59 protein-coding genes (2 of these 59 cut by a window edge) are annotated in these 54,869 nt (G+C 58.6%); 48 read left to right on the top strand and 11 right to left on the bottom strand.

Annotated elements, in window-relative coordinates; all coding sequences use genetic code 11:
- From ACIGEK_RS14520 to ACIGEK_RS14510, 3 genes are all read right to left on the bottom strand, one after another.
- Positions 1-410, bottom strand: the 5' portion of a protein-coding gene (locus tag ACIGEK_RS14520; protein WP_397493963.1) for a substrate-binding periplasmic protein. Its footprint begins 352 nt before the window's first position; 410 of the gene's 762 nt are visible here — the first part of the coding sequence; it begins with the start codon at positions 408-410; its stop codon lies beyond the left edge, outside the window.
- 68 nt (positions 411-478) lie between these two features.
- Positions 479-1,315, bottom strand: coding sequence for an HDOD domain-containing protein (locus ACIGEK_RS14515; protein WP_397493962.1), 837 nt, complete (start codon positions 1,313-1,315; stop codon positions 479-481).
- A gap of 50 nt (positions 1,316-1,365) precedes the next feature.
- Positions 1,366-2,307, bottom strand: coding sequence for a YgfZ/GcvT domain-containing protein (locus ACIGEK_RS14510; protein WP_397493961.1), 942 nt, complete (start codon positions 2,305-2,307; stop codon positions 1,366-1,368).
- A 174-nt stretch (positions 2,308-2,481) separates the two neighbouring features.
- On the opposite strand from ACIGEK_RS14510, the gene ACIGEK_RS14505 reads away from it, so the two are divergent.
- Both ACIGEK_RS14505 and ACIGEK_RS14500 read left to right on the top strand, forming a co-directional pair.
- Positions 2,482-2,736, top strand: a complete 255-nt coding sequence (locus ACIGEK_RS14505) for a succinate dehydrogenase assembly factor 2 (protein ID WP_397493960.1) — start codon at positions 2,482-2,484, stop codon at positions 2,734-2,736.
- Complete coding sequence (locus ACIGEK_RS14500) at positions 2,720-3,172, top strand: protein YgfX (protein WP_397493959.1); 453 nt, start codon at positions 2,720-2,722, stop codon at positions 3,170-3,172. The genes ACIGEK_RS14505 and ACIGEK_RS14500 overlap by 17 nt, the downstream gene beginning before the upstream one ends.
- Here the strand turns inward: ACIGEK_RS14500 and nadB are convergent.
- On the bottom strand, positions 3,141-4,757 hold the full coding sequence (gene nadB, locus ACIGEK_RS14495) for an L-aspartate oxidase (protein WP_397493958.1): 1,617 nt from the start codon (positions 4,755-4,757) through the stop codon (positions 3,141-3,143). The two genes, ACIGEK_RS14500 and nadB, sit on opposite strands and share 32 nt — an antisense overlap.
- Before the next feature lie 369 nt (positions 4,758-5,126).
- Here nadB and rpoE point away from each other — a divergent pair, with 369 nt between their 5' ends.
- The 12 genes from rpoE to pdxJ all read left to right on the top strand — a co-directional run bounded on the left by rpoE (position 5,127) and on the right by pdxJ (position 15,591).
- Positions 5,127-5,708, top strand: a complete 582-nt coding sequence (rpoE, locus tag ACIGEK_RS14490; protein WP_090252003.1) for an RNA polymerase sigma factor RpoE — start codon at positions 5,127-5,129, stop codon at positions 5,706-5,708.
- A 31-nt stretch (positions 5,709-5,739) separates the two neighbouring features.
- Positions 5,740-6,333: a sigma-E factor negative regulatory protein gene (locus ACIGEK_RS14485; protein ID WP_397493957.1), complete on the top strand. Its 594-nt coding sequence runs from the start codon at positions 5,740-5,742 to the stop codon at positions 6,331-6,333.
- Between the two features lie 22 nt (positions 6,334-6,355).
- Positions 6,356-7,303, top strand: a complete 948-nt coding sequence (locus ACIGEK_RS14480) for a MucB/RseB C-terminal domain-containing protein (protein WP_397493956.1) — start codon at positions 6,356-6,358, stop codon at positions 7,301-7,303.
- Positions 7,300-7,755, top strand: a complete 456-nt coding sequence (locus tag ACIGEK_RS14475) for a SoxR reducing system RseC family protein (protein WP_397493955.1) — start codon at positions 7,300-7,302, stop codon at positions 7,753-7,755. Before ACIGEK_RS14480 ends, ACIGEK_RS14475 begins: the two co-directional genes overlap by 4 nt.
- Positions 7,756-7,837: 82 nt before the next feature.
- On the top strand, positions 7,838-9,220 hold the full coding sequence (locus ACIGEK_RS14470; RefSeq protein WP_397494029.1) for a DegQ family serine endoprotease: 1,383 nt from the start codon (positions 7,838-7,840) through the stop codon (positions 9,218-9,220).
- A 147-nt stretch (positions 9,221-9,367) separates the two neighbouring features.
- Positions 9,368-11,167: a translation elongation factor 4 gene (lepA, locus tag ACIGEK_RS14465; protein ID WP_397493954.1), complete on the top strand. Its 1,800-nt coding sequence runs from the start codon at positions 9,368-9,370 to the stop codon at positions 11,165-11,167.
- Positions 11,168-11,173: 6 nt separating this feature from the next.
- Entirely contained in the window at positions 11,174-12,028 is an 855-nt protein-coding gene (gene lepB / locus ACIGEK_RS14460; protein WP_397493953.1) for a signal peptidase I, read from the top strand.
- A gap of 104 nt (positions 12,029-12,132) precedes the next feature.
- On the top strand, positions 12,133-12,510 hold the full coding sequence (locus tag ACIGEK_RS14455; RefSeq protein WP_397493951.1) for a DUF4845 domain-containing protein: 378 nt from the start codon (positions 12,133-12,135) through the stop codon (positions 12,508-12,510).
- On the top strand, positions 12,507-13,196 hold the full coding sequence (rnc, locus tag ACIGEK_RS14450; RefSeq protein WP_160015377.1) for a ribonuclease III: 690 nt from the start codon (positions 12,507-12,509) through the stop codon (positions 13,194-13,196). Before ACIGEK_RS14455 ends, rnc begins: the two co-directional genes overlap by 4 nt.
- Positions 13,189-14,091, top strand: coding sequence for a GTPase Era (gene era, locus ACIGEK_RS14445; protein ID WP_397493950.1), 903 nt, complete (start codon positions 13,189-13,191; stop codon positions 14,089-14,091). The genes rnc and era overlap by 8 nt, the downstream gene beginning before the upstream one ends.
- Positions 14,092-14,153: 62 nt before the next feature.
- Entirely contained in the window at positions 14,154-14,852 is a 699-nt protein-coding gene (gene recO, locus ACIGEK_RS14440) for a DNA repair protein RecO (RefSeq protein WP_397493949.1), read from the top strand.
- On the top strand, positions 14,845-15,591 hold the full coding sequence (gene pdxJ / locus ACIGEK_RS14435) for a pyridoxine 5'-phosphate synthase (RefSeq protein WP_397493948.1): 747 nt from the start codon (positions 14,845-14,847) through the stop codon (positions 15,589-15,591). Before recO ends, pdxJ begins: the two co-directional genes overlap by 8 nt.
- Before the next feature lie 88 nt (positions 15,592-15,679).
- Here pdxJ and cmoB read toward each other — a convergent pair whose 3' ends face one another.
- The 5 genes from cmoB to ACIGEK_RS14410 form a co-directional block, all read right to left on the bottom strand.
- Positions 15,680-16,648: a tRNA 5-methoxyuridine(34)/uridine 5-oxyacetic acid(34) synthase CmoB gene (gene cmoB / locus ACIGEK_RS14430; RefSeq protein ID WP_397493947.1), complete on the bottom strand. Its 969-nt coding sequence runs from the start codon at positions 16,646-16,648 to the stop codon at positions 15,680-15,682.
- Positions 16,645-17,421 (bottom strand): carboxy-S-adenosyl-L-methionine synthase CmoA, encoded by a 777-nt coding sequence (cmoA, locus tag ACIGEK_RS14425; RefSeq protein ID WP_397494028.1) that lies wholly within the window; start codon positions 17,419-17,421, stop codon positions 16,645-16,647. Before cmoA ends, cmoB begins: the two co-directional genes overlap by 4 nt.
- Before the next feature lie 67 nt (positions 17,422-17,488).
- Positions 17,489-18,139: a lysoplasmalogenase gene (locus ACIGEK_RS14420; protein WP_397493946.1), complete on the bottom strand. Its 651-nt coding sequence runs from the start codon at positions 18,137-18,139 to the stop codon at positions 17,489-17,491.
- A gap of 98 nt (positions 18,140-18,237) precedes the next feature.
- Positions 18,238-18,633 (bottom strand): protease inhibitor I42 family protein, encoded by a 396-nt coding sequence (locus ACIGEK_RS14415; RefSeq protein WP_397493945.1) that lies wholly within the window; start codon positions 18,631-18,633, stop codon positions 18,238-18,240.
- Positions 18,634-18,673: 40 nt separating this feature from the next.
- Entirely contained in the window at positions 18,674-19,408 is a 735-nt protein-coding gene (locus tag ACIGEK_RS14410) for a hypothetical protein (protein ID WP_397493944.1), read from the bottom strand.
- A gap of 248 nt (positions 19,409-19,656) precedes the next feature.
- Between ACIGEK_RS14410 and ACIGEK_RS14405 the strand changes: the two genes are divergently transcribed.
- From ACIGEK_RS14405 to ACIGEK_RS14385, 5 genes are all read left to right on the top strand, one after another.
- Positions 19,657-20,409, top strand: a complete 753-nt coding sequence (locus tag ACIGEK_RS14405) for a helix-turn-helix domain-containing protein (protein ID WP_397493943.1) — start codon at positions 19,657-19,659, stop codon at positions 20,407-20,409.
- A 166-nt stretch (positions 20,410-20,575) separates the two neighbouring features.
- A complete protein-coding gene (locus tag ACIGEK_RS14400; RefSeq protein WP_397493942.1) occupies positions 20,576-21,262 on the top strand; it encodes a methylamine utilization protein in 687 nt (228 codons plus the stop codon).
- Positions 21,246-23,585: a putative bifunctional diguanylate cyclase/phosphodiesterase gene (locus ACIGEK_RS14395; RefSeq protein WP_397493941.1), complete on the top strand. Its 2,340-nt coding sequence runs from the start codon at positions 21,246-21,248 to the stop codon at positions 23,583-23,585. Before ACIGEK_RS14400 ends, ACIGEK_RS14395 begins: the two co-directional genes overlap by 17 nt.
- A gap of 2 nt (positions 23,586-23,587) precedes the next feature.
- Positions 23,588-24,445 (top strand): DUF3034 family protein, encoded by an 858-nt coding sequence (locus tag ACIGEK_RS14390; RefSeq protein ID WP_397493940.1) that lies wholly within the window; start codon positions 23,588-23,590, stop codon positions 24,443-24,445.
- Between the two features lie 2 nt (positions 24,446-24,447).
- Complete coding sequence (locus ACIGEK_RS14385) at positions 24,448-24,867, top strand: group 1 truncated hemoglobin (protein WP_397493939.1); 420 nt, start codon at positions 24,448-24,450, stop codon at positions 24,865-24,867.
- Positions 24,868-24,907: 40 nt separating this feature from the next.
- Here the strand turns inward: ACIGEK_RS14385 and ACIGEK_RS14380 are convergent, their stop codons facing one another.
- Together ACIGEK_RS14380 and ACIGEK_RS14375 are read right to left on the bottom strand one after the other, a co-directional pair.
- On the bottom strand, positions 24,908-25,435 hold the full coding sequence (locus ACIGEK_RS14380; RefSeq protein ID WP_397493938.1) for a metal-dependent hydrolase: 528 nt from the start codon (positions 25,433-25,435) through the stop codon (positions 24,908-24,910).
- 68 nt (positions 25,436-25,503) lie between these two features.
- Positions 25,504-26,364, bottom strand: a complete 861-nt coding sequence (locus tag ACIGEK_RS14375) for an HDOD domain-containing protein (protein WP_397493937.1) — start codon at positions 26,362-26,364, stop codon at positions 25,504-25,506.
- A gap of 716 nt (positions 26,365-27,080) precedes the next feature.
- Between ACIGEK_RS14375 and putP the strand changes: the two genes are divergently transcribed.
- From putP to ACIGEK_RS14230, 29 genes are all read left to right on the top strand, one after another.
- Positions 27,081-28,568 carry a sodium/proline symporter PutP gene (gene putP / locus ACIGEK_RS14370; RefSeq protein ID WP_397493936.1) on the top strand — a complete coding sequence of 496 codons (1,488 nt, stop codon included), beginning with the start codon at positions 27,081-27,083 and terminating at the stop codon, positions 28,566-28,568.
- Between the two features lie 380 nt (positions 28,569-28,948).
- Entirely contained in the window at positions 28,949-29,167 is a 219-nt protein-coding gene (locus ACIGEK_RS14365) for a VF530 family DNA-binding protein (RefSeq protein WP_397493935.1), read from the top strand.
- A 109-nt stretch (positions 29,168-29,276) separates the two neighbouring features.
- Positions 29,277-29,606 carry a flagellar hook-basal body complex protein FliE gene (fliE, locus tag ACIGEK_RS14360; RefSeq protein ID WP_090252062.1) on the top strand — a complete coding sequence of 110 codons (330 nt, stop codon included), beginning with the start codon at positions 29,277-29,279 and terminating at the stop codon, positions 29,604-29,606.
- A gap of 15 nt (positions 29,607-29,621) precedes the next feature.
- Positions 29,622-31,418, top strand: a complete 1,797-nt coding sequence (fliF, locus tag ACIGEK_RS14355) for a flagellar basal-body MS-ring/collar protein FliF (RefSeq protein ID WP_397493934.1) — start codon at positions 29,622-29,624, stop codon at positions 31,416-31,418.
- Positions 31,411-32,427, top strand: a complete 1,017-nt coding sequence (gene fliG / locus ACIGEK_RS14350) for a flagellar motor switch protein FliG (RefSeq protein WP_397493933.1) — start codon at positions 31,411-31,413, stop codon at positions 32,425-32,427. The genes fliF and fliG overlap by 8 nt, the downstream gene beginning before the upstream one ends.
- 25 nt (positions 32,428-32,452) lie before the next feature.
- The gene (gene fliH, locus ACIGEK_RS14345) at positions 32,453-33,286 is read left to right on the top strand and encodes a flagellar assembly protein FliH (protein ID WP_397493932.1); all 834 of its coding nucleotides are present in this window, start codon (positions 32,453-32,455) and stop codon (positions 33,284-33,286) included.
- Entirely contained in the window at positions 33,276-34,637 is a 1,362-nt protein-coding gene (gene fliI, locus ACIGEK_RS14340; protein WP_397493931.1) for a flagellar protein export ATPase FliI, read from the top strand. The genes fliH and fliI overlap by 11 nt, the downstream gene beginning before the upstream one ends.
- Positions 34,638-34,640: 3 nt before the next feature.
- Positions 34,641-35,093 (top strand): flagellar export protein FliJ, encoded by a 453-nt coding sequence (gene fliJ, locus ACIGEK_RS14335; protein ID WP_304864358.1) that lies wholly within the window; start codon positions 34,641-34,643, stop codon positions 35,091-35,093.
- A 157-nt stretch (positions 35,094-35,250) separates the two neighbouring features.
- Positions 35,251-35,556: an STAS domain-containing protein gene (locus ACIGEK_RS14330; protein ID WP_397493930.1), complete on the top strand. Its 306-nt coding sequence runs from the start codon at positions 35,251-35,253 to the stop codon at positions 35,554-35,556.
- Between the two features lie 14 nt (positions 35,557-35,570).
- Positions 35,571-37,265, top strand: a complete 1,695-nt coding sequence (locus ACIGEK_RS14325) for a SpoIIE family protein phosphatase (RefSeq protein ID WP_397493929.1) — start codon at positions 35,571-35,573, stop codon at positions 37,263-37,265.
- A 30-nt stretch (positions 37,266-37,295) separates the two neighbouring features.
- Positions 37,296-37,649, top strand: a complete 354-nt coding sequence (locus tag ACIGEK_RS14320; protein WP_397493928.1) for an Hpt domain-containing protein — start codon at positions 37,296-37,298, stop codon at positions 37,647-37,649.
- Between the two features lie 116 nt (positions 37,650-37,765).
- Entirely contained in the window at positions 37,766-39,019 is a 1,254-nt protein-coding gene (locus ACIGEK_RS14315) for a flagellar hook-length control protein FliK (protein ID WP_397493927.1), read from the top strand.
- 234 nt (positions 39,020-39,253) lie between these two features.
- Complete coding sequence (fliL, locus tag ACIGEK_RS14310; protein ID WP_397493926.1) at positions 39,254-39,781, top strand: flagellar basal body-associated protein FliL; 528 nt, start codon at positions 39,254-39,256, stop codon at positions 39,779-39,781.
- 13 nt (positions 39,782-39,794) lie between these two features.
- A complete protein-coding gene (fliM, locus tag ACIGEK_RS14305; RefSeq protein WP_397493925.1) occupies positions 39,795-40,766 on the top strand; it encodes a flagellar motor switch protein FliM in 972 nt (323 codons plus the stop codon).
- 32 nt (positions 40,767-40,798) lie between these two features.
- The gene (gene fliN / locus ACIGEK_RS14300; RefSeq protein ID WP_397493924.1) at positions 40,799-41,284 is read left to right on the top strand and encodes a flagellar motor switch protein FliN; all 486 of its coding nucleotides are present in this window, start codon (positions 40,799-40,801) and stop codon (positions 41,282-41,284) included.
- 2 nt (positions 41,285-41,286) lie between these two features.
- The gene (gene fliO / locus ACIGEK_RS14295) at positions 41,287-41,718 is read left to right on the top strand and encodes a flagellar biosynthetic protein FliO (protein ID WP_397493923.1); all 432 of its coding nucleotides are present in this window, start codon (positions 41,287-41,289) and stop codon (positions 41,716-41,718) included.
- Positions 41,718-42,503, top strand: coding sequence for a flagellar type III secretion system pore protein FliP (fliP, locus tag ACIGEK_RS14290; protein WP_397493922.1), 786 nt, complete (start codon positions 41,718-41,720; stop codon positions 42,501-42,503). Before fliO ends, fliP begins: the two co-directional genes overlap by 1 nt.
- Before the next feature lie 2 nt (positions 42,504-42,505).
- On the top strand, positions 42,506-42,775 hold the full coding sequence (gene fliQ / locus ACIGEK_RS14285) for a flagellar biosynthesis protein FliQ (protein ID WP_136666312.1): 270 nt from the start codon (positions 42,506-42,508) through the stop codon (positions 42,773-42,775).
- A gap of 1 nt (position 42,776) precedes the next feature.
- Positions 42,777-43,553 (top strand): flagellar biosynthetic protein FliR, encoded by a 777-nt coding sequence (gene fliR / locus ACIGEK_RS14280; RefSeq protein ID WP_397493921.1) that lies wholly within the window; start codon positions 42,777-42,779, stop codon positions 43,551-43,553.
- A 3-nt stretch (positions 43,554-43,556) separates the two neighbouring features.
- Positions 43,557-44,693: a flagellar biosynthesis protein FlhB gene (flhB, locus tag ACIGEK_RS14275; RefSeq protein ID WP_397493920.1), complete on the top strand. Its 1,137-nt coding sequence runs from the start codon at positions 43,557-43,559 to the stop codon at positions 44,691-44,693.
- Between the two features lie 131 nt (positions 44,694-44,824).
- Complete coding sequence (gene flhA, locus ACIGEK_RS14270; protein WP_397494027.1) at positions 44,825-46,948, top strand: flagellar biosynthesis protein FlhA; 2,124 nt, start codon at positions 44,825-44,827, stop codon at positions 46,946-46,948.
- Between the two features lie 15 nt (positions 46,949-46,963).
- Positions 46,964-48,265, top strand: a complete 1,302-nt coding sequence (flhF, locus tag ACIGEK_RS14265) for a flagellar biosynthesis protein FlhF (protein WP_397493919.1) — start codon at positions 46,964-46,966, stop codon at positions 48,263-48,265.
- Between the two features lie 77 nt (positions 48,266-48,342).
- On the top strand, positions 48,343-49,173 hold the full coding sequence (gene fleN, locus ACIGEK_RS14260) for a flagellar synthesis regulator FleN (protein WP_090252106.1): 831 nt from the start codon (positions 48,343-48,345) through the stop codon (positions 49,171-49,173).
- On the top strand, positions 49,170-49,916 hold the full coding sequence (gene fliA, locus ACIGEK_RS14255) for an RNA polymerase sigma factor FliA (protein ID WP_167145311.1): 747 nt from the start codon (positions 49,170-49,172) through the stop codon (positions 49,914-49,916). The genes fleN and fliA overlap by 4 nt, the downstream gene beginning before the upstream one ends.
- Positions 49,917-50,013: 97 nt before the next feature.
- On the top strand, positions 50,014-50,388 hold the full coding sequence (locus ACIGEK_RS14250; protein WP_178091816.1) for a chemotaxis response regulator CheY: 375 nt from the start codon (positions 50,014-50,016) through the stop codon (positions 50,386-50,388).
- A gap of 19 nt (positions 50,389-50,407) precedes the next feature.
- The gene (locus tag ACIGEK_RS14245; protein WP_397493918.1) at positions 50,408-51,196 is read left to right on the top strand and encodes a protein phosphatase CheZ; all 789 of its coding nucleotides are present in this window, start codon (positions 50,408-50,410) and stop codon (positions 51,194-51,196) included.
- Positions 51,197-51,207: 11 nt separating this feature from the next.
- Entirely contained in the window at positions 51,208-53,412 is a 2,205-nt protein-coding gene (locus ACIGEK_RS14240) for a chemotaxis protein CheA (RefSeq protein WP_397493917.1), read from the top strand.
- A gap of 43 nt (positions 53,413-53,455) precedes the next feature.
- The gene (locus ACIGEK_RS14235; protein ID WP_397493916.1) at positions 53,456-54,571 is read left to right on the top strand and encodes a chemotaxis response regulator protein-glutamate methylesterase; all 1,116 of its coding nucleotides are present in this window, start codon (positions 53,456-53,458) and stop codon (positions 54,569-54,571) included.
- Positions 54,571-54,869 carry the start of a flagellar motor protein gene (locus ACIGEK_RS14230; protein ID WP_397493915.1) on the top strand. It continues 442 nt past the right edge of the window, so the window shows 299 of its 741 coding nt (coding positions 1-299); its start codon is at positions 54,571-54,573; its stop codon lies off the right edge, out of view. Before ACIGEK_RS14235 ends, ACIGEK_RS14230 begins: the two co-directional genes overlap by 1 nt.

The following is a 54,869-nucleotide window of genomic DNA, read 5'->3' as shown; positions in this document are numbered from 1 at the left end:
CCGTAGTCATAGCCGCGAGTGCCGACCAGGCGCCGGCCTTGCAGGTCGCTGACCTGCTTCCAGTCAAAGCTGTAGCCCTTGCGGTGGAACAGGTAGTAACCGCTTTCCACCACAGGGTCGCTGATAAAGAACTTTTTCTCACGCTCGTTGCTGCGCAGCCAGACTGCGCTGCCGGCGCGTTGACCGCGCTCGGCCAGTTGCAGCGAACGCGCCCAGGGGTGGAACTCCCAGGCCACGTCGATGCCCTGCAGGGCAAAAGCTTCGGCGACGATGCGTGAGGCAACGCCCTTGTGCGGCAGTTGTTCGCCCAGATAAGGCGGCCATTCACCGTTGGTCAGGCGCACCGATTCTGCAGCGGCCAAAGCACCGCAAAACAGGCTGAACAGAACGGATAACAGCAGAGTGCGCATGAGCCGTATGCCGATTGCGGGGACTGTATTCAGTCTAGTTGCATTCGGCTGCATGCGCGTGAGGGGCTTTACTGAAGCATGCTCATGGCCGCTTCCATAGCGGCGGAGAGGTCTTCGTCTTCATTCAGGTTCTGGCTTGGGTCCAGGCCGAGCTTGCGGAACGCAGGGATCTGGCTCCAGTCCAGCTGGGTGTAAGGGTGCTCGCTGCCCAGGTAGCTTTGCAGGGTGGCGACCTGGACGATATCGACATAATCGACCTTGGCGCTGTCGCGGGTGAAGTCCAGGTACTGGCTAGGCACCATGGCAATCAGTTCGGGGAATTCCCAGGCGCGCAAGATTTTATCGCCGATGATCGGGTGAATCTGCTCGATCACGTGGTTGAGGCTGATCGAGTCAGCCAGCAGTTCGCTGTGATCTTCGGCGTAGGTGAGGATCGGCAGCACGCCGATCTGATGCACCAGGCCGGCGAGGGTTGCCTGATCCGGCAGCAGGCGGGTGTAGTGTTTGCACAGAACGTGGCAGATGCCGGCGATCTCCGTGCTTTTATTCCACACTTCGCGCATTTTTCGGTCAACCACATCGCTGGTGGCCTGGAACATCTGCTCCATCGCCAGGCCCGTGGCCAGGTTGCAGGTGTAGTTGATGCCGAGGCGACCGACTGCCATTTGCAGGTCGGTGATTTCCTTGTTGGTGCGCAGCAGCGGGCTGTTCACCACCTTGATGATGCGCGCAGTCAGGGCGGCGTCGTTACCAATCACCTTGCTCAGTTGCGGGATGCCGATGTCCGGATCCTCTGCCGCCTCGCGGACCTTCAACGCGACCTCCGGCAGGGTCGGCAGTACCAGTTCATCGCTGTCGATGGCCTGGGTCAGTTCCTTTTGGACTTTCTCGGCAAGCTTGCTCATGGGCAATTCTCTTTAGGCGGTCAGGCAATAGTAATAAGTGTAGTAAGTGCTTAGCGCTGTATTTCGCGGTCTGAGTCCAGTGTATACGGCAAATCGAGCACGCTCAGCGTGTTGCCTTCGACAGAGCCCAGGTGAATAACGCCATTCAGTGCGGCTTCGTCCTGTAATACGGCGAGCAGTTCAAAGCCGGCCGGGCTGCGTGCTGCCAGCACCACTTCACCGACGCTGGAGGTGTGGCTGGGCGAAAACAGCGCAGTGGCCGGCTCTGGCACTTGGCTATCGTGTAGTTCCAGGCGATACAGGCGACGTTTGAGTTTGCCCAGGTACTGCATGCGCGCAACGATTTCCTGGCCGGTGTAGCAGCCTTTCTTGAAGCTCACGCCGCCCACGGCTTGCAGGTTAATCATCTGCGGAATAAACAGCTCGCGGGTACTGGCCATGACTTGGCCGATCCCTGCGCGTACTTGTGCCAGTAGCCAGTCATTGAGCGGAGCTTCAGGCAGGTGGCTGGCCAGTTGCGTCTGTATGGCTGCGGCCTGGTTGGCGGGTAACCAGAGCTCGGCACGGCCGTCGCTTAGGCGCAGGGCCAGCAGTTCATCGCTGCGGGCCACGCTGTCAGTGGTCTTTGCAAGCTCCAGGCCGAGACTGCGCAGGGCGTCATCGCCACCACTTAAACCGATACGCAGCCAGTTTTGGCTTTCGTCGGTGAGTTTGGATTTGCTGAAGACGGCGTATTTCTTCAGGTCAGTCAGTTGTGCTTCCAGCAAATCGCTGGCCATCGCCAGCAGGTAGCCGTCACTCACGCTGAGGATGCGAAAGCTCGACTGCATGCGGCCCTTGGGTGTGCAGCGCGCGCCCAGGCTGGAATGGCTGTCGCTCAAGTAGTTGAGGTTGCAGGTGACCTGGCCCTGGAGGAACTTGTTGGCATCGGGGCCGCGTACGGCAAGGATGCCTTCGTGGCTGAGGGTGCAATAAAACGCGGTATCGGCCATGGTGGGTTAGGTATCGCTGGATAAAAGTTAGGGGGCTCATCATAGAGCGCGCCTCGCGCCTTGTCAGCGCTTGCCGCTGCTTCGCTTACGGACATTGCCTAGTCGGCTGATGCACACGATCAACAGGGGCGCTTTTCATCGGTATACTGCGCGCCTTATCCAAGGAGCATACCCATGGTTGACTCGGTTGAACTCAATCGTCTTTTTTGGCACAGCCGCCGCGGCATGCTGGAGCTGGATGTGCTGTTGGTGCCGTTCGTCAGGGAGGTGTACCCACACCTCGATGCCGATGATCGCGAGCGTTATCGCAAGCTGCTTGAATGCGAAGATCAGGACATGTTCGGCTGGTTTATGCAGCGTGCTGAGCCGGAAGATGCTGATCTTAAGCGCATGGTTCGGATGATTCTGGACCGTGTCCAGCCGAAGTGATGATTGGCAATGCCAGTGGCTGCCCTCACGGCAGCTGCTGGCCTGCTATGCCCTGATTCAAGGGCTGGCGCTGCTTAGCCTGGCGCTGGTGGATATCCACCTTTGGGCACTTGTACTCGGGGTTGGTTTCTGTCTCGCCCATGCCGCTTGGGTGCTGCCGCGGCATCTGCTGCTGAGTTCGCCTTCGGCCTACCGTGCGCTGCGCTGTTCGGCCGATGGTTGGCAGGTGCACAGTGCGGCGCAGGGCTGGCAGGCTATCGAGTTGCATCCCGATAGCCTGGCCTTACCGTTGATAGTGTTGTTGCGCTTTCGTCTGGCCGGACAGCGTCGCGTGCGTTCGGCCTGCATCGCCCGTGACAGCCTGGCCCGTGATCAGCATCGGCGCTTACGAGTGCGGCTGAAATTCAGTCGCCATAGGTGGGCGGCAGCAAAATAGTGTCCTTTGCCTCGGCCAGCTGCTGTGGGTAGTCCAGGGTGTAGTGCAGGCCGCGGCTTTCGTGGCGCAGCATGGCTGAGCGAATCATCAATTCGGCAACCTGGGCCAGGTTGCGCAGCTCGATCAGGTCGCGGCTGACCTTGTAGTTGCTGTAGAACTCGTGAATTTCATCGAGCAGCAGGCGTACCCGGTGCTCGGCGCGCTGCAAGCGCTTGTTAGTGCGCACGATGCCGACGTAGTCCCACATAAAACGCCGCAGTTCATCCCAGTTGTGCGCAATGATCACGTCTTCATCGGAGTCGGTCACCTGGCTGGCGTCCCAGCTGGGAAGGTCGCTGGGCATGCTGATCTGCTCCAGCTGCGCAACAATGTTCTGCGCTGCCGAGCGGGCATAGACGAAGCATTCCAGCAGCGAATTGCTGGCCATGCGATTGGCCCCATGCAGGCCGGTAAAGCTGGTTTCACCGATGGCGTACAGGCCGGGTACATCGGTGCGGCCGCTCTGGTCGACCAGCACACCGCCACAGGTGTAATGCGCAGCCGGTACCACTGGAATTGGCTCTTTGGTGATGTCGATACCGAAGTCCAGGCAGCGTTCATACACGGTGGGGAAATGCGATTTCACAAAATCAGCCGGTTTATGGCTGATATCGAGGAATACGCAGTCGATCCCCAGGCGTTTCATCTCATGGTCGATGGCGCGGGCGACGATATCCCGTGGCGCCAGTTCGGCCCGCGCATCGAAGCGCGGCATAAAGCGCTCGCCGTTCGGTAGCTTGAGCAGTGCGCCTTCACCGCGCAACGCTTCGGTGATCAGAAAACTCTTGGCTTTGGGGTGGTACAAGCAGGTCGGGTGGAACTGGTTGAACTCCAGGTTGCCAACTCGGCAGCCGGCGCGCCAAGCCATGGCGATGCCGTCACCGCAGGCGCCGTCGGGGTTGCTGGTGTAGAGATAAACCTTGGCCGCGCCGCCGGTGGCGAGAATCACAAAGCGCGCGCTGAAGGTGTCGACCTCGCCGCTGGCGCGATTGAGCACGTAAGCGCCCAGGCAACGCTGGCCCTCCAGGCCGAGTTTGCGCTCGGTAATCAGATCGACGGCGACGCGCTGCTCCAGCAGTTCGACATTGCTGCGTTGCTTGGTCTGTTCGAGCAAAGTGTTGAAGATTGCTGCGCCAGTGGCGTCGGCGGCATGGATGATGCGTCGGTGGCTATGGCCGCCTTCGCGGGTCAGGTGGAATTCGAAACCGCCGTCTTCGCGCGCGGTTTGGTCGTCGCGAGTAAAGGGTACGCCCTGGTCGATCAGCCACTGGATGGCTTCGCGGCTGTGCTCGACGGTAAAGCGTACGGCGTCCTCGCGGCACAGGCCGCCACCAGCATTGAGGGTGTCTTCGACGTGCGACTCAATGGTGTCGGTATCGTCCAGCACCGCTGCCACGCCGCCTTGCGCCCAATAGGTCGAGCCGTTGGACAGGTTGCCCTTGCTCAGTACGGCAATGCGCAGGTTCTCAGGCAGTGTGAGGGCCAGAGTCAGGCCTGCTGCACCGCTACCGATAACCAGAACGTCGTGTTGGTAATGTTGGCTCATGTTCGAATTCCGCGAAAAGCGGCCCCTAGTATATAGAGGGGGTGGACGGCACAATAGCCGGCTTATGACCAAGTGCGTTACTCGGGAACTTTTTAAGTGTTTCGGGTTCCATAGGCGGTTGTTTAGATGGAAATTCGCCTGTGTCAGGCAGCTTTACAACGGGCCTGCGGTTTTTGCCTAGCCGGCGGGTGATCCAGACTACAAGCGCAGCAGTGGAGTCCCTTTGCTGCGCTGTTCCGTGCAGGACTTTTAAGTGTTCTGCAGGAAGCTTGTTTGAAGGAGAGAACTTTTGCGCAATGCCCAAGTCTACTTTGGCAGACCGAGTAAAGGGTTGGCGTTGCGCTCCTTCAAACCTTATGAGGAGTTTTCATGCTAACCCAGGAAGATGATCAGCAACTGGTTGAGCGCGTACAGCGTGGCGACAAGCGTGCATTTGATCTATTGGTGCTCAAGTATCAGCACAAGATTCTCGGGTTGATCGTGCGTTTTGTGCATGACACCCATGAGGCACAGGATGTGGCGCAGGAAGCCTTCGTCAAGGCGTATCGGGCGTTGGGTAATTTCCGTGGTGACAGCGCGTTCTACACGTGGCTGTACCGCATCGCCATCAACACGGCGAAGAACCATCTGGTCTCGCGTGGTCGGCGCCCGCCAGACAGTGATGTAAGTGCTGAGGATGCTGAGTTCTATGACGGTGACCATGCCCTCAAGGACATCGAATCGCCGGAGCGTGCACTGTTGCGCGACGAGATCGAGGCCACCGTACACCGCAGCATCGAGCAGTTGCCGGAAGATTTACGCACAGCGCTAACCTTGCGTGAATTTGATGGTCTGAGTTACGAGGACATTGCCAGCGTCATGCAGTGTCCAGTCGGCACCGTGCGTTCGCGAATTTTTCGGGCGCGTGAGGCTATTGATCGATCCCTGCAGCCGTTGCTGCAGGAAACCTGAGACAGCGGCGTCAGCCAAGAGAGGAACCGCCATGAGTCGTGAAACCCTGCAGGAATCGCTGTCCGCGGTGATGGATAACCAAGCGGATGAACTTGAACTAAGGCGCGTGCTGGCGGCTAGTGATGACCCTGAGCTGCGCGCAACCTGGTCGCGTTACCAGATTGCTCGTGCGGTCATGCATAAAGAGCTGCTTGAGCCGCGGCTGGACATCGCTGCTGCTGTATCTGCTGCTCTGGCTGACGATGTTGCCCCCGTTGCGCAACAAGCGCAGCGTGGTCCTTGGCGCACCGTAGGTCGCCTGGCTGTTGCAGCTTCGGTCACGTTGGCGGTGCTGGCGGGTGTGCGCCTGTACAACCAGGACTACATCACCGGTGCGCAGTTGGCGCAGCAGGCTAATCAGCCGGTGCTGAATATTCCCCAGGTTAGCGGGCCGGCCATGCTGGCAGGCTTCAATACCTCTGAAGAGCTGCCCGCTCCTGCGGCTAGCGCTGTGGGTCAGGGTCAGCCAGGCTGGCATGAGCAGCGTTTGCCGGCCTATCTGCGCCAGCATGCGCAGCAGGCAGCCATGAGCATGAGTGAAGGTGCGCTGCCATATGCGCGCGCCGCCAGTCTGGAAAACCGTTAACGGCTCGTTATTAAGGAATCGCATGCGCTTTATTCCTTTAAGCGTTCTGTTGCTGGGCAGCTGGTTGGCGTTGCCGGCAGTTGCCGATGAAGGTCAGGCCTTGCTCCAGCGTTTGGCGGATGCCGAGCGCACGCAGAGCTTTCAAGGCACCTTTGTTTACGAGCGCAATGGTAGTTTTTCGACGCATAGCATCTGGCATCGAGTCGGTGATGGCGGTGCTTTGCGTGAGCGCCTGCTTCAGCTGGATGGCTCCGCGCAGGAAGTGTTGCGTGTCGATGGGCAGGTGCAATGCGCCAGCGGTGCACTGGCTGATCAATTGATCGACAGTCAGCTGTGGCCTGCCCGGGCGTTGGATGCCGAGCAGCTGAGTGAGTGGTATGAGCTGCGAGTGCTCGGTAAGTCCCGTGTGGCGGGGCGAGCTACCAGTGTATTGGCGCTGGTGCCGCGCGATCAGCATCGTTATGGCATCGAACTGCACCTTGATCAGCAAACCGGCTTGCCGCTCAAGTCCTTGCTGGTCAACGACAAGGGGCAGCTACTCGAGCGTTTCCAGTTTACTCAACTACAAACTGAAGTCCCCACCGCCTCTAGCCTTGAGCCTGGTGCAGGGTGTCGCCCGGTGCGTTTGTCTCCTGCTCAACTGGATGCTGTCGAAGCCTGGCGCTCTGACTGGTTGCCGCCAGGCTTTAGCCTGAGTTCGGTTACCCAGCGCCGCAGCCCTGCATCGGATGAACCAGTTGCATGTCAGGTATATGACGATGGTTTGGCGCGTTTTTCTGTATTTATAGAAGCGCTACGCGGCGCTGTTGTTGAGGATGTCCGAACTCAGTTGGGGCCGACTGTGGCGGTTTCGCGCCGGTTGAAGACTGATGATGGTGACGTGATGGTCACCGTAGTTGGCGAAATTCCGTTGGGTACGGCTGAACGAGTGGCCTTGTCGATACGCTCGGCGGCTGAGGCAGCGCAGTGATCGAGGAGCAGGGGCGAGTTGTGGCTGTTGAGTCCGGCGCTGTCTGGGTCGAAACCCTGCGCAAAAGCACCTGCTCCAGTTGTTCCGTCAAAGCCGGTTGCGGCCAGGGCTTGCTTGATCAGCTCGGGGCAAGCGGTCGTCGTGGTTATGTGCGTGCGCTATCGGATTTGCAGCTGAATGTGGGAGATGCGGTCATCATTGGTGTGCATGAGGACCTGCTGGTTCGCGGCTCACTGCTGGTATATCTGCTGCCCTTGTCCGGCTTGTTTGCTGCGGCTGTAGTGGCTGAGCAGGCGGGTTTGACTGAGCCCTGGGTAATACTCAGCGCGCTGTGCGGTTTTCTGTTTGCTTGCTGTGCTGTGCGCTGGCGCAGCCGTGTTACGGCCGGTGATCCGGCTTTGCAACCTGTGGTGTTGCGTGCATTGCTTGCTAGTGCCGCAGCAGCGTTTTAAGACTTTTGCTGGCCTGATGGGGAGTTGTATGTCGAAGCCTGGTCTGAAATCTTCATTTATTGCGTTATGTGCCGTACTGCTGATGGGGCAGGCACTGTTTGCTCAGGCGAGCCTGCCGGATTTCACCGAGCTGGTTGAGCAGGCCTCACCGGCGGTCGTCAATATCAGTACTCGGCAAAAGGTGCCAGATCGCGCGGTGGCTGGCAGTGGTCAGCTCAACGCGCCCGATCTTGAAGGTTTGCCGCCGATGTTCCGCGAGTTCTTCGAGCGCAATATTCCGCAGGTGCCGCGTAATCCCGGCGGTGGTCGCCAGCGTGAAGCCCAGTCGCTGGGTTCGGGCTTTATCATTTCCGCTGATGGCTATGTGCTGACTAATAATCATGTGATTGCCGATGCCGATGAAATCATCGTGCGTCTGTCGGACCGCAGTGAGCTGGAAGCCAAGCTGGTCGGGACTGACCCGCGCAGTGATGTTGCGCTGCTCAAGGTTGAGGGTGCTGGCTTGCCAACCGTCAAGCTGGGCAAATCGGAAGAGCTGAAGGTCGGTGAGTGGGTCTTGGCGATTGGTTCGCCATTTGGTTTCGATCACTCGGTGACCGCAGGGATCGTCAGCGCCAAAGGTCGCAGCCTGCCGAACGAGAGCTATGTGCCGTTTATTCAGACTGACGTAGCGATCAATCCGGGTAACTCCGGTGGCCCGCTGTTCAACCTGGCCGGCGAAGTGGTGGGTATCAATTCGCAGATTTTCACCCGTTCCGGCGGCTTTATGGGGCTGTCGTTCGCCATCCCGATGAGTGTGGCCATGGATGTTGCCGATCAGCTGAAGACCGAAGGCAAGGTCAGTCGCGGCTGGCTGGGTGTGGTGATTCAGGAAGTGAACAAGGATCTGGCTGAGTCGTTTGGCCTGGATAAACCGGCCGGTGCGTTGGTGGCGCAGGTGCTGGAGGATGGTCCGGCAGCCAAGGGCGGTTTACAGGTCGGAGACGTGATTCTTAGCCTGGATGGCAAGCCAATTATCATGTCCGCTGATCTGCCGCATCTGGTTGGTGCGCTCAAGCCAGGTGCCACGGCTGAGTTGGATGTTGTGCGTGATGGCGCGCGTAAAAAACTGAAAATGAGCATCGGTGCGCTGCCTGAAGATGGCGAAACCATTGCGGGTAATACTGCACCTGGTGTTGAGCGCAGTAGTAATCGCCTAGGTGTCAAGGTGGTTGAGTTGACCGCTGAGCAAGAAAAGAGCCTTGATCTAAAAGGTGGCGTGGTCATCTCCGAGGTGCAGGATGGTCCGGCTGCCTTGATCGGCTTACGTCCGGGCGATGTGATTACTCACTTGAACAATCAGGCGATCAATTCGGCCAAGACCTTTACCGAGGTTGCGCAGGCGCTGCCGAAGAATCGTTCTGTGTCGATGCGTGTGTTGCGTCAGGGGCGCGCGAGCTTTATCACCTTCAAGCTGGCCGACTAACGGCGCAGGCAGAGTAAAAGGGCGACTTCGGTCGCCCTTTTACATAGGGCTGCCGCGCGGTCTTGATGACGTACAAGGTGGCTTTCGGGTACACTTCGCGGCTATTTTCGGCGGGCAGTCGCCTGCGACCTTTTTGAGTGTTGATCCGTGAGTGATTTGAGTCATATCCGCAATTTCTCCATCATCGCCCACATTGACCACGGCAAGTCGACCTTGGCCGACCGGTTTATCCAGATGTGTGGCGGCTTGGCCGACCGTGAAATGGAGGCCCAGGTGCTGGACTCCATGGATCTGGAGCGTGAGCGCGGGATCACCATCAAGGCGCACAGCGTAACCCTGTATTACAAGGCTAAAGACGGTATCACCTACCAGCTGAACTTTATTGATACCCCCGGCCATGTCGACTTCACTTATGAAGTCAGCCGCTCCCTGGCTGCTTGCGAAGGCGCATTGTTGGTGGTCGATGCCGGTCAGGGTGTGGAAGCGCAGTCGGTAGCCAACTGCTATACCGCCATCGAGCAGGGCCTTGAGGTCATGCCGGTGCTGAACAAGATCGACTTGCCGCAGGCCGATCCGGACCGGGTCAAGGAAGAAATCGAGAAGATCATTGGTATTGATGCCACTGATGCGGTGACTTGCAGCGCCAAAACCGGCCTGGGCGTCGATGAAGTACTTGAGCGTCTGGTGCACACCATTCCGGCTCCAACCGGTGATATCGAGGCGCCGCTGCAGGCGCTGATCATCGACTCTTGGTTCGACAACTACTTGGGCGTGGTTTCCCTGGTACGTGTACGCCATGGCCGGATCAAGAAGGGTGACAAGGTGCTGGTCAAGTCCACCGGCAAGGTGCACCTGGTCGATAGCGTCGGCGTGTTCAATCCAAAGCACACTGCGACCGTTGACCTCAAGGCCGGTGAGGTGGGCTTTATCATCGCCAGCATCAAGGATATTCACGGTGCGCCAGTGGGCGACACCCTGACCCTGGCTGCTACGCCGAATGTCGAAATGCTGCCCGGTTTCAAGCGTATCCAGCCGCAGGTCTATGCTGGTCTATTCCCGGTCAGCTCTGAGGATTTCGAAGATTTTCGTGATGCGTTGCAGAAGTTGACCCTGAACGATTCGTCATTGCAGTATTCGCCGGAAAGCTCCGACGCACTGGGCTTCGGCTTCCGTTGTGGCTTCCTCGGTATGCTACATATGGAGATCATCCAGGAGCGCCTGGAGCGTGAATACGATCTGGATCTGATCACCACTGCGCCTAGTGTAATCTTCGAGGTCTTGCTCAAGAACGGCGAAACGATTTACGTCGACAACCCGTCCAAGCTGCCGGATGTCTCCTCGGTCGAGGACTTCCGCGAACCCATCGTGCAGGCCACTATCCTGGTGCCGCAGGAGCATCTGGGTAATGTCATCACTCTGTGCATCGAAAAGCGCGGCGTGCAGCGCGATATGCAGTTCCTCGGTTCTCAGGTTCAGGTTCGCTATGATCTGCCGATGAACGAAGTGGTGCTGGACTTCTTTGATCGTCTGAAATCCACCAGCCGTGGTTATGCATCGCTGGACTACCATTTTGATCGCTATCAGTCGGCCAATCTGGTCAAGCTGGATGTGTTGATCAATGGTGACAAGGTGGATGCCCTGGCCCTGATCGTGCACAAGGACAATGCTCACTACAAAGGCCGGCAGCTGACTGAGAAAATGAAAGAGCTGATTCCACGGCAGATGTTTGACGTGGCTATTCAGGCTGCAATTGGTGGGCAGATCGTTGCGCGGACTACGGTCAAGGCGCTGCGCAAGAACGTATTGGCCAAATGCTACGGTGGTGATGTCAGTCGTAAGCGCAAGCTGCTGGAAAAGCAGAAGGCCGGTAAGAAACGCATGAAGCAGGTTGGTAACGTGGAAATTCCACAGGAAGCCTTCCTCGCTGTGCTCAAGTTGGATAGTTAAGGTCCTATGTCGATCAATTTCCCGCTGTTACTGGTTATCGCCGTCGCCGTTTGTGGCGCGCTGGCGTTGTTCGACCTGATCTTTCTGGCCCCGCGCCGGCGAGCCGCTATCAGCACCTACCACGGCCAGGTCAGCGAGCCTGATGAGGCGGTGATGGAGCGTTTGAACAAAGAGCCTTTGCTGGTGGAGTACGGCAAGTCGTTCTTCCCAGTACTGGCCATCGTGCTGGTGCTGCGCTCGTTTCTTGTCGAGCCCTTCCAGATTCCATCCGGCTCGATGAAGCCGACTTTGGAAGTGGGCGATTTTATTCTGGTTAACAAATTCGCCTATGGCATTCGCTTACCCGTGCTGGACACCAAGGTGATTGAGGTAGGCGACCCGCAACGTGGCGATGTGATGGTGTTTCGTTATCCAAGCGATCCTAATATCAACTACATCAAGCGTGTGGTGGGTTTGGCCGGTGACCGTATTGCCTACAGCAGTGATAAACGTCTGACCATCAATGGCGAGTCTGTGGCGCAGCAGTTGATCGGCGATGAGCCTGGCAGCCTGGGCAGTGCGACGCTGTATAACGAAAAACTTGGTGAGGCAGAGCACCAGATCCGTAAGGAAATGCAGCGTTATCGAGTAGAGCCAGGTCGCGAGTGGGTCGTGCCGCAGGGACATTACTTTATGATGGGCGACAACCGCGATAACTCGAATGACAGCCGCTACTGGAATGATCCGGCCATCCCCAAGCCGCTGCTGGGCATGGTTCCGGACCAGAATATTGTCGGCAAAGCCTTTGCCATCTGGATGAGCTGGCCGGATCCGAAGTCGCGCAACCTGCCGAATTTCTCCCGCGTAGGCCTGATTCACTGACCTGCTGCCGAATTTGCGACGCTGTTAAATACAGCGTCGCAGGCTATATATAGTCTTGCCTCCAGCCGTAACGGCTCTCACATAACTCGAATTTGGGGACAAATATGAAATCTGCGCATTCGCAAAAGGGGATGTCGATTCTTAGTTGGTTGATGGTGCTGGCTGTAGTTGCTTTTTTGGCCAGTGCGGCTTTTAAGGTTTTGCCCCATTACCTTGACTATATGTCAATAAAAAAGATCATCATGTCAGTAGAAACAGAAAAGGCCCTACAGATCCGTACAGTTGGTGATTTCTATAGCCATGTTGATAGGGGTATACAAGTCAACAATATTCGTAGTTTGAATATTAGAGATGCGCTCAAGATTAAAGTTGAGAATAATGAGTTTCGAGCACATCTGAAATATGAGCAGCGTGAGCCCCTGATAGAGAATATTGATCTAGTGGTGCATTTTGATAAAGAATTCCGCGTGCGTATGCCGTGAGTGCGTCGTTAGCCCGTCTCGAGCGGCAGCTCGGTTATACCTTCAAGGACCAGGAGCTGATGATTCTGGCCCTTACCCATCGCAGTTTCGCCGGGCGCAATAACGAACGCTTGGAGTTTCTCGGTGACGCCATTCTCAACTTTGTTGCCGGCGAGGCGCTGTTCCAGCGCTTTCCATTGGCCCGCGAAGGGCAGCTGTCACGTCTGCGTGCGCGCCTGGTCAAGGGCGAGACCTTGGCCATTCTGGCTCGTGGCTTTGATCTGGGCGAGTACCTGCGCCTGGGTTCCGGCGAGCTGAAGAGCGGTGGCTTTCGCCGTGAGTCGATTCTTGCCGATGCGTTGGAAGCGCTGATCGGTGCTATCTATCTGGATACCGGGATGGATGCAGCTCGCGAGCGGGTGTTGGCTTGGTTGACTACTGAGTTGGACAGTTTGACCTTGGTTGATACCAACAAGGACCCGAAAACCCGTCTGCAGGAATTTCTGCAGTCGCGCGGCTGTGAGCTGCCACGCTATGAAGTGGTGGATATCCAGGGTGAGCCGCACTGTCGGACATTCGTGGTCGAGTGTCAGATTACCTTACTGAATGATAAAACCCTGGGGCAGGGTGCCAGCCGGCGTATCGCCGAGCAGGTTGCGGCCGCTGCCGCGTTGATCGCCCTGGGTGTGGAGAATGGCAATGACTGATTCACCTGTTACACGCTGTGGCTATGTCGCCATCGTCGGCCGGCCAAACGTGGGCAAGTCGACGCTGCTTAACCACATCCTCGGCCAGAAACTCGCGATCACCTCGCGCAAGCCGCAGACCACTCGGCACAACATGCTCGGCATCAAGACCGAAGGTGAGGTGCAGGCCATCTATGTAGATACCCCCGGTCTGCACAAGAACAACGAGAAAGCGCTCAATCGCTATATGAACAAGAACGCCTCGTCGGCGCTGAAGGATGTCGACGTAGTGATCTTCGTGGTTGATCGCACCCGTTGGACCGATGAGGACCAGATGGTGCTCGAGCGTATTCAATACGTCGAAGGCCCGGTGATTCTGGCGATCAACAAAACCGACCGCATTGAAGACAAAGCTGAGTTGATGCCGCACTTGGAGTGGTTGGCTACCCAGCTGCCGAATGCGGAGATCGTGCCGGTCTCTGCACAACACGGGCACAACCTAGATACCTTGGAAAAGCTGGTCGGCGAGCATTTGCCGGAAGGCGTGCACTTCTTCCCGGAAGATCAGGTCACTGACCGCTCCAGCCGCTTCTTCGCCGCCGAGTTGGTGCGCGAGAAGATCATGCGTCAACTCGGTGCCGAGTTGCCGTATCAGATCACCGTAGAAATCGAGGAATTCAAGCGCGACGGACGCATCCTGCACATCCATGCGCTGATTCTGGTGGAGCGTGATGGTCAGAAGAAGATCATCATTGGCGACAAGGGCGAGCGTATCAAGCGCATTGGCCAGGAGGCGCGCAAGGATATGGAAGTAATGTTCGACTCCAAAATCATGCTCAACCTCTGGGTCAAGGTCAAAAGCGGTTGGTCCGACGATGAGCGCGCCTTGCGCTCCCTGGGTTACGACAACATCTAGCCTCGCACGGGCGCGCCCTTTCGCCCGTTCCTGCGCCCCATCAAATTGAGTCGCCACCGGCCATGCTTGCAGACAGTCAGCCTGCTTATGTTCTGCACAGCCGCGCTTACCGTGAAAGCAGCGCGCTGGTGGATTTCCTTACCCCGCAAGGCCGCTTGCGTGCCGTACTGCGTGGCGCTCGTGGTAAGGCTGGTAGCTTGGCGCGGCCATTTATTCCGCTGGAAGCCGAGTTTCGCGGGCGGGGTGAGCTAAAGAATGTGGGGCGTCTCGACCCTGCCGGCATACCCAATCTGCTGGTGGGTGAGGCGCTGTTCAGTGGCCTGTACCTTAATGAGCTGCTGATTCGCTTGCTGCCTGCCGAAGATCCGCACCCGACGATTTTCCAGCATTACGCCATGACCGTTCTGGCCTTGGCCCAAGGTCGTGCCCTGGAACCCTTGTTGCGCTCTTTTGAATGGCGTCTGCTAGATCAGCTGGGCTATGGTTTCGCCCTTGACCTGGACAGCGAAGGTCAACCCATAGCCGAAACGGGTTTGTATCGACTGCATACTGAAACCGGATTGGTGCCAGTAGGACATCTGCAGCCGGGCGTGTTTCAAGGTGCTGAACTGCTGGCCATGGCCGAAGCTGACTGGACTGCGCCGGGCGCTCTTGCTGCAGCCAAACGCCTGATGCGTCAGGCCCTGGCACCCCATTTAGGCGGTCGACCGCTGGTCAGCCGTGAACTGTTTATGACGCTCAAGGAGCCGAACCGTGACTGATGCCAATCGTATTCTGCTGGGAGTAAACATCGACCATGTGGCCACCTTGCGCCAGGCTCGTGGCACCCGCTATCCAGACCCAGTGAAGGCCGCGTTGGACGCTGAAGAGGCTGGTGCCGACGGCATCACCGTGCACCTGCGTGAAGATCGCCGACATATCCAGGAGCGTGATGTGCGCCTGCTCAAGGAAGTCATGCAAACGCGCATGAACTTCGAGATGGGCGTCACCGAGGAAATGCTCGCTTTCGCCGAAAGCATTCGCCCCGAGCACGTCTGCCTGGTACCGGAAACTCGTCAGGAGCTGACCACCGAAGGCGGTCTGGATGTCGCCGGGCAGGAGGCGCGGATTCGCGCAGCGGTCGAGCGCCTGAGCAAGATTGGCTGTGAGGTATCGCTGTTTATCGATCCGGACCCGCAGCAGATCGAGGCGTCCAAGCGCGTCGGCGCACCGGCCATCGAACTGCACACGGGCCGTTATGCTGATGCCCATACACCTGAAGAGGCTGCGCGCGAGTTGGCGCGGATTCGTGATGGGGTGGGCTGCGGCGTGGCTCATGGCCTGATCGTCAACGCCGGCCATGGTTTGCATTACCACAATGTCGAGCCGGTGGCGGCGATTGCCGGGATTAATGAGCTGAACATCGGCCACGCGCTGGTGGCGCATGCGCTATTCGTTGGCTTTAAGCAGGCGGTGGTGGAGATGAAGCAGTTGATCGTTGCGGCGGCCAATCGCAGCTGAGCCGGTGAGTAGGGCGGGCATGCCCCAGGCTTGTCCGCCATCCATAAGTGGTAAGCGCCAACTCACCGGGAGTTGAGGTGTATCGGGGTTACGGTTTGCGGGCGATCAGCACAGCGCGGCTGGGTGCCGGCAGGCCTTCGACCGTGCGGCTATGGTCGGCTGGGTCGAGAAACTCGGGCAACGACTGAAAGCGCATCCATTCGGTCGAGCGCTGTTCATCCACGCTGGTGGTGCTGACATCCACGCAGCGCACGTCGACAAAGCCGGCGCGGCGTAGCCACAGTTCCAACGCTGGCACCGACGGCAGGAACCAGACGTTGCGCATCTGCGCGTAGCGGTCTTCGGGCACCAGCACCTGCTGGGCATCGCCTTCCACGACCAGGGTTTCCAGCACCAGTTCGCCGTCTTTGACCAGGCAGTCCTTGAGATCAATCAGGTGATCGATGGGCGAGCGCCTGTGATAGAGCACGCCCATGGAAAATACCGTATCGAAGCCCTGCAGCTTGCTTGGCAGTTCCTCAAAGGCCAGCGGCAGATGCCAGGCCGGCAGGTCGGGTAGGTAGTTCTTCATAGCCAGGAATTGGCAGAGGAACAGCCAGTTGGGGTCAATACCGACCACACTCTCAGCACCCGCGCCGAGCATGCGCCACATGTAGTAGCCGTTGCCGCAACCGACATCCAGCACGCACTTACCCTTGAGGTCGAGGCAGGGTGCGACCCGCCGCCACTTCCAGTCCGAACGCCATTCGGTGTCGACATGCACATCAAACAGATGAAACGGTCCCTTGCGCCAAGGAATCAGACCCTGCAAGGCCGTTTTCAGCGCGGCGCGGGTTGGTTCGTCGCAGTTGCCGCTAAAGGTGAAGCTGTGCAGCAGTTCCAACTGTTCGACGTTCAGATCTGGCAGGGCTTGTACCGCGCCGTACCAGCGCGGCAGGTCGCCATGGCCGACTGCCAGTTTGGCGTCGATTTGTCCGGGCAGGCCGGCTGACCAGTCTTGCAGTGGGGTGCCAGCAAGCGCGGCTTGCAGGGCGTCGAGGTCGAGGCGGCTGATCATGGCAGGGCAATCAAGGAGGCGAAGTTGAGGCACTGGAACCATGGCACCACCTGGCTGAATCCGGCGGCCAGCAGGCGTTCGCGATGCTGTTCCAGGCTGTCGGGCAACATGACTTTTTCAATGGCGCTGCGCTTCTGGGCGATTTCCAGCTCGCTGTAGCCGTTGGCACGTTTAAAGGCGATATGCAGATCGCCCAGCAAGGCGTGTTGCCCGGCATCTTCGAACTGCAGTTTTTCCGAGAGGATCAGTGCACCACCGGGCAGCAAGGCCTGGCGAATCCGCGTGAGCAATTCCAGGCGTTGTTCGGGCTGGATAAATTGCAGGGTGAAGTTCAATGCCACCAGCGAGGTTGGCTGGAAATCGAGGCTGAGAATGTCGGCCTCGATCACCTCAACCGGCAGCAATTCCTGAAACATCGAGTCCTGGGCGTGCAGATACTCGCGGCAGCGCTCGACCATGGCGCTGGAGTTGTCCACGGCGATCACCCGGCAATCCTCGATCTGCACATGCCGGCGCAGCGCCTGGGTCACTGCGCCCAGCGAGCTGCCAAGGTCATACAGCACGCTGTGCGGTTGGGCGAACTGGCCAGCGAGCACGCCGATATTCTCGACAATGGTCGGGTAGCCCGGCACCGAGCGTTTGATCATGTCGGGGAAGACCCGAACCACATCTTCGTTGAACACGAAGTCCGGCACCTGGGCCAGGGGTTGGGCGAAAAGACGGTCGGGCTGTTTGCTCACGATGGCTACGCACTGGTCGATAAAGCCGGGCATTTTAGCCAAGTACGCGGTATAGCCAAACGTTGATTGGCGCTATTGGTCGCAAAAAGCAGCGTACGGGTCAGGTTAGTGCCGGATTGTGGGGCTGTTTGAAGGCTGATGCCGCGATGCCCCATTGCCCCAACCAGTAGCTGAGCATGATCGCCATTGGCGCGGCCTCGAAGGGGGCGACAAAGCGGTTGATGCCAATCAGGCTATCGGACAGCACAAACAGCGCAGCGCCAATGGCGGCTAGGCGTGTCGAGGTGGTGTTCAGGCCGGGCTGGCCGAGGCGGGCGAGGGCGCGCCAGAGCATCGCGCTGATGGCCAGGGCATAACAGGCCACAGGGATCAGCAGTGGTCCCAGATTGGCGCTGGCGAGTGTGGCGAACATTATTCCGCCGGTGGCAAGGGCAAGCAGCAAGGCGAACCAGGCAGGTTGCTTGCAGTCGCTCAGGTAGGCACGCAGGTAGGCCAGGTGGGCAAGGAGGAAGGCGCCGAGACCGAAGACGAACAGATCAGCGGGCCAGTCGAGCAGGATATCGCCCGCCAGTGAGCAGAGCAGGCCGATGCTGAGCCAGCGTCGATACTGGCCTTTAGGCGCATTTCTCAGCCACAGCAGCAGGGCAATCACCGGGATGCCTTTGCTAAGCAGGCCCAGTTCACTCAGGTCACTGAGCCTTGCAAAGAGAAAGACTGTAGCGCCCAGCAAACTCAGCAGCAGATAACGCATGGCCCTAGTCCTTAATGCTCGAAGGCCAGCACTATGGCGTGTCGCGGATTAACTGGCCACGCCGTGGGTGCCACTCAAGTCAGCATTTCGCGCCAGTACTAACGAGCCTTGATCGTGCAGTTGAAGCGCTGGGCGGGTACCACGCCGACTTCCCAGGGGCGTTCATAGCTCAGGGCCAATTGCCCTTCGCCAGCTTGTGCGACCTCGAAACGCCAGGTGGAAACCCCGGCGCTGCCGACCAGGCCAGCGTCTTCCGGGTTGCTGTAGACCTCGGGGCCGAGGCTTTTCAGAACCTGCGGCGCGGAATCACGCAGCAGCCAGCGAAAGCCGGTAGTGGGGTTGCTTGGCAGGCGCAGGTTAAATTGCTGGCCGACGTGCAGCGACAGCGGGCATTTGTTCTGCTGGTCCTGCTCCAGGGTAACGCTGCTGGGCTTTTGCGCGCAGGCGGCAAGCAGTACGAGGCTGAGTGCCACTGTCAGGCGGGGGACAAGCATGGTGAGCTCCTGGCGAATGTCGAGGCTGCCAGCATAGCCGCTAGGGCTGCTCCGCGGGAGCCTGGGCGGCGAATGTCGCCTGCAGTGGCGCACGCAAGTGCTGGGCGTATTCGTCAATCAGGGGTGTGAGCAGGGCAAAACATTCGTGCGGCGCCAGGCGTATTTGGCGGCTGCCGATCAGTTCATGCTCCAGCCGCTGCAGCACCTGCTGCAAAGACGCGCCGACGGGTGATTGTTCCAGTTGCACAAAAAGCTGTTGAATCTGCTGTTTCAGGCTTGGCGGGCACTGACTGTAATTGGCTGCGCGCACGCTCAGGCCGCGTAGGCGGGCGAGATTTTCCAGGCCATGACAAGCCTGGGCGATGCCCTGTACGTGTGAGTTGCCAGCCAGGTACAGGCGGGATTCGAGTGTTGCGATCACCTCCAGCAATCCATCGATCACCTGGCAATGCGCGGCAAAGTCCGCCGGGTTGCGCCGCAGGCGTGGCCAGTCCTGCTGCAGTGGTGCAATGGCAAGGCTTGCGCCGGGCCAGTTCAGCCAGAGTTGATCGAGTTGGCGGGCCAGAGCGTTGCGCTGGCTGGTGCTGAGCAGATCTTGTTGGGCGCCCAGGCTGCGGTGTTTTTGCAGGTTCTGCAGCAGGTCGATGGCGCGTTGCAGCAACGCAGCTTGCAGCTCGTTGAGATACTGCTGGTGGCGTTTGCCGGCGAGCCGGCTGAGGTAGTGGCCGGCGAGTAACAGCGCCAATACCAGCGCGAGAGCAATGCTGAGAGCCATAAGCTGGTTTCCTGATCCCGAACGTTGCGCAAGGGGCAGACAAGCACAGCAAATCCCTTGCCAGTCCTTACAAAGGTCCGATTTGTGCACTTTTAATCCGTTGGCGGTCAATTGATTGCCCTGTGCTTGGGCGCTTTTAATGACGTGGGAAATTTTTGGTGCGGGGTCTGCCCATTTGTCGTGCGGGCTGCAGTTTTACCGGGCAAAGGGTTAAAGTTGCACCTCTGATATTCAGGGTTGCACTTTTCATGTTCAACGCGCGTTTGATGCGTCTTGATGACCAGGCCCACGAACACACCCACGACCATCATCAACTGGTGCTGTCGCTGGCAGGGCGTGCCGAATTTGAGGTCAATGGCAGGGGTGGCGAGGTATGCCGCATGCGCGCCTGCCTGGTGCCGGGGGATGCCGATCACCAGTTCGCCGGCATGGGTGATAACCGCATGCTGATCATCGACCTGGATGAGCAGGGCACTTCCAGCGAAGACCTGCAATTGCTCACCCGTCTGTTTGAAACCCCGCGTTACCCGCAGCTGGATGCTGATTTCCAGAACCTGCTGAGCTATGCCGGGGCCGAGCTGGAGCGGTATGGCTCCGATCCGCTACTGCCCCGCGCGCTGGGCGGCGTGCTGCTGCGTGCCTTGCACCTGCGCCTGTTCGGTGAGTCTCGTGTGCGGGCCGTGGGGGCGCTGAAACTGGAAAGAATCGACAGCTATATCGTCGAGCATCTGGCGCGGCGTATCAGCGTGGCCGAGTTGGCGCAGGTGGCTTGCCTAAGCCCCAGTCATTTCCATGCGCAGTTCAAGGACAGCGTCGGCCTGACGCCGCATCAATACCTGCTGAAAACCCGCCTGGACCGCGCCGTGCGACTGTTGCGCGAGAGCGGCCTGCCGCTGATTCGGATTGCGGAAGAGTGCGGTTTCTCCAGCCAGAGCGCGCTGACCACCGCCATGCGCCGCTACCTGGGTCTGACGCCGAAACGCCTGCGCAGCGCCGAATAAACCCACGCTGACCGCCTTGGCTGGCGGTGATCATCAAGTTGTGGTTGCCGATCAAGCGTGAACTTCTTCACGCTGGCGGCTAAGCTGTGGCTCACAGAGACATTTACTGTGCCTGGGCAAGGATGCTGTCCCCTTCAAGTGCGTCCCTAAAGTACGAGTAGTCTTGATGAGCAAGCACCTGCATCCATTGTTCGCGTTTTCACTGCTCGGAATGTTGCTGCTAAGTGCGCCACTGCACGCCGCGAGCCTGCAAGCCGAGCTGGTGGATAGCCAAGGACAGCCTTTGGCCAATGCCGTGCTCAGTTTGCGCAGCGAGGTTGCACCTGTGGTTGCACCTGCTACTGCAATAATGGATCAACGCTCGCAACAGTTCGCGCCAACTGTGCTGGCAGTGCGCAGTGGCACCTCGGTGTCGTTCCCCAATAGCGACAATATCCGTCATCACGTCTATTCGTTCTCCCTCGCTAAACGCTTTGAGCTGCGCCTGTATCAGGGCACACGGAGCGCGCCGGTGATTTTCGATAAGCCCGGTGTGGTGGTGCTTGGCTGCAACATTCATGACTGGATGCTGGGCTATGTCTATGTCACCGACGACCCGTGGTTCGCTGTGAGTGATGCGCAGGGCAAACTCAACCTTGAACAGTTGCCAGCCGGGACCTACACCGCCAGCCTGTGGCACCCACAAGCCCCGGATATGTTGCCGCAGGCCGCCGGCCAGGTGCAGCTGACGGAGGCCGGTAGCAAGCAGCGCTTTACCCTAACCATGCAGGCCCCCGCCAGCCAAGCAACTCCCAGTGCGCCGGCCAGCGCCTTTGGTGATGCGTTCAAGAAGGCTCGTGATGCTGCGCAATAGTTTCCAGGCGCGTATAGCCGGTGTACTGGTACTGCTGCTGTTAGTGGTGGTCGGCGCACTCTATGTGGCTGTACAAACCGCCACCAATGCTGCCGTACGCAGTCAGGCGCGTGAGCAGTTGGATGTCGGTAGCCTGGTATTTCAGCAGTTGCTCGAAGTGCGCGGTCGCCAATTGCACGACGCGGTGCAGGTGTTGGCCGCCGATTTTGGTTTCAAGGATGCCGTCGCCAGTGGCGACACAGAGACTATTCGCTCGGCTCTGGCCAACCATGGCGCGCGGATCAACGCCAGCGCAGTCATGATGCTGGGGCTGGATGGCAACCTGGAAGTCAGCACTGATCGGCAGATCAGCGGCGACACGGCCAAGCGCCTGAGTGCCCAGGTGATGCAGCGCCAGCGCGAGGGTGTACAGATATTTCTGATGCCGATTGCCGACAAGATCTACTTGCTGGTGCAGGCCACGGTTACCGCACCGTTGCCGATTGCCCGAGTAATGATGGGTTTTGAAGTTGATGATGTATTTGCCGCCGAGCTACGTGAACTGACCCACCTGGATCTGACCCTGCAAGCGACCCAGGACGGTGTGGCCGATATCTGGATCAGCACCTTACGGCCTGCGCAGCGTGAGCAGCTGCAAGACAGCATGGCCGAACTGGCCAATGATGCGATAAGCCTGATCGGTGACGAGTCCTACCTTAATCAGACCCTGGTACTGGCCAGTGGTGAAGGCTTTGAAGTGCGGGCGTTGCTGCACAAGTCCCTAAGTCAGGCGCAACAGGCGTTTGCGCCACTCGATCAGGATATTCTGCTGATTGCCCTGGTGGCGCTGACTGCGTCCCTGGGCGGCGCCTTGTTGCTGGCTCGCTCGGTATCTCAGCCAGTTCAGCAATTGGCGGCCGTCGCCGAGCGGGTGCGCCAGGGTGATTACCAGGCCAGCCTGGACCTGCAGCGCGGCGATGAGCTGGGGCGTTTGGCCATCGCCTTCAAGGCCATGCAGCAAGGGATTGCCGAGCGTGAGCGGCAACTGGCGCACAACGCTTTACATGATGCGCTAACTGGCCTGCCCAACCGCACCCTGGTGCTGGAGCGTCTGGGTAGCGCGATCACCGCGGGGCGGCCTACGGCGTTGCTCTACCTGGGTGTGGCGAATTTTCGTGCAGTTAATGAAAGCCTCGGTACAGAGGGCGGCGACCTGGCGCTGCAGCAGTTGAGCCGGCGCCTGCAGGCGATTCTGCGCCCCGGCGATAGCGTGGCGCGGATTATCGGTGACGAGTTTCTCCTGCTGCTGGAAAACACCGACAGTGACAACGCCGTGGGCATCGCCGACAAGGTGCAGCAATTGCTGCTCAAGCCGTTGCGTGTTGCCACCCATGATTTCGCCTTGGATTGCCGCATCGGCATTGCCAGCTACCCGGTTGATGGCAGCGCCCCGGAAGAGTTACTGCGCCGGGCGAGCATTGCCATGCAGGATGCAGCCGGCATGGCCAGCCATCTGCAGGTCTACCAGCGCGGCCGCGATGATGCCCAGCAGCGGCAGATTCGCTTGATCCGGGATCTGCGCCATGCGCCGGACAAAGCCGAGCTGCTGCTGCACTATCAGCCGAAATTGGACATTGCCGCTGGCCAGGTGCGTCAGGCTGAAGCCTTGCTGCGCTGGCAGCATCCGGTGCTGGGTATGGTCTCGCCGGGGGAATTTATTCCGCTGGCCGAGCGTACCGGCAGCATCCAGCTGTTGACCTCCTGGGTGATCGAGGAGGTCATGCGCCAGCTATGCGAGTGGGCTGAGCGCGGCCTGCACGTGCAGGTGTCGCTGAATATCTCTACCGAAGACCTGATCGATCCAGAGTTGCCGGCGCGGGTCAGCGCACTCTTGGCCAAGTACCAAGTACCGGCCGAGCAGCTGATATTTGAAATCACCGAAAGCGGGGTGATGCTTAATCCCGAGCTTGCCCTGCAGGTGTTGCATGGTCTGCGGGCGTGCGGCATCAGCCTGTCGGTAGACGACTTTGGTACGGGCTATTCTTCACTGACGCAGCTCAAACGCATGCCGGTGCAGGAGTTGAAGATCGATCAGTCGTTTATCCGTGACCTGGACGATGCCAGTGAGGACTCGGTAATCGTGCGCTCGACCATTGAGATGAGCCACAGCCTGGGTCTCAAGGTCGTGGCCGAGGGTGTCGAATTCGAGCGTAGCCTGCAACTGCTCGGGCGCTGGCGTTGCGATACCGCTCAGGGCTACCTGATCAGCCGGCCGTTGGCGGCGCAAGCTTTTGAAACCTGGATGGCGCAATACACCGCCGCCGCCTCGACCCTGGTGCATTGACCATGACTCAACTGCCGCGCTGCCTTGCCCTGTTGCTCGGTCTGCTGGCCAACCTGGCCTTGGCCGATGGCCGCCTGCTGGCCACCGGTGGCGCCAGCAGCATTGAAGGCGCGGCCGGTGGTGGGATTACGCCCTGGGCGGTGCTTTCCGGCTATGGTGAGCGCGGCGAGTGGGGCGCGGATGTATTTGCCACGCGGGTGGAAACCGGCGATTACCGCCTGGATGTGGCCGGTATTGGTGTTGCGTTCGATAACCGTGTTGAGCTGTCCTACGCCCGCCAACGCTTTGATCTGGGCACCCTGGCACGCAACCTCAATCTGCCGGAAAACAGCCTGAGCCAGGATATCTTCGGCCTCAAGGTGCGCTTGTTTGGCGACCTGATCTACGACCAGCTGCCGCAGGTGTCGCTGGGCGTTCAACACAAACGCCAGAAAGATTTTCTAATTCCCAGCCTGGTGGGCGCCCAGCGCAGTGAAGACACTGAAGGCTATATCACGGCCAGCCGGTTGATCCTCGGCGGTGCCTTTGGTTACAACCTGCTGCTCAATGGCGGCCTGCGTTACAGCCGGGCCAACGAGCTGGGCCTGCTGGGTTTTGGTGGCGACCGCCGTGATCGCCACTCGCTGCTCAAGGAAGGTTCCGTCGCCGTGTTGTTCAACCCGCGCTGGGCGCTGGGGGTGGAGTACCGCGAGAAGCCGGACAACTTGAGCTTTGCCGGCGAAAGTGACTGGGCCGATCTGTTTCTCGGTTACTTCCCCAACAAGAATCTGGCAATGGTGCTGGCCTATGCGCGCCTCGGTGAAATCGCCACGCTGGATAATCAGGACGGGGTTTATCTGTCCGTGCAGGGGAGTTTCTAAGCATGCGCAGTCTGCTGCTGGTAGTTGTTCTGAGCCTGGCGGCCTGTGCCCAGCAGCCGCCGAAAGACGACAGCCTATACCGTGAACTGGGTGAGCAGGCTGGGATTACCCATATCGTTGAAGGCATGCTGCTGAATATTGCCGCAGACCCGCGCATCGTTCGGCATTTCGAGAATATCGACATCGTGCGCCTGCGCGACAAGTTGGTTGAGCAGATCTGCGTCGAAGCTGGCGGCCCCTGCACCTACACCGGCGACAGTATGGAAGAAAGCCACAAGGGCCAAAACCTCACCCCCAGCGACTTCAACGCCCTGGTAGAAAACCTGCAGGATGCTATGAGCGCCCAAGGCGTGCCCATGCCAGCGCAAAACCGTCTACTGGCCCGGCTTGCGCCCATGCGTGATCAGGTGATTGATCGTTAGTGTGCTGTCTCGGTGTCAGGTTGGGCGAAGGACTACGGATTTATACCGACGCGCTGGCCTGGTTGTGGATAGAGGCTTTGCTGCGTCGGCGGTAGAGCAGAACTGCCCATGCCCACAGTCCTAACTCCAGGGCAAAGGACCAATGCAGTAGGAAATTCAGCCACCAGGGGCTGAACCGCGCGGGTACGCTAAAGAGCGCATAGGGTTGGTCTACCAGGGGCGCGAACCACCTGATATCGCCCACGATGCTGTCGAGTAGTAGGTGCAGCACACCAGCAGCACAAAAGGTGCTGGCCAGTAAGGCTGCTTTGCTGCGATCACTCTGTCGGTAAACAATCAGGCTGAGTATCAGTGTGCCGATCCAGGCTATTGGCCAATGGCTGAAGTAGGTGTGGTGATGATGCTGGCGCTGGTCGATCAGATGGAAATACAGCATATCCAGATCAGGGGCGACTCCACCCAGTAATCCCGCGCAGATAAAAGTCTTGGCAGGAAGACGTGCAGCGAAAAGCTTGCTGTGTAAGAGCGCCGCAGCGATGTAAGCCGCTGGCGCATGCCCGATGATCATCTGTATCTCGTCCCTGAGTTGCGTTCGTATGTCGTGTGAGCGGTGCAGATGCTCTGCTTTCAGTTTGCTCAACGCAAGGTCTTGGCTATCGCCAGAATATCGGCGCGGTGGCTGATCACCAGGCTGAGCTCGCCGTTTTCGCCGATAAAGTCCTGCGGTGGCATCAGCTTCTGATAGGCCGCGAGCTCTTGCAGCGGTGGCAGTTCGGCGTCTGGCGTGCGTTCCTTGATCGCGTGGTAGAGCGCCAGGTTGACCAAATCGAGCAATTGCAGGTTATGCCCTGGGCTGCGCTGCCAGTTGCCGGCGTCGCGGATGATTTCGATATATTCGTTATGCACCGACCATTTCTTCAGCACGATGATGCCGAGTGATTTGCTGTATTCGCGGCACAGCTTGTAATGCAGCTCGCTGGAGGGCGTTACGCTTTCATCTCTGAATGCCGACAGTACGGCGAGGGTACCCACTTCGCTGAGCAGGCTGGCCAACAGGGCGTGTTCCGCCGTCACATGGCCCAGCAGGCGGGCCAGCATCGCGCTAGTACTCGCTTTGATCACCAGGCGCTCCCAAGCATCGACAAACAACCGCTTGTGCCCAGGGCTGTGCAGGGTGAACAGGCTTTTAATGCTGTGCACCATGGTAATTCGGTCGACTTCGCTCATGCCGAGCAGGCCGATTACCTCATGCAGCGTCTTGGGCGCCAGGGTGTGGCGATACAGTGCGCTGGATGCATGTTTCATCAGCAGGGCACTTAGGGCCGGGTCGCGGCTGATCAGGCGCACCAAGGCACTTAGCGAAATATTCGGGTCACTCAGGGCGCGGCGGATATCCAGAGTGATGGTTGGCAGGCTGGGCAATTGCTCTTCGCCCTGCATCAACTGCGAGACGACGCGCCGGTAGATTGAGTAATCGGATGCTTCGCTCTGCAACACACACCTCCAGCGTATGGATACAGTCTAGATGGCCGTTACATGCTCAGCATAAGTGGCGATGGATGGCGATGATCGGCGAAATCTGTGGCCTTGAGCTTTAAACAGCTGTTTGCAGGAAGTTCCTGCGCCTGGAGTTTTCTGCAAAAACTCCAGAGCTTTTTGTAAGAAGCGGTCATGCCTCTGCCACTAAATTCCGTCCTCTATTTATGCGGTGCGCAGATTTCTGCCCACAGGATGCTCCGGCAAGCCAGTGCAGTTGGGCTAGACCTAATAAAGACAGTGAGCAAATAAAGGATAAGGCGTGACCGCAATAGCCCGTCTGACTTTGTCCGTAACTGCACCTGCGCAGGCCGTGGTGAGTGATGTTGAGTTTTTACCGGTGTGCAACGTTTACCAGAACGTTGGGTGCGCGCCGGGTCTGGCCGGGTGTAAGGCGCTGGCAGGCAATTAAAAGGATTTTCACGGGCGACTGTCTTGCGGCATGCGCCCGTTGTTGTATTGGGGCTGTAGAGCCTTTTTACGATCTCGCGAGCTAGAACCCTGAGCGGTGGTTTTTAACGCAGCAGGGCTGACGCGCAGCAGATCGTAAACAGGTTCTTTGTGTCTCGGTTGCGGTAAGCGGCTTCACCTGCATAAGGCAGGCGTGCAATGCCACGTTGGCGATGGGGGCTACTCCCTGTTGCTGGAATAACAACAATCAAGAGGGGAGCTCCTCAATGACTGCAAATACTCCGATGCTCGTCACCTTTGTGGTGTACATCGCGCTGATGGTGATGATCGGCCTGATCGCTTACATGCGCACCAAGAACCTTTCCGATTACATCCTGGGCGGTCGTAGCCTGGGTAGTTTCGTCACCGCCTTGTCGGCCGGTGCATCGGACATGAGTGGCTGGCTGCTGATGGGCTTGCCAGGTGCGGTATACCTGTCCGGTCTGTCCGAAGGCTGGATTGCCATCGGCCTTATTGCTGGCGCTTACCTGAACTGGCTGTTCGTTGCTGGCCGTCTGCGTGTGCAGACAGAGCACAATGGCAACGCCCTGACTTTGCCGGATTACTTCACCCACCGCTTTGAAGATGGCAGCCGCGTGCTGCGCATTTTTTCGGCACTGGTGATTCTGGTGTTCTTCACCATCTACTGCGCTTCGGGCGTTGTAGCCGGTGCCCGTCTGTTCGAAAGCACCTTCGGCATGTCCTACGAGACGGCGCTGTGGGCTGGTGCTGCGGCGACCATCGCCTACACCTTTATCGGTGGTTTCCTGGCGGTAAGCTGGACTGACACCGTGCAGGCCACGCTGATGATCTTTGCGCTGATCCTCACCCCGGTTGTGGTGATGATTGCCACCGGCGGTGCTGATACCACCTTTGCTGCCATCGAACTGCAGGATGCCACCAACTTCGACATGCTCAAGGGTGCAACCTTTGTGGGTGTGATCTCCTTGATGGCCTGGGGTCTTGGCTACTTTGGTCAGCCGCATATTCTGGCGCGCTTTATGGCGGCTGACTCGGTCAAGTCGATTCCGGCAGCTCGTCGTATCTCCATGACCTGGATGGTCCTGACCCTGGCGGGCGCAGTGGCTGTGGGCTTCTTTGGTATCGCTTACTTCGCCGCCAACCCGGACCTCGCTGGGCCGGTGACTGAGAACCCTGAGCGCGTATTTATCGAGCTGGCCAAGCTGCTGTTCAACCCATGGATTGCCGGCATTCTGCTGTCCGCCATTCTGGCTGCAGTGATGAGCACCCTGAGCTGCCAGTTGCTGGTGTGTTCCAGTGCCCTGACCGAAGACTTCTACAAGGCGTTTCTGCGTAAAGATGCCTCGCAGACCGAGCTGGTATGGGTCGGCCGTGGCATGGTGCTGCTGATCGCGATCGTCGCGATCATGCTGGCCGCCAATCCGGAAAACCGCGTACTGGGCCTGGTGTCCTACGCTTGGGCGGGCTTCGGTGCTGCGTTCGGTCCGGTGGTGATTCTCTCGCTGGTATGGAAGCAGATGACCCGCAACGGCGCGTTGGCTGGCATGTTGGTCGGTGCTCTGACCGTGATTCTGTGGAAGAACTTCCTTGGTCATCTGGGTCTGTACGAAATCATCCCAGGCTTTATCTTCGCCACCATCGCGATTCTGGTATTCAGCAAGGTCGGCAATGGCCCTTCGGCCAGCATGATCAAGCGCTTCGACGAAGCCGAGAAGGAATACCAGTCGGTCTGACTACTCGTAATACACGGCAACTGACTGGTCGCTCAGTTGCCCTGCGGAGCTACTCTGCAGTGATGTGCATGCGACCCGATAGTGCTTCGCCGGTCCACACCTTAGGTGTTGGATCGGCTTTTTTATGGCTGGCCATCCAAGGCCGCCACCCTTCGGGCCGTCGCTACGCGACGTTGGAAATTGTCCCAGACAATTTTTATGGCCTGCCTGCCATATAGGCGCACCCAGCAAGGGGCGTGGTTACGCTGCGTTTAAAATGGCTCCCGACCATTTTTTATGGTCGCAATAAACTCCAGGCACTGCGTTGCGCTTTCGATTGGCCGCTGGTTTGGCTAAGGTGGCGGGGTTTGCCTCAACCGAGCTGTTCGTACAGGTTTCGCATGACTCAATCACCGAAAAATCCGTTGCATGGCATTACCCTTGAAGCCATTCTCACTGCCCTGGTTGCCCAGCACGGCTGGGACGGCCTCGCGCAGCGCATTGATATACGCTGTTTCAAGAGCGACCCGAGTATCAAGTCCAGCCTGACCTTCCTGCGCAAGACACCTTGGGCTCGGGAGAAGGTTGAGGCGCTGTATATCCGCTCGCAGAGGGGTTAACAGTAGGTTCTGCGCCGCTCGATACGCTGTTCGGAAATCTGGCACCCTTGTTGCAATACCTCTGCAAACGCCGCGAAGCGTCAAAAAACCGCGGCCAGTGGAGGTAGTGATGAGCCAGGGTGTTGAATTTAATCGCTTGATGCTGGAGATGCGTTCCATGCAGGCCGACGCCATGGCGCGTCAGAAGCCTGTCGCCAGCACGCCTGAACCCGGCGCGCCGAGCTTTTCCGAGATGCTCGGGCAGGCTGTGGGCAAGGTCAACGAAACCCAGCAGGCCTCCAATAAGCTGGCAACCGCCTTTGAAATGGGCACCAGCGGCGTGGATTTGACGGACGTGATGATCGCGTCGCAGAAAGCCAGCGTCTCCTTTCAAGCCATGACCCAGGTGCGCAATAAGCTGGTTCAGGCTTATCAAGACATTATGCAGATGCCGGTTTAAGGGTAGGGCTGAATCATGGCTGAAGCCGTCGCTGCAAACGTACCTGCCACCACCAGTGGTGATGAGTCGAAGAAACCGCTGTTCGGCCTGACCTTTCTGGAAAACCTCGCCGACATGTCGATGTTGCGCCAGATCGGCTTGCTGGTCGGTCTGGCTGCCAGCGTGGCCATCGGCTTTGCCGTAGTGCTGTGGTCGCAGCAGCCGGATTATCAGCCGCTGTATGGCAGTCTCGACGGTATGGATGCGTCCCAGGTGATGGAGACGCTGTCCGCCTCTGATATCAAATACACCGTAGAACCAAATTCCGGCGCGCTGCTGGTCAAGTCGGGTGACCTGGCCCGCGCGCGTATGCGCCTGGCTGCTGCTGGCGTTGCGCCGAAGGACAATAGCGTTGGTTTTGAAATTCTCGACCAGGAACAAGGCCTGGGCACCAGCCAGTTTATGGAAGCCACACGCTACCGCCGCGGCCTGGAAGGCGAGTTGGCGCGCACTGTTTCCAGCTTGAACAACGTCAAGGCGGCCCGCGTACACCTGGCCATTCCAAAGAGTTCGGTGTTTGTGCGCGATGAGCGCAAACCCAGCGCCTCGGTGCTGGTGGAGCTGTATTCCGGGCGCGGCCTGGAGCCGAGTCAGGTAATGGCCATCGTCAATCTGGTCGCCAGCAGCGTGCCGGAAATGGACAAGGCCCAGGTCACCGTGGTCGACCAGAAGGGCAATCTGCTCTCGGATATTCAGGAAATGTCCGAGCTGACCATGGCCGGCAAGCAGTTCGATTACAGCCGCCGTATGGAAAGCCTGTTTACCCAGCGGGTGCACAATATTCTGCAGCCGGTGCTGGGCTCTGGCCGTTACAAGGCCGAAGTGTCGGCGGATGTGGACTTCAGCGCGGTAGAGTCCACCTCGGAAATGTTCAACCCGGATCAGCCAGCGCTGCGCAGCGAACAACAGGTTAACGAACAGCGCACCAGCAGCCTGCCGCCGCAAGGTGTGCCCGGTGCACTGAGTAACCAGCCTCCTGCGGCCGGGGCTGCTCCGCAGCAGGCTGGCGCAGCTGCCGCCGCGGTGCCTGGGCCGATTGCTGCAGGGCAGCCGCTATTGGATGCTAATGGCGCACAGATCATTGATCCGGCCACCGGCCTGGCCATGCTTGCGCCGTATCCTGCGGACAAGCGCGAGCAATCCACCCGCAACTTCGAGCTGGATCGGTCGATCAGCTACACCAAACAGCAGCAGGGCCGTTTGCGTCGACTGTCGGTCGCGGTGGTGGTGGACGATCAGATCAAAGTCGATGCCGCCAGCGGCGAAACCACCCGGGTACCGTGGAGCAGCGACGATCTGGCGCGCTTTACCCGCCTGGTGCAGGACTCGGTGGGCTTTGACGCCACCCGGGGTGACAGTGTCAGCGTAATCAATACGCCGTTCTCCGCCGAGTTGGGCGAGGATGCTGTTGCGTTGCCTTGGTATCAGAGCGAGCTGTTCCTGCTGGCCATGAGCGGGCTTAAGCAGCTGATGCCTGCGCTGTTGATCTTTATCTTGGTCTGGTTTGTGCTGCGCCCAGTGATGAAGAACATCACCAACGGTGGCAAAGGCCAGGGCGATGGCCGTGATGGTGATGTTGAACTGGGCGAAATGGGCGCGCTGGGCGGTGACCTGGCCGAGGACCGTGTGAGCCTGGGCGGCCCGCAAAGCATCCTCCTGCCGAGCCCAAGTGAGGGGTATGATGCACAACTGAACGCCATCAAGAGCCTGGTCGCTGAAGACCCAGGCCGCGTAGCCCAGGTTGTGAAAGAGTGGATTAACGCCGATGAGTGAAAATCGAACCGCCACTAAATTGAACAAGGTCGACAAGGCTGCGATTCTGCTGCTGTCGCTGGGTGAAACTGATGCGGCTCAGGTGCTGCGTCACCTCGGGCCGAAGGAAGTGCAGCGGGTCGGCGTGGCCATGGCCGGTATGCGCAATATCCAGCGTGAGCAGGTCGAGCAGGTGATGGGCGAGTTCGTCGATATCGTCGGCGATCAGACCAGCCTGGGCGTCGGAGCCGATGGTTATATCCGCAAAATGCTGACTCAGGCACTGGGCGAAGACAAAGCCGGCAACCTGATCGACCGTATCCTTCTCGGCGGAAGCACCAGTGGCTTGGACAGTCTGAAATGGATGGAGCCGCGCGCCGTTGCCGACGTGATCCGCTACGAGCACCCGCAAATTCAGGCCATCGTTGTTGCCTATCTCGATCCCGATCAGGCCGGTGAAGTGCTTGGCCACTTCGATCACAAGGTGCGCCTGGATATCGTCCTGCGCGTGTCCTCGCTGAACACCGTGCAGCCGGCGGCGCTGAAGGAACTCAACCTGATTCTCGAGAAGCAGTTCTCCGGCAGTTCCAACACCACCCGCGCCGCGCTCGGCGGGGTCAAGCGCGCTGCCGATATCATGAACTTCCTCGACAGCTCGGTCGAAGGCCAGTTGATGGACTCTATCCGCGAAGTCGATGAAGACCTCTCCAGCCAGATCGAAGACCTGATGTTCGTCTTCGACAACCTTGCCGATGTGGATGACCGTGGTATCCAAGCGCTGATGCGCGAGGTGTCCTCGGACGTGCTGGTGCTGGCACTCAAGGGTGCCGACGAAGCGATCAAGGAAAAGGTCTTCAAGAACATGTCAAAACGCGCCGCCGAACTACTGCGCGACGATCTGGAAGCCAAAGGCCCGGTACGCGTCAGCGACGTGGAAACCGCGCAGAAGGAAATCCTTACCATCGCCAGGCGTATGGCCGAAGCCGGGGAAATTGTCCTGGGCGGCAAAGGCGGCGAGGAAATGGTTTAACCCATGGCCAGTAATGGTTTGACGCATGTCCAGTAAAGAGCCGCCTAGCGAGCTGATTCGCGCTAAGGACCTCAAAGGCGTCGACCTCTGGGCGCTGCCCAGCTTCGACCCGGAAGTGGAAACACCTGAACCCAGCGAAGAGGAGCAGGCGTCCGAACAGTCGGTTGAAGCGAGCGAACAGGCGCCGGCCGAGAGTGAGGATGTAGCCCTGGAAGACGTCAAACCCTTGACGTTGGATGAATTGGAGGCGATCCGTCAGGACGCCTACAACGAAGGTTTTGCCACCGGAGAGAAGGATGGTTTCCATGCCGGCCAGTTAAAGGCCAAGCAGGAAGCCGATATAGCCTTGGCCGCAAAGGTGGCGGGGCTGGAACAACTGATGACTCAGCTGTTTGAGCCGATTGCCGAGCAGGATCAGCAGCTTGAAGAAGCCATGGTCAGTCTGCTCGGGCAGATGGTGCGCCAGGTGATTCAGCGTGAGTTGGTCAGCGATTCCAGCCAGATTCGTCAGGTGCTCAGCGAGGCGCTCAAGCTGCTGCCGATGGGCACCGACAACATCCGTATTCACGTCAATCCGCAAGACTTCGAGATGATCAAGGCCTTGCGTGAGCGTCACGAAGAGAGCTGGCGGATTCTCGAAGACCCTTCCTTATTGCCCGGCGGCTGCCGGGTGGAAAGTGAACTCAGCCGTATCGACGCCACCGTGGAGACCCGCCTGAATCAGGCGATCAAGCAACTGTTCGAGCAGCAGCGTGAACAGGCTGCGCACCCATTGGAAGCCGATTTGCATACCGATCTGGATGCCCAGCCGGCGGATGCTCCTCAAATGGAAAGTCAGGCGAGCCCTGATGCGCCTTGAACGGGTGAGTTTCGCCAAGCGCCTGGCCGGTTACAGCGAAGCCGTGGCGCTGCCGACCCAGCCGCTGGTTGAAGGCCGCCTACTGCGCATGGTCGGCCTGACCCTGGAGGCCGAAGGCCTGCGCGCTGCCCTGGGCAGCCGCTGCCTGGTGATCAACGACGACAGCTATCACCCGGTGCAGGTCGAGGCCGAGGTGATGGGCTTCTCCAATGGCAAAATCTTCCTGATGCCGGTCGGCAGCCTGGCCGGCATCGCCCCTGGTGCCCGCGTGGTGCCGCTGCCGGATACCGGGCGCTTACCCATGGGCATGTCGATGCTTGGCCGGGTGCTTGACGGCACCGGTCGCGCTCTTGATGGCAAAGGTGGGATGAAAGCCGAAGACTGGGTGCCGATGGACGGCCCTGCGATCAATCCCCTCAACCGTCATCCGATCAGCGAACCGCTGGATGTCGGCATCCGCTCAATCAACGGTCTGCTGACTGTCGGTCGTGGTCAGCGTTTGGGTCTGTTTGCCGGCACCGGTGTGGGTAAATCGGTATTGCTCGGCATGATGACGCGCTTTACCGAGGCCGACATCATTGTGGTCGGACTGATTGGTGAGCGGGGCCGCGAAGTTAAAGAATTTATCGACGAGATCCTCGGTCACGAGGGGCTCAAGCGCTCGGTGGTGGTCGCCTCGCCGGCCGATGATGCACCGCTGATGCGTTTGCGTGCGGCCATGTATTGCACGCGAATTGCCGAGTATTTCCGCGATAAAGGCAAGAATGTGCTGCTGTTGATGGATTCGCTGACCCGTTTCGCCCAGGCCCAGCGCGAGATCGCCCTGGCCATTGGCGAGCCGCCGGCGACCAAGGGTTATCCGCCATCGGTGTTTGCTCGTCTGCCCAAGCTGGTGGAGCGCGCCGGTAATGCAGAGAAGGGCGGCGGTTCGATTACTGCCTTCTACACCGTGCTCAGTGAGGGCGACGATCAGCAAGACCCGATTGCCGATGCCGCCCGTGGGGTGCTCGACGGCCATATCGTGCTGTCGCGTCGCTTGGCCGAGGAGGGGCATTACCCGGCCATTGATATCGAGGCGTCGATCAGCCGGGTGATGCCGCAGGTGGTCAGTGCAGAACATCTGCGCCTGTCACAACGCTTCAAGCAGCTGTGGTCGCGTTATCAGCAGAGTCGCGACCTGATCAGTGTTGGCGCTTATGTGCCCGGCGGCGATGCTGACACCGACCTGGCCATCGCGCGCCAGCCGGCCATGGTCAAGTACTTGCGGCAGAATCTGCAGGACAACGAAAGCCTGGAAAACAGCAGCGCGCAGCTGGCGGCGACCTTCAACCCCGCCGCAGCAGGCGCGTAAGCCATGGCGCAAAGCCGCGCCGCGCGGCTGGCTCCGGTGGTCGACATGGCCGAGCGTGCCGAGCGCGAAGCGGCCTTGCAGTTGGGCCATTGCCAGGGGTTGCTACGCCAGGCCGAAGTGCAGCTGGGGGATCTCGAGCGTTATCGCGGGGATTACCAGCAGCAATGGATCACTGAGGGGCAGCGTGGCGTCTCCGGGCAGTGGCTGATGAACTACCAGCGCTTTCTCACCCAACTGGAAACTGCCATTGGCCAGCAGCGCAACAGCGTCGACTGGCACCGCGCCAATATGGAAAAAGTGCGAGAAGTCTGGCAGCAGCGCTACGCGCGCCTGGAAGGTTTGCGCAAGCTGGTCAAGCGCTATCAGGACGAAGCGCGCCTGGCCGAAGACAAGCGTGAGCAGAAATTACTCGATGAGCTCTCGCAGCGCATATCCGCCCGTGATTCGCAGTCTTAAGCGCGAATTGTCGTTAGCTTGAAATTGAACGTGACACATCAACACAGCCTAAACAGTTGCCGCATGCGCATTGCGATGCTACATCTTGATCATGCATAACCTGCAGATTGGCCCACCTGAACGTGCGGCCTGGTCTTTTCGTTTATAGGAGTAATTCATGGCCATCACCTCGCTGCCCTCATCCGATGGGCAAGAGCTGACCATTCTGATTCAGGGACGCTTCGATTTCGGTGCGCATCAGGAATTTCGCAATGCCTACGAGCGCGTCAACAGTACCCCGCAGCGTTACGTCGTAGACCTCAAGGAAACCACCTACCTGGACAGCTCGGCGCTCGGCATGCTGTTGCTGCTGCGTGATCACGCCGGCGGCGACAGTGCGCAGATCCGTCTGCTCAACTGCAACCCTGATGTGCGCAAGATCCTGGCTATCTCGAATTTCGAGCAGCTGTTCAATATCGCCTGATCGGGGCGCGTGCCATGCCAGAGCGTCTGTCCATTCTGATCGCCGAGGACAACGCGGCTGATCGCATGCTGCTGTCGACCATCGTCAGTCGTCAGGGGCACCGGGTACTGACCGCCAGCAATGGCCTGGAGGCGGTCGCCCTGTTCGAGCAGGAGCGTCCGCAGCTGGTGCTGATGGATGCTTTGATGCCGATCATGGACGGCTTTGAAGCCGCACGGCGGATCAAGCAGGCGGCCGGTGAAGAGCTGGTGCCAATCATCTTTCTTACCTCCCTGACCGAAGGCGAAGCCTTGGTGCGCTGCCTGGAAGCCGGCGGTGACGACTTTCTCGCCAAGCCCTATAACCGGGTCATTCTTGAAGCCAAGATCAAGGCCATGGATCGCCTGCGTCGTCTGCAGGACACCGTGCTGCAGCAGCGCGATCTGATTGCCATGCACAACGAGCACCTGCTCACCGAGCAACGGGTGGCCAAGGCGGTGTTCGACAAAGTGACCCACTCCGGTTGTCTGGATGCGCCGAACATTCGTTATCTGCAGTCGCCGTATGCGGTGTTCAACGGCGATCTGTTGCTGGCCGCGTTCAAGCCGTCAGGCGGTATGCATGTGCTGGTGGGTGACTTCACCGGCCATGGTTTGCCAGCGGCTATTGGCGCAATGCCGCTGGCCGAGGTGTTCTATGGCATGACAGCCAAGGGCTATTCCCTGGCCGAAGTTCTGCGTGAGATCAACGCCAAGCTCAAACGCATTCTCCCTGTGGGGGTGTTCTGCTGCGCCACCGTGTTGAATATCAGTTTTCAGCGTCAGGTGGTCGAGGTGTGGAACGGCGGCCTGCCGGATGGGTATCTGCTGCGTGGTAGTGGTGAGCGCTTGCCGTTGGTGTCGCGGCATTTGCCATTGGGGGTGCTGGAGCCTACGGCGTTCAACGATAAGTATGAGGTTTATCCACTGGCCCTTGGGGATCGGGTTTTTTTGCTTTCCGATGGCGTGCTGGAGGCTTGCAATAAGCAGGGTGAGTTGTTTGGGGAAGGGCGCCTGCTTGAGGTGTTTGCCGCCAATCGCCAGCAAGCGGCGTTGTTTGGCGAGATCCAGCAGGCGCTGACCGACTTTAGTGGCGAGCAGCAGGATGATGTCACCCTACTTGAGGTCAGCCTGGTTGATGACGCCGAGCTGAGCCGGCCGCCGCTGGCATTTGCCGACAATGGCCAGAGCCATTCACTGGACTGGTCGGCCAGCTTCGAGTTTCGCGGGGAAACCCTGCGTCACTTCAATCCCTTGCCGTTCCTCTTGCAGCTGCTACTTGAGGTGCAGGGTCTGCGGCCTCAGGGCGGCGCCTTGTTCAGTGTACTGGCCGAGCTGTATTCGAATGCCCTGGAGCACGGCGTATTGGGTCTGGATTCAGCGCTCAAGGCGAATGCCGAGGGGTTTGCCGAGTATTACCGCCAACGCAGCGTGCGACTGGCGGCGCTGACCGATGGCTATGTGCGCTTTCACCTGCAATTGCTGCCTGAGGGTGCTGGTGGGCGTCTAATTGTTCGGGTTGAAGACAGCGGCTCTGGCTTTGATGCCCAACAATTGCCCACAGAACCTCGCGATGCTCATAGCTTGAGTGGTCGTGGGCTGGCATTGGTCAGGCAATTGAGTGAGCGCTGCAGTTGGGGCGACGGCGAACCGGGGGTGCGCGTAGAGTTTTCCTGGTTGCCTGGGGCATAATCCGGGGCAACATGCGAGGGGAGCGAGCCGTTGTCCGATATTCACCTTGATAGCACTGTACTGGCGGCTTTGCAGGACGTCATGGAAGATGAATACCCGGTGCTGCTGGATACCTTCCTGATCGACTCCGAAGAGCGCCTGTTGGTGCTGCGCCAGGCTGAGCGGGCTGCCGATGCGCAGAGTTTGCGCCTGGCTGCACACAGCTTCAAAGGCAGTTGCAGCAATATGGGCGCGCTGATGCTGGCTGGGCTGTGCAAGCAGCTGGAGGAAGCCGGCCGGCGTGAACAGCTGGAACAGGCCCCTGAACTGGTTGAGCAGATCGAGCGTGAGTTTGCCATTGTGCGCATTCTTCTCAAGTCCGAGCGCCAGCGTTATCGGCACTAGTCTTGCTACTTCTGTCCCTGTATTGCTGCATTTCACCCCGCTGAACCTGCCTGCCACCAAGTTGGCCCGCGCCTTGCAAAACTCTCCGCACGACCAACCCTGAACGGAGAGTATCCATGTCCGTTGCCCCCGATCTGCTGCTCAAGTCGGCACCTGAAGTAAAGCCCAGGGCTGCTGCATCAAAACCGCCGGGGAAACCCGCGCAGCCCAATAAAAATGAGGCTTCCAGCTTCTCTCAGGTGTATGCAAAAGAGCGTCAGGCCAAGGCTGCCGAGCGCAGTGACGCGCCTGCAAAACCTGCGCGTGAAAGCAAGGTAGACAAAGAAGAGCCACAGGATGAGCAGGCACAAGCTGCCGTCGGACAGGCCGAGGTTGCCGATAGCGGCAAGCCTTTGCCGACTGATCCGGCAAGCGATGGTGCGGTGATTGATCCACTGCTGTTGCTCGGTATAACCGGTGAGTTGCCAGCGGAAGAGACTGCAGAGTCGGCGCTGGACACAGAACCCGCGCCGCTACTGGTGACTAGCGGGAGCCTGACCAGCTCAGGTCCGGCGAGCATGACTGATGCCAGCTTTGATCCTGAGCTGGATGCGCTCAACCAGTTGCCGGCCGTTCGTATGGCTCTGGAAATGGGTGCGAAGGAAAAGCTGCAGACCGACCAGGCAATAACCCCCTCAGCACAGGCGCAAAACGTCAGTCAGAGCCTGTTGGCCAGTCAGGTGGTGCAGGATGAGCTGCCGATAGAGGGTGACGCTTTAGAGCTGCCGGAGCTAGAGCTCGAAGCCCTCACCGGCAAAGGTCTTGAAACGCTGAAGGAAGGTACGGCGAACAACACGCCGGAGAACTTTGTCAGCAAGCTTAATGCGCTGAGCCAGGCTATTGGCCAACAGACTCCGCTGTCCGCACGCGCGCCATTGGTAGTTGGGCAGCCGGTGCCCATGCAGCAGGGTGGCTGGAGTGAGGCGGTGGTGGATCGGGTGATGGTGATGTCCAGCCAGAACCTCAAGTCTGCCGAGATTCAGCTTGATCCTGCCGAATTGGGCCGTCTGGAAGTCCGTATCAGCGTCAACCAGGAGCAGAGCCAGGTCACCTTCGCCAGCCCGCATGCCGGGGTGCGTGAAGCGCTGGATTCGCAGATGCACCGCTTGCGTGAGTTGTTCGCTCAGCAGGGCATGAACCAGCTGGACGTGAACGTCTCCGATCAGTCGCTCAGTCGCGGCTGGCAAGGGCAGGAGGGCGAAGGTGGCAAAGGTCGTGGTGGTTCCTCCGGTGAGTTGCTTGGTGCTGATGAGGAGCTGCACTCGAACGTTGCCGAGTCAGCGCGCACGACGCCTGTGAGTGCCCGCGGCTTGGTTGATTACTACGCATAGCGTGCTTGCTGCTGTAGTTGCATGGCCCACTGATCTAAACTGCATTTCGCCCGGCTCCCATTGTGTGGGAGTCGGGCGATTTTGTTTGGGGCGTGGGTTTATCTGATGCCTTGGCCGTATCACCCGCAGGTGCTTGGCCACTCGTACTGAGCAGGTTTGTTGACAGACTGGCATAACACTTGCTCTTAACCCTTTGAAAACGGATAGAACTCCGAATAACGACGGATTATTGGCATGGCTAAGAAAGAAGCAGCACCCGCACCGGCAGATGCCGAGGCGAAACCAGCCGGCAAAATGAAGCTGATCATTATTATCGTTATTGCCGTGCTGCTGGCTGTGGGCCTTTCTGTGGGGGGGACGTGGTTCTTTCTGAGCAAGAAGAACACAGGTGCTGAAGAGGCCAAGGCAGAGGCCAGCGCTGAGCCAGCGGTGCCAGTCAAGCAGGCCGCCATCTATGAAGAGTTGTCGCCAGCTTTCGTGGTGAACTTCAACCATCAGGGCCGCGCTCGCTATATGCAGGTCAGTGTGGCCTTGATGACCCGCGACCAGGCGGCCCTGGATGCGCTCAAGGTACATATGCCGGTGTTGCGTAACCGTCTGGTGATGCTGTTTTCCGGTCAGGACTTTGCTTCTCTGATCACCCCGGTTGGCAAGGAAATGCTGCGTCAGCAGGCGACCGCCAGCGTGCAGGAACTAGCCGAGAAAGAGACCGGCAAGGTCACGGTTGAGCAAGTGTTGTTCACTAACCTCGTGTTGCAGTAACCAGGAGCCGTCTATGGCTGTGCAAGACCTGCTTTCCCAGGATGAAATTGATGCCTTGTTGCATGGCGTCGATGACGGCTTGGTTGAAACCGAGGATGAAGCCGAACCGGGAAGCGTCAAACAATATGACCTGACCAGCCAGGACCGCATTGTCCGCGGGCGTATGCCGACGCTTGAGATGATCAACGAGCGTTTCGCCCGCTATACCCGTATCAGTATGTTCAACCTGCTGCGCCGTTCCGCCGATGTGGCGGTGGGCGGTGTGCAGGTGATGAAGTTTGGTGAGTACGTGCACTCGCTGTATGTGCCGACTAGCCTCAATCTGGTGAAAATGAAGCCGTTGCGTGGCACCGGCCTGTTTATTCTCGACGCCAAGCTGGTGTTCAAATTGGTGGACAACTTCTTTGGTGGTGACGGTCGTCACGCCAAGATCGAAGGGCGCGAGTTCACCCCCACCGAGCTGCGCGTGGTGCGCATGGTGTTGGATCAGGCCTTTATCGACCTCAAGGAAGCCTGGCACGCGGTCATGGATATCAACTTCGAGTACGTCAACTCGGAAGTGAACCCTGCACTGGCCAACATCGTCAGCCCCAGTGAAGTAATTGTGGTTTCCACCTTCCATATCGAACTGGACGGCGGTGGCGGTGACCTGCATATCACCATGCCTTATTCGATGATCGAACCGATCCGCGAGATGCTCGACGCGGGCTTCCAGTCCGACGTCGACGATCAGGACGAACGTTGGATCAAGGCGCTGCGCGAAGACATTCTCGGTGTCAGCATACCGCTGGGCGCGACTGTTGCCCGTCGTCAGCTCAAGCTGCGCGACATTCTGCATATGCAACCCGGTGACGTGATACCGGTGGAGCTGCCTGAGAGCGTGGTGCTGTGCGCCAACGGTGTGCCCTCATTCAAGGTCAAGGTGGGTGCGCACAAAGGCAAACTGGCTTTGCAGGTGCTTGGCCCCATTGAGCGTAACCGCTAATTCCCCTATTCAACGCCAGCCGAGGAAAAACGATGGCAGACGAAAACGAAAATGTAGACGAAGGCGAAGAAGCAAGCTCCCCCGAGGAACAGGCGCTTGCCGACGAGTGGGCGGCTGCATTGTCTGAGGCCGGCGATGCCGGCCAGGACGATATCGACGCCATGCTCGCTGCCAGCGACCCAGTGCCGGCTGCGCCGCGTGCGCCGATGGAAGAGTTCGACAGTGCCCCGAAATTTAATCTGCCGGTTAACCTCGAAGGGCCGAACCTGGATGTGATTCTGGATATCCCGGTGTCGATCTCTATGGAGGTCGGTAGCACCGACATCACCATTCGCAACCTGTTGCAGCTCAATCAAGGATCGGTCGTTGAGCTGGATCGCCTGGCAGGGGAGCCGCTGGATGTATTGGTCAACGGCACTCTGATTGCTCACGGTGAAGTGGTGGTGGTGAATGAGAAATTTGGCATTCGCCTGACTGACGTGATCAGCCCAAGCGAACGCATCAAGAAGCTGCGCTAACCATGCATAGAATCCTTCTGCTGGGCCTGGCTCTACCTTTTGCTGCAATGGCTGCCGAGCCGGCAGCGCAAACGGCCGTACCCCTTGCCGGAGCGGGCATGGGCGGGCAGCTAGTACAGCTGTTGTTGGGCCTGCTGTTGGTTATTGGCCTGATCTTTCTGCTGGCCTGGCTGATGCGTCGGGTGCAGCAGATCGTGCCGCGTGGAGGTCAGGTGATCAAGGTGCTGGCAACCCAGGCCCTGGGGCCGCGTGATCGCCTGGTGCTGGTGCAGGTGGGCAGCGAGCAGGTGTTGCTGGGGCTGACGCCAGGCAACATTACCTCGTTGCATGTACTGAAAGAGCCGGTGCATTTACCGGATGCCGAGCCGGCCTCGACCGAGTTTGCCCAGCGCCTTATGGAGCTGTTAGGCAAGGACCAGAAGGACAAGTCTTGATGCTGCGTTTGTTGCTGGTGTTGGTTTTTAGCCTGGGGGCTTCGCTTGCGTTTGCCGCAGATCCGCCGACTGCCAGCACCTTGATTCAGTCGGGCAGCAACCCGCTGTCGATCCCGGCAATCACCCTGAGTACCGACGCGGCGGGGCAGCAGGAGTATTCGGTCAGTCTGCAGATCCTATTGATCATGACTGCGCTGAGCTTTATTCCAGCGTTCGTCATGCTGATGACCAGCTTTACCCGAATCATTATTGTCTTCTCGATTCTGCGTCAGGCCCTGGGGTTGCAGCAGACGCCTTCTAACCAGATTCTGGTCGGACTGGCGCTGTTTTTGACCATGTTTATCATGGCGCCGGTATTCGACCAGATTAACCGCGAGGCGCTGCAACCCTACCTGAACGAGCAGATGCCGGCGCAGGAGGCGATTCTCAAGGCTGAAGGGCCAATCAAAAACTTTATGCTGTCGCAGACCCGCGAAAGCGATCTGGAGTTGTTTGTTCGCCTGTCCAAGCGCACCGACATTGCCACCCCGGAAGATGCGCCGCTGACCATCTTAGTACCGGCGTTTGTCACCTCTGAGCTGAAAACTGCTTTCCAGATCGGTTTTATGATCTTTATTCCGTTTCTGATCATCGACATGGTGGTCGCCAGTATCCTGATGGCGATGGGCATGATGATGCTCTCGCCGCTGATTATTTCCCTGCCGTTTAAGATCATGTTGTTTGTGCTGATTGATGGCTGGGCGTTGATCATGGGCACCCTGGCCGCCAGTTTCGGAGGGACTTAACCATGACCCCCGAAGTGGCGGTAGATATTGTGCGCGGTGCCCTGTGGCTGACCGCCAGCATCGTAGCGATTCTGGTCGTGCCGAGCCTGATAGTCGGCTTGTTAGTGGCGATGTTCCAGGCTGCGACCCAGATTAACGAGCAGACCCTGAGCTTTCTGCCCAGGCTACTGGTTATTCTTCTGGTGCTGATATTTGCCGGTCCCTGGCTGGTGCGTCAGTTGATGGAATACACCGAGAACCTGATCATGAATATTCCGATGCTGATCGGCTGACATGCTCGAGCTAAGCAACGAGCAGATCGGTGCCTGGGTGGGCAGTTTTCTGCTGCCGCTGTTTCGCATTGCCGCGCTGCTGATGTTTATGCCGATCATCGGCACCCAGCTTGTGTCGGCGCGGGTGCGTCTGTATTTGGCGCTGGCCATCTGCCTGGCGATCATGCCGACCCTGCCGCCGATGCCAGTGATCGATGCCATCAGCGTGCAGGCCTTTATCTGGATTGCTCAGGAAATTCTGATTGGCATGATGCTCGGCTTTGTTCTGCAGCTGTTTTTCCAGGTATTTGCGATTGCCGGGCAGATCGTTGCTATGCAGATGGGCCTGGGCTTTGCCTCCATGGTCGATCCGGCCAACGGTATTTCGGTTCCGGTAATCGGTCAGGTATTCATGATTCTGGTGACCTTGCTGTTTCTCGCCATGAATGCCCATCTGGTGGTGTTTGAAGTGATCACCGAGAGCTTTTTCACCTTGCCGGTTGGCGGTGGGTTTCTGGTAGAAAATTACTGGGAAATTGCCAATAAGCTGAGCTGGGTGTTGGGGGCTGCCTTACTTCTGGTATTGCCGGCGATTACTGCGCTGTTGGTGGTCAACTTGGCATTTGGGGTAATGACCCGCGCCGCGCCGCAGTTGAATATCTTCTCTATTGGTTTCCCACTGACCCTGGTGCTGGGGCTGGTCATCGTCTGGATCGGCATGGCCGATATCCTTGCGCAGTACCAGGTGTTTGCCACCGAGGCGTTGCAATTTTTGCGTGAAATGGCGGGGGCGAGTTAAGCCATGGCCGAATCCGAGAGTGGTGCCGATAAAAGTGAGGAACCCACGGAGAAACGCGTACGCGAATCGCGTGAGAAGGGTCAGATTGCCCGCTCTAAAGAGCTAAACACCCTCGCTGTGACCATGGGCGGATTTGGCGGCATGTTGGCGTTCGGCGGCAGTATCGGCAATTCCATGCTGGACATCATGCGTGGCAACTTTTCTCTGCCACGCGAGGCGATCATGGATGAGCGCACTATGGGGCTGTGGTTGGCTGCCTCGGGGCAGATCGCACTTGAGGCGCTGTTCCCACTGCTCATGCTTCTGCTGGTCGTATCGATTGTTGGGCCAATTTCGCTGGGTGGCTGGTTGTTTTCTGCTGAAGCCATGGCTCCTAAGATGAGTCGAATGAATCCTTTGGCGGGGCTTAAACGAATGTTCTCGGCCAGTGCTCTGGTTGAGTTACTCAAGGCCTTGGCCAAATTCATTCTGATCTTGCTGGTGGGGGTTGCAGTGTTGTCTGCCTGGAAGGACGACATACTGGCGATTGTCCATGAGCCAATTGACTCCGCCATTCTGCATTCGATGACGGTGGTTGGCTGGAGTGCGCTTTGGATGTCCTGCGGTTTGATCTTGATCGCAGCGGTGGATGTGCCGTTCCAGCTCTGGAGCAGCAAGCAGAAACTGATGATGACCAAGCAGGAAGTGCGCGACGAGTACAAAGACAGCGAGGGTAAGCCCGAAGTCAAACAGCGTATTCGCCAGTTGCAGCGGGAAATGGCCGAGCGGCGCATGATGCAGTCGGTGCCGGGCGCCGACGTGGTCATCACCAACCCGACGCACTTTGCCGTGGCCCTGAAATACGACCCGGCCAAGGGTAGCGCACCGGTGCTGCTGGCCAAGGGTGGCGATTTCACCGCCTTGAAGATTCGCGAAATTGCCAATGAGCACAAAGTCATGGTGCTGGAGTCGCCAGCCCTGGCGCGGGCGGTGTTCTATTCCACCGAGCTGGATCAGGAAATCCCTGCTGGCCTGTACCTGGCCATCGCTCAGGTGTTGGCCTACGTCTACCAGCTGCGTCAATACCAGGCGGGCAAGGGCAAGCGCCCAGGTCCGCTGCCAGATATGCCAATCCCGCCGGATTTACGCCGCGACGAGTGACGATTAGCCATTGCATCTGGCTCGACTGTTGTTTGGCTTAGCCTGGCAAAGTTGGACAGCTTCTTGCAAAACCCTCCCCAAAGGCGCGACTCGCGTCAAAAGATTGAATTGGCTGGGGTAGTGGTGTGGCAATAGATCGCTCGCAAATGATCGGTGATGTGCGCAGCAACCTGTCGGGGTTGAAGCAGGGCAATCTGGGCATACCGCTGATGCTGCTGGTCATGCTCGGCATGGTCATGCTGCCGATTCCGCCGTTCCTCCTCGATGTACTTTTTACCTTCAGTATTGCCCTGTCGATTGTCGTGCTGCTGGTGGCGATCTACGCCTTGCGCCCGCTGGATTTCGCCGTATTTCCGACCATTTTGCTGGCGGCAACCTTGCTGCGTCTGGCGCTCAACGTCGCATCTACGCGCGTGGTGCTGCTCAATGGTCAGGATGGCCACGATGCTGCGGGTAAGGTGATCCAGGCCTTTGGTGAGGTAGTGATTGGCGGTAACTACGTAGTCGGTATCGTGGTGTTCGCCATCCTTATGATCATCAACTTCGTGGTGGTCACTAAGGGCGCTGGGCGTATCTCCGAAGTCAGCGCACGTTTTACCCTGGATGCCATGCCTGGTAAGCAGATGGCTATCGACGCCGACCTGAATGCGGGTTTGATCGATCAGGTTGAAGCCAAGAAGCGCCGTTCCGAGGTTTCCCAAGAAGCTGACTTCTATGGCTCCATGGACGGTGCCAGCAAGTTTGTTCGCGGTGATGCGATTGCCGGCCTACTGATTCTGTTTATCAACCTGATCGGCGGCATCGCCATCGGCATATTTCAGCACTCCCTGAGCTTCGCCGACGCGGGGCGCATTTACACATTGCTGACCATTGGTGACGGTCTGGTGGCGCAGATTCCTTCGCTGCTGCTTTCTACCGCTGCCGCCATTATGGTTACCCGGGTGTCCAGTTCGGAGGACATGGGTGCGCAGGTCAATCGGCAAATGTTCGCTTCGCCGCGCGCGCTGGCAGTGACGGCCGCAGTGATGATCGCCATGGGGTTGGTTCCCGGCATGCCGCATTTCTCCTTTATCAGTCTGGGTCTGGTGGCTGCGGGTGCTGCTTACTGGATTGCTAATAAGCAGCGTGCGACCAAGGAAAACGAGATCAAGGAAGTACAGCGTCAACAAGAATTACTGCCAGCGCAGAAAGCGCAGGAGGTCAAGGAACTGGGCTGGGATGACGTGACGCCGGTGGATATGGTCGGCCTGGAAGTAGGTTACCGCCTGATTCCACTGGTGGACCGTAACCAGGGTGGCCAACTGCTGGCGCGTATCAAAGGTGTGCGCAAGAAGCTTTCCCAGGAAATGGGCTTTTTGATGCCTTCGGTGCACATCCGCGACAACCTTGATCTGCAGCCCAATGCCTATCGCCTGACTTTGATGGGGGTAAGTGTGGCTGAAGCGGAGGTACACCCGGATCGCGAGCTGGCGATCAACCCTGGACAGGTGTTTGGTCCGCTTAACGGCATCGCCGCCAAAGACCCGGCATTTGGCTTGGAGGCGGTGTGGATCGACCCGAGCCAGCGCGATCAGGCGCAATCCCTCGGTTACACCGTGGTGGACGCCAGCACCGTGGTCGCCACCCACCTCAACCAAGTGCTGCACAAGCATGCCCACGAGCTTCTAGGGCATGAGGAAGTGCAGCAGTTGATGCAGCTGCTGGCCAAAAGCTCGCCCAAACTGGCTGAAGAGCTGGTGCCAGGGATGATCTCCCTGTCGACCCTGCTCAAGGTGCTGCAGAGCCTGCTGCAGGAGCAAGTACCGGTACGCGATATCCGCACCATTGCGGAAGCCATCGCCAATGTCTCGGTGAAGAGTCAAGATCCCGCCGCGATGGTGGCGGCGGTACGCGTCGCGTTGGCCCGTGCAATCGTGCAAAGCATTGTGGGACTAGAGCTGGAGCTGCCTGTGATCACCCTGGAGCCCAGGTTGGAACAGATATTGCTCAACAGTATTCAGAAGGCCGGTCAAGGCTCCGAGGAGGGCATCCTCCTGGAGCCAGGCATGGCCGAGAAGCTGCAGCGTTCCCTGGTGGAAGCGGCGCAGCGCCAGGAGATGCTCGGCAAGCCAGTGATTTTGCTGGTGGCCGGTCCGGTCCGGGCGATGCTCTCGCGATTCGCGCGGCTGGCGGTTCCGAGTATCCATGTACTGGCATACCAGGAAATTCCGGATAACAAGCAGGTCACCATCGTTGCGACGGTGGGGCAGAACTAATCGAGGTTACAGGCCATGCAGGTCAAACGCTTTTTCGCCGCCGATATGCGTACCGCCATGAAGTTGGTGCGTGATGAGCTGGGTGCCGATGCCTCGATCATTGGTAATCGCCGGGTAGCCGGCGGTGTCGAACTGACCGCTGCGCTGGATTATCAGGTGCCTGCCGCGCCAGCCCGTCAGCCCAATCCGGCGCTGGAAGCCGAGTTGCGCAAGACCCAGGCAAAAATCGCCACGGCCCAGGCCGAGCTGACCACCCGTACTCAGGTTGATGCCGGCAAAGACCGCCAGCTGTTTGGCGCTGCCGACAGCTTGCCTGCTGACAGCCTGGCTGCCGTCATGCGCAAATCTCAGGCTGCGCCTGCTGCGGTAACCGATCAGCGCGCCCTGGATGCGATGCGTTTCGAGCTGCATGGCCTGCGCGAGCTGATTGAAGTGCAGTTGGGTTCGATTGCCTGGGGGCAGCTGCAGAACCGCCGTCCGCAGCAAGCCAATCTGTGGCGCCGTCTGCAGCGTATGGGATTGTCGGCCGAATTATCGAAAGCGCTGCTCGAACGTGTCAGTAACGTAACCGAGCCCCGCCAAGCCTGGCGCATGCTGCTGGCGCACCTGGCTCATGCGATCAAGACGCCGAAGCAGGAGCCGATGGAAGAGGGTGGTGTGATCGCCCTGGTGGGCCCAGCTGGCATGGGTAAGACCACCACTCTAGCCAAGCTGGCCGCGCGTTACGTACTCAAGTACGGCGCGCAGCATATTGCCCTGGTCAGCCTGGACAGCTACCGCATTGGTGCTCAGGAGCAACTCAAGACTCTGGGGCGTATTCTCAATGTCCCGGTGACCCTGGTCGATCCGGGTCAGTCGCTGACCCAGGCCCTGGCTCCGCTGGCGCGCAAGCGAGTGGTGCTGATCGATACTGCCGGCCTGCCCGCCAACGACCCAGCCCTGCGTATGCAGCTGGAAACCCTGGCCAGCCGTGGCGTCAACGCAAAAAATTATCTAGTAATGGCCGCCACCAGCCAGGGCCAAGTGCTGAAAGCCGCCTACCATAGTTATAAGCGCTGCGGCTTGTCTGGTTGCATCCTGACCAAAGCAGATGAAGCCACCAGCCTGGGTGAGGTTTTAGGACTGGCTATTAGCCAGCGTCTACCGGTAGCCTATCTCACTGATGGGCCACGCATTCCCGATGACTTGCAGATTCCCCGCAGTCATCAGTTGGTGAGCCGAGCCGTAGGGCTGCAGGCGACCCAAGATCCAAGCGAGGATACGATGGCGGAGATGTTTGCCGGCCTTTACCAGCAACCTGCACGACGCGTCAGTTAAGTGGCAGGTTGTTGGAATTGAAACGTGCTTAGCCGACCAAGTGGCTCCAGTCGAAGTTAGACAAGGTGTTAGAAAACATGGGTATGCATCCCGTACAGGTGATTGCGGTGACCGGCGGCAAAGGTGGCGTCGGTAAGACCAACGTCTCGGTGAACCTGGCGTTGGCCCTGGCTGATCTCGGCCGCCGGGTAATGCTGATGGACGCCGACTTGGGCTTGGCCAACGTCGATGTGCTGCTTGGCCTAAGCGCTAAACGCACCCTGGAAGACGTCATCAGCGGCGAGTGTGAACTGCGTGATGTGTTGCTGCAGGGGCCTGGCGGCATTCGTATCGTGCCAGCAGCGTCTGGCATTCAGAGCATGGTGCAGCTATCGCCCATGCAGCATGCCGGGCTGATCCAGGCCTTCAGTGATATCAGCGACAACCTCGATGTGCTGATTATCGACACCGCCGCCGGTATTGGTGATGGTGTCGTCAGCTTCGTGCGCGCGGCCCAGGAAGTGTTGGTGGTGGTGTGCGATGAGCCCACGTCGATTACCGACGCCTACGCGCTGATCAAGCTGCTCAACCGCGACCACGGCATGAATCGTTTTCGCGTATTGGCCAATATGGCCCACAGCCCGCAGGAAGGTCGCAACCTCTTTGCTAAGCTGACTAAAGTGACTGATCGCTTTCTCGATGTTGCCCTGCAGTATGTAGGTGCAGTGCCTTACGACGAGTCAGTACGCAAGGCCGTGCAGAAGCAGCGCGCGGTCTACGAAGCCTTCCCGCGCTCGAAGTGCGCGCTGGCGTTCAAGGCGATAGCCCAGAAAGTCGACGCCTGGCCGTTACCGGCTAACCCGCGCGGTCATTTGGAGTTTTTCGTTGAGCGTCTGGTGCAGCAACCGATCGCGGACACGGCCATATGACAGCAGCCTCTGGACTTCGTATGTATAGCAAGGCGCAGGCGCAGGACTCCCAGCACCAGTTGATCGAGCGCTACGCGCCCCTAGTCAAACGCATTGCCTATCACCTGTTGGCCCGTCTGCCGGCCAATGTGCAGGTCGACGACTTGATCCAGGCCGGTATGATCGGTCTGCTCGAAGCGTCAAAAAAATACGACTCCAGCAAAGGCGCCAGTTTCGAGACATTCGCCGGTATTCGCATTCGTGGTTCGATGCTCGATGAGGTGCGCAAAGGTGACTGGGCGCCACGCTCGGTGCATCGCAATAGCCGCATGGTCAGTGATGCGATTAGAAAAATTGAGGCTAGAACTGGCAGAGACGCTAAAGATCAAGAGGTTGCGGCCGAACTCCAATTGAGTCTCGAGGATTACTACGGCATTCTTGGCGACACTTTAGGCAGCCGCCTGTTCAGTTTCGACGACCTGTTGCAGGACGGCGAGCACGGCGGGCTGGGTGAAGACGCTGGCAGCAACCACCTCGAACCTTCTCGTGATCTGGAAGATGAACGCTTTCAGGCGGCCTTGGCAGATGCTATTGCCAACCTGCCGGAGCGCGAGCGTCTAGTGTTAGCGCTATATTACGATGAAGAATTGAATCTTAAAGAGATCGGCGAGGTGTTGGGGGTTAGCGAATCACGTGTAAGCCAACTACACAGTCAGTGTGCCGCTCGTTTACGCGCTCGTCTGGGCGAGTGGCGCGCACATTGAGTTGCATTTGCTAACGCTGGGCCGGTTTCACGATTAAAAGCGCATACAGGTTGCTGGGTGCGTTTGGGACTGTACGGAGGTCGACTTGGACAAGAACATGAAAATCCTCATCGTTGATGACTTTTCAACGATGCGACGGATCATCAAGAACCTCCTGCGTGACTTGGGGTTCACCAACACAGCGGAAGCCGATGATGGCGTCACCGCGCTGCCCATGCTCCAGAGCGGCAGTTTCGATTTTCTGGTGACTGACTGGAACATGCCCGGTATGACGGGTATCGACCTGCTGCGTGCGGTTCGCGCAGATGAACGCCTGAAAACGCTACCGGTGTTGATGGTTACTGCAGAAGCCAAGCGCGATCAGATCATCGAAGCAGCCCAGGCTGGGGTTAACGGTTATGTAGTTAAACCGTTCACCGCCCAAGTGCTGAAAGAGAAGATCGAGAAAATCTTCGAGCGGGTCAACGGCTGATGTCTGCCATGAGGGTGCTATGGAACATAAAGATTCCGTTCAGGGTGACCTTGAGTCGACCCTGAAACACAACGCTCGCCAACTGGTAGATAGCCTGGAACAAGGCAACTTTGGTGAAGCGGTACAGCTGATACATGAGCTCAACAAGGCGCGTGACCGTGGTCTGTATCACGAAGTCGGCAAGCTGACGCGTGAGCTGCACAACGCCATCGTCAATTTCCAGCTCGACCCCCATATGCCGCATGCCACGGAGGTTTCGCAAATAACCGATGCCACTGAACGGCTGAATTACGTGGTGACGATGACCGAAAAAGCGGCCAATCGCACCATGGATCTGGTTGAGCAGAGTGCCCCATTGGTTAATGACCTCAGTAGTGAGGCACATAGCCTGAGCGCTGATTGGGGGCGCTTTATGCGCCGCGAGATGAGCGCCGATGGCTTCCGTGAGTTGGCCAAGCGTGTTGAGCTGTTTCTAGCTAGTAGCGAGCGTGATGGCGCCAAGATATCCGGGCACCTCAACGACATTCTGCTGGCTCAGGACTACCAGGACCTTACAGGGCAGGTGATCAAGCGTGTAACGCAGCTGGTTACCGAAGTGGAAAGCAACCTGCTGAAACTGGTGCTGATGGCCAGTCAGGTGGACCAATTTGCCGGCATTGAGCACAACCACGAGTTGCTCCGCGCCGAACAAGAAAAACAAAAAGAGCCTTCGCGTGGTGAAGGTCCGCAGATTCATGCCGATAAGCGTGAAGACGTCGCATCCAATCAGGATGATGTCGACGACCTGCTTTCCAGCCTGGGATTTTAGGAGCACGTCTTATGAGCTTCGGCGCCGATGAAGAAATCCTCCAGGACTTCCTGGTAGAGGCCGGCGAGATTCTTGAACTACTGTCCGAGCAGCTCGTAGAGCTGGAAAGTCGCCCGGATGACATGAATCTGCTCAACGCTATCTTTCGCGGGTTTCATACCGTCAAAGGTGGTGCCGGTTTTCTCCAGCTCAATGAGCTGGTGGAATGCTGCCATATCGCAGAAAACGTCTTCGACATCCTGCGTAAGGGTGAGCGGCGCGTCGACTCCGCGTTGATGGATGTGGTGCTGGAAGCACTGGATGCCGTCAACAGCATGTTTACCGAGGTGCGTGAGCGTACCGATCTAACCCCCGCCACCCCTGAGCTGCTGGCCGCCTTAGCCCGTTTGGCTGAGCCGGCTGGCGCAGAAGACACTGTGTCGGCTGAAGCGCACGTTGAGCCTGAACCTGAACCTGAAGTTGCTGAGACCGCAGGCGATATCACGGACAGTGAGTTCGAGCATTTGCTGGGCGCCTTGGATGAATCTCCGGCGCAAGTTCCGAGCGCTGCTAGCAGTGATGAAATTACTGATGATGAATTCGAGTCATTGCTCGATCAGCTGCATGGCAAAGGCCAGTTTGTGGCCCCTGATGTTGCACCTGCACCTGCTCCGGCCAAGCCAGTAGCGGCGTCTGGCGATGAAATCACCGATGATGAATTCGAGTCGCTGCTCGATCAGTTGCATGGTAAGGGTCAGTTTGTTCCGCCACCTGTATCGGCACCCGCCGCGCCAGCGGCCAAGTCTGAGCCTGCAGCACCCCCGAGCGGTGATATCACCGACGACGAGTTCGAAGCACTGCTTGATCAGCTGCATGGCAAAGGCAAGTTTGTTGAGCCTGAGGCGATCAAGCCTGCAGCAGTTCCGGCAGCTCCAGTAGCTAAGCCTGCGGAGCCTGCAAAGGTCGCTGCCAAGCCAGCTGCAAAACCTGCAGCTAAAACGGAGCCGGCCAAGGCGCCTGCTGCTCCGGCAGCCGCGCCTGCAGCCGAGAAAGCTGCGCCGCCTAGCGAGGCGGAAACCACTGTGCGGGTTGATACCGCGCGGCTGGATGAAATCATGAACATGGTCGGTGAGCTAGTGCTGGTGCGTAACCGCCTGGTGCGTCTGGGCGCCAGCAGTGGCGATGAGGCCATGTCCAAGGCGGTGTCTAATCTGGATGTGGTAACGGCTGATCTGCAGACCGCAGTAATGAAAACCCGCATGCAGCCAATCAAAAAGGTCTTCGGACGCTTCCCACGCTTGGTCCGCGATCTAGCGCGCAACTTGAAAAAAGAGATCAATCTGGAACTGGTCGGCGAAGAAACCGACCTCGACAAGAACCTGGTCGAGGCGCTGGCCGATCCGTTGGTCCACTTGGTGCGCAACGCGGTCGACCACGGTATTGAAACCCCGGAAGAGCGTGAAGCTTCAGGCAAGCCACGTGGCGGCAAGGTGATCCTGTCCGCCGAGCAGGAGGGCGACCATATCCTGCTGTCGATCTCCGATGACGGCAAAGGTATGGATGCCGATCAGCTGCGGGCCAAGGCTGTAGAAAAAGGTCTGCTGGATAAAGATGCCGCCGACCGTCTCAACGAATTCGAGTGCTACAACCTGATCTTCGCACCGGGGTTCTCGACCAAAACCGAGATTTCCGATGTTTCCGGTCGCGGTGTGGGCATGGACGTGGTGAAAACCAAGATTTCCCAGCTTAATGGCACGGTCAACGTGTTTTCGGTTAAGGGCCAGGGCTCGAAAATCGTCATCAAGGTGCCGCTGACTCTGGCCATTATGCCGACGCTGATGGTGATGCTGGCCAATCAGGCGTTTGCTTTCCCGCTGGTCAACGTCAACGAAATCTTCCACCTCGACCTGTCGCGAACCAATGTGGTCGACGGTCAGGAAGTGGTCATTGTGCGTGACAAGGCCCTGCCGCTGTTCTACCTCAAGCGCTGGCTGATCGGCAGTGCCGCCCACGTCGAGCAAGGCGAGGGGCATGTGGTGATTCTCACCGTTGGCAGTCAACGTATCGGCTTTGTGGTCGATCAGCTGGTCGGCCAGGAAGAAGTGGTGATCAAGCCGCTGGGCAAAATGCTGCAGGGCACTCCAGGCATGTCGGGCGCGACCATTACCGGTGATGGACGTATTGCCCTGATTCTTGACGTGCCGAGCATGCTTAAACGTTATGCCCGGCGTATCTGATTGTTAGCGGCGCAGCTATCTGTCGCGCCGCTTAGGAGTGTTTATGGCTGTTAAGGTGTTGGTGGTTGATGACTCCGGTTTTTTTCGTCGGCGCGTGTCGGAAATTCTTTCAGCCGACCCAAACATTCAGGTAATCGGCACCGCCACTAACGGCCGTGAAGCCATCGAACAGGCCCAGGCGCTCAAGCCCGATGTGATCACCATGGATTACGAGATGCCGATGATGGATGGCATCACGGCTGTGCGTAACATCATGCAGCGCTGCCCGACGCCGGTGTTGATGTTTTCCTCGCTGACCCACGAGGGCGCTCGCGTTACGCTGGATGCGCTGGAAGCCGGAGCGGTGGATTTCCTACCGAAGAATTTCGAGGATATCTCGCGCAACCCGGAGCGGGTTAAACAGCTGCTCTGCGAAAAAATTCATACCATTGCGCGCAGTAACCGTCGTAGTTTGAGTCCGCCTCCTGTGGCAGCGCCTGCCACGACATCTGCTTCGCCAACCAAGCCTGCGGCACGTCCTGCAACTACCACTAGCACCTTGGCCCGCCCTGCTGCGGCTCCCGCGCCAGCTGTTGTCAGTGCTGCGCCTAAGCGTAAATCCTATAAGTTGGTTGCGATTGGTACCTCGACCGGTGGGCCGGTGGCGCTACAGCGTGTACTGACCCAGTTACCGGCTAATTTTCCTGCGCCAATTGTGCTGATCCAGCATATGCCTGCTGCTTTCACCAAGGCCTTTGCCGAGCGCCTCGACAAGTTGTGCCGCATCAGTGTCAAGGAAGCCGAGGACGGTGATGTGTTGCGCCCCGGCCTAGCGCTGCTGGCGCCAGGCGGCAAGCAGATGATGGTCGATGCACGCGGTGTGGTGAAAATCCTTCCTGGTGATGAGCGCCTTAACTACAAGCCTTGTGTCGATATCACCTTCGGTTCGGTGGCCAAGTCCTATGGCGACAAGGTGCTGGCGGTGGTGCTGACCGGTATGGGCGCGGACGGCCGTGAAGGCGCGCGCTTGCTCAAACAGGGTGGCAGCCAGGTGTGGGCGCAAGACGAAGCCAGTTGCGTGATCTACGGCATGCCTATGGCCATCGTCAAAGCCAACCTGGCCGACGCCATCTACTCACTGGATGATATCGGCAGGCACTTGGCGGAGACCTGCATTTAATGGATGTACTGAGCCTTATTGGGGTCATCCTGGCATTTGTCGCGATCCTTGGCGGCAACTACCTCGAAGGCGGCCATGCTGCAGCTCTACTCAATGGGCCTGCTGCGCTGATTGTGATTGGCGGCACCCTGGGTGCGGCGTTTTTGCAGGCGCCGATGAACGTGTTCAAGCGGGCTTTGGCAATCATTGGTTGGATCTTTTTTCCGCCGCGTGTGGACCTGGCCGGCGGCATCAACCGGGTGGTTGGCTGGAGTATGACCGCGCGCAAGGAAGGCCTGCTTGGCCTTGAGGCAGTGGC

Origin of the sequence: Pseudomonas sp. NPDC079086, from assembly GCF_044542155.1 — a bacterium.
Taxonomy (GTDB): Bacteria; Pseudomonadota; Gammaproteobacteria; order Pseudomonadales; family Pseudomonadaceae; genus Aquipseudomonas.
This window is presented reverse-complemented; position numbering and strand designations above follow the sequence as displayed.

What these genes read in the sequence shown, in the direction of transcription:
- ACIGEK_RS14250 (WP_178091816.1), top strand. Translation starts at nt 50,014, where the DNA reads ATGAAAATCCTCATCGTTGATGACTTTTCAACGATGCGACGGATCATC.
- fliH (WP_397493932.1), top strand. Translation starts at nt 32,453, where the DNA reads ATGTCCAGTAAAGAGCCGCCTAGCGAGCTGATTCGCGCTAAGGACCTC.
- ACIGEK_RS14455 (WP_397493951.1), top strand. Translation starts at nt 12,133, where the DNA reads ATGAAATCTGCGCATTCGCAAAAGGGGATGTCGATTCTTAGTTGGTTG.
- ACIGEK_RS14390 (WP_397493940.1), top strand. Translation starts at nt 23,588, where the DNA reads ATGACTCAACTGCCGCGCTGCCTTGCCCTGTTGCTCGGTCTGCTGGCC.
- ACIGEK_RS14420 (WP_397493946.1), bottom strand. Translation starts at nt 18,139, where the DNA reads ATGCGTTATCTGCTGCTGAGTTTGCTGGGCGCTACAGTCTTTCTCTTT.
- fliL (WP_397493926.1), top strand. Translation starts at nt 39,254, where the DNA reads ATGGCTAAGAAAGAAGCAGCACCCGCACCGGCAGATGCCGAGGCGAAA.
- ACIGEK_RS14385 (WP_397493939.1), top strand. Translation starts at nt 24,448, where the DNA reads ATGCGCAGTCTGCTGCTGGTAGTTGTTCTGAGCCTGGCGGCCTGTGCC.
- cmoA (WP_397494028.1), bottom strand. Translation starts at nt 17,421, where the DNA reads ATGCCCGGCTTTATCGACCAGTGCGTAGCCATCGTGAGCAAACAGCCC.
- ACIGEK_RS14480 (WP_397493956.1), top strand. Translation starts at nt 6,356, where the DNA reads ATGCGCTTTATTCCTTTAAGCGTTCTGTTGCTGGGCAGCTGGTTGGCG.
- fliE (WP_090252062.1), top strand. Translation starts at nt 29,277, where the DNA reads ATGAGCCAGGGTGTTGAATTTAATCGCTTGATGCTGGAGATGCGTTCC.
- flhB (WP_397493920.1), top strand. Translation starts at nt 43,557, where the DNA reads ATGGCCGAATCCGAGAGTGGTGCCGATAAAAGTGAGGAACCCACGGAG.
- ACIGEK_RS14510 (WP_397493961.1), bottom strand. Translation starts at nt 2,307, where the DNA reads ATGGCCGATACCGCGTTTTATTGCACCCTCAGCCACGAAGGCATCCTT.
- ACIGEK_RS14330 (WP_397493930.1), top strand. Translation starts at nt 35,251, where the DNA reads ATGGCCATCACCTCGCTGCCCTCATCCGATGGGCAAGAGCTGACCATT.
- nadB (WP_397493958.1), bottom strand. Translation starts at nt 4,757, where the DNA reads ATGAGCCAACATTACCAACACGACGTTCTGGTTATCGGTAGCGGTGCA.
- fliA (WP_167145311.1), top strand. Translation starts at nt 49,170, where the DNA reads ATGACAGCAGCCTCTGGACTTCGTATGTATAGCAAGGCGCAGGCGCAG.
- ACIGEK_RS14505 (WP_397493960.1), top strand. Translation starts at nt 2,482, where the DNA reads ATGGTTGACTCGGTTGAACTCAATCGTCTTTTTTGGCACAGCCGCCGC.
- fliM (WP_397493925.1), top strand. Translation starts at nt 39,795, where the DNA reads ATGGCTGTGCAAGACCTGCTTTCCCAGGATGAAATTGATGCCTTGTTG.
- ACIGEK_RS14400 (WP_397493942.1), top strand. Translation starts at nt 20,576, where the DNA reads ATGAGCAAGCACCTGCATCCATTGTTCGCGTTTTCACTGCTCGGAATG.
- fliP (WP_397493922.1), top strand. Translation starts at nt 41,718, where the DNA reads ATGCTGCGTTTGTTGCTGGTGTTGGTTTTTAGCCTGGGGGCTTCGCTT.
- flhF (WP_397493919.1), top strand. Translation starts at nt 46,964, where the DNA reads ATGCAGGTCAAACGCTTTTTCGCCGCCGATATGCGTACCGCCATGAAG.
- ACIGEK_RS14325 (WP_397493929.1), top strand. Translation starts at nt 35,571, where the DNA reads ATGCCAGAGCGTCTGTCCATTCTGATCGCCGAGGACAACGCGGCTGAT.
- ACIGEK_RS14485 (WP_397493957.1), top strand. Translation starts at nt 5,740, where the DNA reads ATGAGTCGTGAAACCCTGCAGGAATCGCTGTCCGCGGTGATGGATAAC.
- fliQ (WP_136666312.1), top strand. Translation starts at nt 42,506, where the DNA reads ATGACCCCCGAAGTGGCGGTAGATATTGTGCGCGGTGCCCTGTGGCTG.
- ACIGEK_RS14410 (WP_397493944.1), bottom strand. Translation starts at nt 19,408, where the DNA reads ATGGCTCTCAGCATTGCTCTCGCGCTGGTATTGGCGCTGTTACTCGCC.
- ACIGEK_RS14515 (WP_397493962.1), bottom strand. Translation starts at nt 1,315, where the DNA reads ATGAGCAAGCTTGCCGAGAAAGTCCAAAAGGAACTGACCCAGGCCATC.
- ACIGEK_RS14380 (WP_397493938.1), bottom strand. Translation starts at nt 25,435, where the DNA reads ATGATCATCGGGCATGCGCCAGCGGCTTACATCGCTGCGGCGCTCTTA.
- cmoB (WP_397493947.1), bottom strand. Translation starts at nt 16,648, where the DNA reads ATGATCAGCCGCCTCGACCTCGACGCCCTGCAAGCCGCGCTTGCTGGC.
- fliJ (WP_304864358.1), top strand. Translation starts at nt 34,641, where the DNA reads ATGGCGCAAAGCCGCGCCGCGCGGCTGGCTCCGGTGGTCGACATGGCC.
- fliF (WP_397493934.1), top strand. Translation starts at nt 29,622, where the DNA reads ATGGCTGAAGCCGTCGCTGCAAACGTACCTGCCACCACCAGTGGTGAT.
- fleN (WP_090252106.1), top strand. Translation starts at nt 48,343, where the DNA reads ATGGGTATGCATCCCGTACAGGTGATTGCGGTGACCGGCGGCAAAGGT.
- fliG (WP_397493933.1), top strand. Translation starts at nt 31,411, where the DNA reads ATGAGTGAAAATCGAACCGCCACTAAATTGAACAAGGTCGACAAGGCT.
- era (WP_397493950.1), top strand. Translation starts at nt 13,189, where the DNA reads ATGACTGATTCACCTGTTACACGCTGTGGCTATGTCGCCATCGTCGGC.
- lepB (WP_397493953.1), top strand. Translation starts at nt 11,174, where the DNA reads ATGTCGATCAATTTCCCGCTGTTACTGGTTATCGCCGTCGCCGTTTGT.
- fliI (WP_397493931.1), top strand. Translation starts at nt 33,276, where the DNA reads ATGCGCCTTGAACGGGTGAGTTTCGCCAAGCGCCTGGCCGGTTACAGC.
- ACIGEK_RS14245 (WP_397493918.1), top strand. Translation starts at nt 50,408, where the DNA reads ATGGAACATAAAGATTCCGTTCAGGGTGACCTTGAGTCGACCCTGAAA.
- fliO (WP_397493923.1), top strand. Translation starts at nt 41,287, where the DNA reads ATGCATAGAATCCTTCTGCTGGGCCTGGCTCTACCTTTTGCTGCAATG.
- ACIGEK_RS14365 (WP_397493935.1), top strand. Translation starts at nt 28,949, where the DNA reads ATGACTCAATCACCGAAAAATCCGTTGCATGGCATTACCCTTGAAGCC.
- ACIGEK_RS14235 (WP_397493916.1), top strand. Translation starts at nt 53,456, where the DNA reads ATGGCTGTTAAGGTGTTGGTGGTTGATGACTCCGGTTTTTTTCGTCGG.
- putP (WP_397493936.1), top strand. Translation starts at nt 27,081, where the DNA reads ATGACTGCAAATACTCCGATGCTCGTCACCTTTGTGGTGTACATCGCG.
- ACIGEK_RS14405 (WP_397493943.1), top strand. Translation starts at nt 19,657, where the DNA reads ATGTTCAACGCGCGTTTGATGCGTCTTGATGACCAGGCCCACGAACAC.
- fliN (WP_397493924.1), top strand. Translation starts at nt 40,799, where the DNA reads ATGGCAGACGAAAACGAAAATGTAGACGAAGGCGAAGAAGCAAGCTCC.
- rpoE (WP_090252003.1), top strand. Translation starts at nt 5,127, where the DNA reads ATGCTAACCCAGGAAGATGATCAGCAACTGGTTGAGCGCGTACAGCGT.
- ACIGEK_RS14415 (WP_397493945.1), bottom strand. Translation starts at nt 18,633, where the DNA reads ATGCTTGTCCCCCGCCTGACAGTGGCACTCAGCCTCGTACTGCTTGCC.
- recO (WP_397493949.1), top strand. Translation starts at nt 14,154, where the DNA reads ATGCTTGCAGACAGTCAGCCTGCTTATGTTCTGCACAGCCGCGCTTAC.
- fliR (WP_397493921.1), top strand. Translation starts at nt 42,777, where the DNA reads ATGCTCGAGCTAAGCAACGAGCAGATCGGTGCCTGGGTGGGCAGTTTT.
- ACIGEK_RS14240 (WP_397493917.1), top strand. Translation starts at nt 51,208, where the DNA reads ATGAGCTTCGGCGCCGATGAAGAAATCCTCCAGGACTTCCTGGTAGAG.
- ACIGEK_RS14470 (WP_397494029.1), top strand. Translation starts at nt 7,838, where the DNA reads ATGGGGCAGGCACTGTTTGCTCAGGCGAGCCTGCCGGATTTCACCGAG.
- ACIGEK_RS14315 (WP_397493927.1), top strand. Translation starts at nt 37,766, where the DNA reads ATGTCCGTTGCCCCCGATCTGCTGCTCAAGTCGGCACCTGAAGTAAAG.